The following is a 57,671-nucleotide window of genomic DNA, read 5'->3' as shown; positions in this document are numbered from 1 at the left end:
CGACTTCTCCGCCAACGATGTTCGCACGTGCGAGCGCAGCCGAAATGGCGTGTCCCATCATGGTCGCACCTTCGGTATTGTTGAGCGCGCCCTTATAGGCCTTTCCGATCGGGGTGCGGGCGGTCGATACGATTACGGCTTCGGTCATTTATTATTTCCTTGGCTGGATGGGACGGGCGTGACCGCGCGTCATGCGGCGCGGGCGAATCGCATCAGATGGAAAGCGGGGTCGCCGAACTGGATGTCGATGGCGCCGATACGCTTGAAATAGTGACCGACCTTGAGCTCGTCGCTCATGCCCATGCCACCGTGCAGTTGGATCGCCTGTTCGCCGATGAAGCGCGCAGCATATCCGACCTTTGTCTTCGCGCCGGAGGCTAGCTTCGTGACATGGGCGTCGTTGGACGCCAGCGTCAGGGTTAGATGCTGCATCAACGAGACGGCTTCCTGCAGCGCGATAAACATGTCGACCATTCTGTGCTGCAGCACCTGAAACGATCCGAGGGTCACGCCGAATTGCTTGCGGGTCTTGCTGTAGTCTAGCGTCGCCGCATTCAGCTCGGTCATTGCGCCTATAGCCTCGGCACACAGTCCGCCGATGCCGCGGTCGCGACAGCTCTCGAGCGCGACGACTCCCTGGCCTTCGCGTCCGAGCAGGTTGACCGCCGGGATGCGAACATCCTTCAGCGTGACCTCGGCGGCGCGCCTGCCGTCGACCGTCCGGTAGCTTTGCATGTGTAGACCGGCCGCCCGGCTGTCGACGATGAACAGGGACACGCCGTCACGATCGCCATCTCGGCCGGACGTTCTCGCGGAGACGATCAGCCGGTCGGCCCACGGAGCACCGATCACGGCGGCTTTCGTTCCCGACAGGACGTAGTCATCACCACTTCGGTCCGCAGACACCGATACCTTGTTGAGGTTGTACCGAGATCCCGGTTCGGCCCAGGCCAACGCCCACGTCGCCTCGCCCGCTGCGATCTCGGCGAGCAATTCCCCGCGTTGGTCGTCGGTCCCCAATGCCTCGATTAGCCCTCCCGCCAGCACAACCGTCTCGAAATATGGCTCGACGACGAGGCTGCGGCCGAACTCCTGCATGACGATCATGGTCGTCAGCGGGCCGTTCCCGAGGCCGCCATATTCCTCCGCGAACGGTGCCGCCAGAAGACCGAGGTCGGCGAACTTTGCCCACACTGCGCGACTCCAACCATCTTCGCCCGCGACGATCTTCGCTCGGTCATCGAAGCCGTATTCATCCTTCAGGAACCGTTGCACGCTGTTGCGGAGCAATTCCTGGTCTTCGGTCAGTTCGATGTCCATGGACGCCTCTCCTGGTGCGGGTCAAAGACCGAGCACGGCTTTCGCGATGATGTTGCGTTGAATCTCGTTGGATCCGCCGTAGATGCTGAGCTTGCGCGAGTTGAGGTATTTTTCCGCCGACGTATGCCCATAGTCAGGCCCGGGCATGAAACGGTTCCCGCTGACGGGATGCTCTCGAAGAGCAACGCCGTAATTGCCCATCGCGCGGTGCGTGAGGTCGGTAATGCGCTGGAAGATCTCGGTGCCTCTGATCTTGAAGAGCGATGCGGCCGGGCCGGGATCGATACCGCGCGACATCTGCGCGACAACCCTCAATTCCGTCGCTTCGAGGGCCAGCACATCCAATTCGACACGGGCGATCTCACGGATGAACTCCGCGAAACTCGGATCGTCCTCGGGAATTTCCGCCCTGACGATGTCCTTGAGCCGCCGCAGGTACCGCGTCGAACGACCGATACCCGCCATGCTGGTGCGTTCGTTGCCGAGGAGGAATTTTGCGTAGGTCCAGCCCTTGTTCTCCTCGCCGATCAGATTCTCGATCGGCACCCGCACGTCCTCAAGGAAGACATCGTTGACCTCATGTGAGCCGTCGATCGTGATGATCGGCCGAACCGTCACACCCGGCGTTTTCATGTCGATCAGCAGGAACGAGATTCCTGCCTGGGGCTTCCCGGACGGATCGGTGCGGACGAGGCAGAAGATCCAGTCCGCGTGCTGCGCGAGAGTGGTCCATGTCTTGTGCCCGTTGACGACATAATGATCGCCATCACGAACCGCCTTGGTCCTGACCGAGGCTAGATCCGACCCCGAACCCGGCTCCGAGTAGCCTTGGCACCACCAGTCCTCGCCCGACAATATGCGTGGCAGGAACCTCGCCTTCTGCGCCTCCTTCCCGAACGTGTAGATGACCGGGCCGACCATCGTCACGCTGAAGGCGAGCGGAGGAAGCGTCCCCGCACGCGAGGTCTCCTGGTCCCAGATGAAGCGCTGGGTGAGAGACCAACCGGGTCCGCCATACTCCTTCGGCCAGAGCGGCGCGATCCAACCCTTCTTATGTAGGATCTTGTGCCAGAGAAGCGATTGCTCCTTGGTCAGGTCGGTCTCCGGGTTGGCGACGCGCATTTCCTTGGGGTAATGCTCCGCGATAAAGGAGCGAACCTCATCGCGGAAGGCTGCATCTTCGGCAGAGAGATTCAGCTCCATGGCAAGCTACCACTTCTCGCCAAATGGCCGGATCTCGTGCTCGAACGTCCATGCGTCACGCGGCTGCTGGTAAAGTGCCCAGTAAGCCTCGGCGACAGCAGCCGGCCGCATCAAACGGTTCGGATCGAGGTTTTCCATCGCCTTCGGCCCTTCGCGGCTGGTGATCAGCTGCCGCACCCATTCCGTATCCACGCTCGAGTCGATGATCAGGTGCGCGACGTGAATGTTCTTTGGGCCGAGCTCCCTGGCCATCGATTGCGCAACGGCTCGGAGACCGAACTTGGCGCTGGCAAAAGCGGCGAAACCGTTGCCGCCCCGCAGGCTTGCCGTCGCGCCCGTGAAGAAGATGTTGCCCTTTCCGCGCGCCAGCATCGCCCGCGCCGCCTCGCGGCCGGCCAGGAAGCCGGAGTAACACGCCATCTCCCAGACCTTGCGGAACACACGTTCGGTCGTCTCCACGATCGGAAAGTTGACGTTAGCACCGATGTTGAAAACACAGATCTCCAACGGCGCATGGGCGTCGGCGTCGGCGATGAATTTCACCATCTCCTCTTCCTTGCGCGCATCGAGAGCACGCCCAAATACGGTGCCCCCCGCGGCCTCGATCTCCTTGATCAGCGGCTCGAGCTTCTCGCCCTGGCGGCGCCCCACGAAGACCGTGAAACCTTCCGCAGCGAATTTCTTGGCGATCTCGCCGCCGATGAAGTCACCTGCGCCAACGACGGCTACTGTTGCATTGCGTTTTTTCAACTGAGTTCTCCCGGATGCGAGTACGCGGCGGCGAACGCCACCGCAATCTGCTTAGCTGCGCAGCGATTCCGCCAGCTTGTGCTTCAGAATCTTGCCCGTGGATGTGGCCGGCAGCGCCGGCAGCACGATGATCTCCGACGGGCGCTTGTAGGATGTGAGCTGAGGGCTGACATGCGCCATCAGATCGGAGGCCGTTGTCTCGGTCCCCTGAAGAAGCTGCACAAAGGCGACGACCTCTTCGTTACCGTCCACCGGGCGCCCCACGACCGCACACTGCACGACCGAGGCATGCGTACTCAACACCGCTTCGATCTCGGCGGGGTAGACGTTGAAGCCCGAGCGGATGATCATTTCCTTGGTGCGGCCGACAATGAAGAGACAATCCCCCTCGAAGCGGGCCAGATCGCCGGTGTTGAACCAGCCATCCGGATCGATCGCCTTCGCGGTCAGATCCGGCGCCCGATAATAGCCGCGCATCACATTCCGCCCGCGGACATGGAGCTCGCCGACCTCGCCGGCAGTCTTGTGCGATCCGTCGAGACCCACAATCCTGGCCTCGACACCAGGCAGCAGCGGGCCAACCGCCTGATCGTCGCGCGGCGCATCAATGCGCACGCCGGATAATCCGGGTGAGCACTCGGTGATGCCATAGCCGTTCAACAGTGAGAGCCCGAGTTCGCGCTCGACGCGCGACTTCAGGTCCAGGTCGAGCGGCGCACCTGCGACCGCAATAAGACGCAACGAGCCTCGATCGAGCTTGCTCAAACCGGTAACCGATTTGTATTCCAGCAATCGCTGATAGGTCGCCGGCACGCCATTCAGGATCGTGATGCCTTCGTCCGAGATCGCCTTTGCCAGTGCGGCCGGATCATACTTGCTTGCCAACCGGACGGGCGCACCCGTCATCAAGGTCATCACCAGCAACGAAATGCCGACGATGTGCGAGATCGGGAGAACGATGTACTGCTTGTCGTCTGGCGTCATGCGACGGATGTCGGCCGTGGTCTTGGCGCTGAACAGCAGATTCTCGTGCGTCAGCATCACGCCTTTGGGCGTGCCGGTCGTACCCGACGTATAAATGAGAACGGCCACCTGATCTTTCGGGCTGTCCTCCACTCGCTCGGGTGACGTGCCCTCGTTGAGAGCGGTAACGGCCACCTCCGATAGCGGGCCGATCCGATGCGTTTGGGCTTCATACCGCGCGGCATGGCTCGCAGCTTCCTTGGACACGCCGACCGTCAGAAGCACACGGCGTGCGCCGCTGTGATCCCTGATCTGATCCAGCTCACGAGCGGACAGCCGTGGATTGACGACGATCGCCCAGACATTGAGGCGACTTGCCGCGAGCAGCAGACCTGCGAGCGGAATGCTGTTTTCGCTGACGATCATCAGGCGGTCGCCGGGCCTGATGCCGAGCTTGGTGAGGTCAAAGGCAATATCCGCGACGGCCTTATGCAACTGACCATAGGTCATGCTGTCCCCGTCGTCGATCAACGCTATCCGATCGGGTGTTTCGACAGCATGGCAATCAATGACCTGGTCGATGCGGCGCGGCAACGCGGAAAGTATGCGCGCTGCCTCATCGGTTTCCACCGTCTTCAACATCTTCGTCCTCCCGGGAAAAGAGCCGCTTGGTCGCAGCTTCTGGATTGTATGGTCAGGTAACCTAGGCCGTCCTCGTTTTCAGGAAGGAAGCCTGCTCAACGATCGCCTCTTCCACATCCCTGAGACTGTCCTTGCCGAAGAATATCTCGTTGCCGACGAAGAACGTCGGCGACCCGAACGACCCGCGAGCAACCGCGTCATTCGTGTCCTTGATGAGTTTCTGCTTGACGTCGTCCTGCTGCGCCCGCGCGATCAACCTGTCGATGTCGATGCCGGAGGACTTGAAGGCCGCGGCGAAGACTTCGGGGTCGTCCATCTTCTTCGGCTCTTCCCACATATGGTGGTAGGCCGCCCTAAAATACGGATCGAACACACCTTCGAACTTAGCCGCGACAGCGCCGCGCATGAGCATAAGCGTGTTGACCGGGAAGAACGGATTGCTGTTGAACTTGGTGATACCGTGGCGCCGGATGAAGCGCTCGGACTCCAGCCTCTGATATTCAGGCTTGTTCTTGATGCCGCGCAACGACTCCGCAGGCGACATATTACCGGTAGCTTTGTAAATCCCGCCCAGCAGGACCGGAATATATTGAAATTTGACCTTGGTGCGTTGCTCGATACCCGGGAGTGCGGCTTCGGCGAGATAGGCGTTCGGGCTGCCGAAATCGAAATGGAATTCCGGCTGCGATCGATCGGTCAACGGCGCCTCCCCTTTTATCTTGATGGGCACGATCAAATGTCCGCCCCGACCGAACGCTAGAGTTCTATTTTAGAACTGTCAACGGCGAAACCTGCTTTGAAACCGGAACGACGACAACGGTATTGTTTTGAGGTCCATGCCAAAATAGAATGCGCGGAATGGGAATGCCGGAGACGTGGGATGAAATGGGATTCGCTTGAGGAAGAGCCGTGTTCGCTGGCCCGCACCGTCGCGGTGATTGGCGACCGCTGGACGCTTATGATTTTGCGTGAATGCTTCCTGCGCAAGCGTCGCTTCGACGCCTTCCAGACATCGCTGGGAATTACACGGCACCTGCTCGCCGACCGCCTCAAGAAGCTGGTTCGATTCGGTGTGCTCCGGCGCATTCCCTATATGGATGCACCCAAGCGATACGAGTATATTTTGACCCAGAAGGGACTGGACCTTTACCCGATCATCATGTCGGTCGTTCATTGGGGTAACATCCACATGGTCGACTCGCGGGGGCGACCGATGCTTCACGAGCACAAGTCATGCGGCAAGCACTTCGATCCGCTCATGATCTGCTCGGAATGCGGCGAGCCGGTGCTTGCGAAGGAAGTCCACGTCCATGCGGGGCCTGGCGCTCGCGAAACGGCAATGCCGAGGACGCAGATTGCCAAGACACAGGTTAAGGTGCAGGCGCCGAAAGCCACCGCTTCCAGGGCAAAACGCGCCTGAGGCCAAGTCCGGACGAAGAACAAGCCGGACTTGGCGACGACTGCGTTACTCCGAGCTCGCGTCCAGAAGACCGCCGAACTGGTCCCAGGAATTCCCGTTCCAGCGCTGCAGCTGAAGCTGGGTATAGGCCATGCTATTCTGCGGTCCGGTATTGATAGTAATTCCCGGCATCAACGTCGGCAGGGACAGGCCCCGAATATTGCGTGCCTGCTTCACGATATTCTCGCGGGAATAATCGCCAGCGCATTGTTTCAGAACCTGCTCCAGGATCTGGCCCTGCTCCGTGCCATACACATAGTTCGCATCGCCAATGTCGGCACCGGGCAGATATTTCGCGAAGTGGGCTTTGTACCACTGGACCCCGGGATCATCCGCCCATTTGCTGTCGCTCGGATCCTTTGCGATGGTCGCCGCGACGATACCGATCGCCTTGTCGGGTCCTGCAGGCACGATTGTCGACGAGACCGAGCTTGAGACGTAGTTGATCAGGAACAGCGGCTTCCAGCCTATTTCGGACGCTTTCTTGATCGCCTGCGCGGCGAACTTCGGCGTGCCGGCAACCAGGAACGCTGCCGCGCCCGAGGCTTTCAGATTCACCACATGGGAGTCGATGGTGGGCTCACTCAGTTCATATGCGGATGCCACGACCTTCTTGTCGAAAGCGTCCTTGAAATACGCCTTAAACGCCGCGAGGAAGTCCTTGCCGAGATCGTCGTTCTGATACAATAGCGCGATCTTCGCATCCGGCAGCACCTTCGAGATATATTTGGCGTAGATCTTTCCCTCGGTGTCGTAGCTGGGCAGGCCCGTCGTCGTCATCGGGAATTCTTTGAAGTTCGTGAACTTGTTGACGCCGCTCACCACGAACAGGTGCGGGACCTTCTTCGCGTTGACGTATTTGATCGTCGCTCCAATTCCAGGCGTGCCCTGCGGGCCGAACAGGAACGCAACTTCGTCGCTCTCAACCAGCTTGCGCGTTTGTTCGACCGTTTTCGGCGGGCTATAGGCGTCGTCATAGGTAACGAGATTGATCTTCTTGCCGCCGATGCCGCCGCGATCGTTGATCGAGTTGACATAGGCAATGAGCCCCTTGCCGGTATTGCTCAAGGGCGACGCAGGTCCGCTGAACGGAAAGGTCGCACCGATTTTGATTTCGGTATCCGTGACGCCGACTGTCTCGGCTCGCGCCTGCAGTCCGAACAGCGTCGCTGCCATTGCAACGCCAACAAACATTCTTCTCATCATTGTCCGCTCCCTCCAGTGCCGCAAGCTTGACTGCCTGCTATTTAAAATTCTCGAATGAAGAGCTCTCGCCAACGTCGCCGAGAGAAACAGCCCTGCACATGACCCATCGGTGACAGCGACATGCGCCCGGATCGGCCATCCCCGGGGTGCCGTGGCTCGTCAGGGCAGAGGCCGGCCAAGCCCGGCGCTGCTGCGTCGTTCAAACCCGGCAGCCCTCGAAATGAGTTTGACTATCGATCGATGGGCCGATGACGCGCGATCCCACCGGCACCGATCACCGCGCCACGTGGTGCCGCGCGCGGCATGCACCGCCATTGGGATCGCAAACCATCAACGCTGTCGTGATCCGGCGCATCATATCCTCCCCTGGCTCGCCGCAATGATCGCGGCGGCGTGCAATCATTCGATCGCAATTACTAGTCCATAATCTTGGTGATCAAGGTCAGTTCTTTTAAAGAACTTGTCAATCGCCAAATTGTCGCCGCGCAAGTGGAAGCTGACGCGACGCCGCCCGTCGATGAGACGGGGCTGAATCGGACGCTAGGTTTTCCGATCTGCGATTGCCTGCTTTGCAAGGTCGACCCAGATCGGCGCTTCCCGCGCATAGAGTTCGCGTGTCGCCTGCATCGACATCGGTCCTTCATCGATACCGAAGGTCGCGAACATGGTCCTGACCTTTTCGGTCTGCGCCGCCTGCATGATGAGATCCGACAGGCGTTCGGCAATGGCCGTTGGCGTACCGGTGGGCACCGCACAGCATTGATAGGTCAGCAGTCCGAAGAGCGGCGAATCCGCCCCCTGCTCGGCAAACGTCCTGACTTCCGGGAAGGTCGTGAGCCGCTTCCGTGGCACGGCGACGACTGCACCCGCCCCGCTCTGTAGGACGGGCTGCGCGCCAACGATCGTACCGATACCGCCGTCGACCGTCTGTGCCAGCATGTCGGTGAACATCGGCGCCTCGCCGCGATAGTGGATCGGCTCGATGTTCAGGCCATATTGCTTGTTGAGCGCGAGGATCGTGAGGTGCGGAGGTGAGCCGACCCCGAACGTTCCGAGCGTCATGCGCCCCGTCGCGCGCGCATGGCGAACGACGCCGTCGAGGTCGGTGATGCCCAGCTGCTTGCGCGTGATGAGCGGCAGTCCACCCGTCGGCATCGCCGAAACCAGCTGAAAATCCTTATCCGTGTCGTAGGCAAGATCCTTTACCAGCACGCGGTTCACGGTCATCGCGCCAGACGTGTTGAACAGAATGGTATAGCCGTCCGGCGCTGCCCGCTTGACCTCGGCCCCGGCAATCGAACCGAGCGCGCCGGTCTTGTTCTCGACGATCACCGGCACGCCGGTCTGGCTTCCGATGAACTCGGCATACATCCGCGCATAGACGTCGGTCTGTCCGCCCGGGGCGAAGCCGACGACGATCCTGATCGGTCGCTGCGGCCAGGTGTCCGCCGCCGATCGTGCGATCGACGGGAATGCAACGGTGGACGCCGTTGCGGCCAAGAAAGACCGGCGCGTTATTTTCATTCTTCATCCTCCCTCTGATAGGCGTCGTCATTTTTCCGTCCGCGTCATTGAGGCCTGTTCGGCTGCGGATCGTCGTCTTGAGGCCGGGCGCAATTTCGCTTACGCGCGGCCAGCGTCGCCGGTGTTACGCTGCAACGCCGCCCGGTCTTGTCGGAGCGATCAGCCCGGCTTGTTGGCCGCCGAGGCATCCCGATAGGCGGGGCGATTCAGCACACGGTCGAGATAAGGCGTCGCGCTGTCGCAGATCGCCACCTGATAATCGATGGCCCAGGTCAGACACGTGGTCAGCAGGATGTCTGCGGTGGTGAACTGTTCGCCCAGGAGATATTCCCGCCCGTCGGACAGCGCGGCATCGACGTGCTTCAACTGCTTCCGGAAATACTCCGCAGCCTGGGCGACAACGCCCGGTGCATCACCATAGATGTGAGACAGTCCCTTGATCTGCCCATGCCGCCTCATAACGTACAGGCTCGTGGAATCCAGTTCGGTGACGATGAAGAAACACCATTCGAGCCACTTCGCGTAAGTCTCGGAGTCTTTCGGAATGAGGGAGGCGGCCTGGTCGGGATAGGTCTTGGCTAGATAGGCGATGATCGCAGCGCTCTCGCCGATGACGAGCGTGTGGTCCTGCAACAGCGGCACCTTTTGCCGGGGATTGAGGGCCGTATATTCGGGCGTTTCGGTCTCCCCCGTCCGCGGCAGGATCGGCTTTCGGGTATAGGGGAGCTTCAATTCATGAAGCGCCCAGTGAGGTCGGATGGTCCGGCTGGTGCCAACGCCCCACAACACGAGTTCCGGGTTCATCACCATTTCTCCGCAGCCGGCCGAAGATCGAGTTCATGCGTCCATCCGTCTCGCTTCTGCGCATGGGCGAACCAATAGGCTTCCGCAATCGACGCCGTCGTGGTGAGGCTGTCGGGCTGGCGGGCTGCAGGATCCAGGCCCCGGCTCCTCATCCGTTCATGGATCGCCTCGCTGTCGACGCCGGCATCGATCAGCAGGTGCACGACGTGGATGTTCTTCGGTCCGAGCTCTCGCGCCATGGCCTGCGCGACGGCCCGCAGACCGAATTTCGCTGCCGAGAAAGCGGCAAAGCCGCTGCCGCCGCGCATGCTGGCCGTCGCGCCGGTGAACAGCATCGTGCCGGCGCCGCGCGGCACCATATGCTTCGCTGCCTCACGTCCCACCAAGAAGCCGGCATAGCAGGCTAGTTCCCAGGCCTTGAAGAACAGCTTCCCGGTCGTCTCGAGCAGTGGCTTCTGCACATTGGATCCGGCATTGAACAGACACACCGCGATGGCGCCCATCTCATCTTCGACCGTCTGGAACAGCCGCTGCACTTCTTCCTCGTTGCGCGCGTCGATCGATCTGGCGTGGACATCGTGGCCCTGTGCGCGCAGCTCCTCGACCAGGCCCGCAGACTTTTCAGCATCGCGCCGCGCGATACAGATCGCGTATCCCCCCTGTGCGAATCGCCGCGCGACGGCCGCGCCAATTGCATCCCCCGCTCCCACCAGGAGCGCCACCTGCTTCTTGTCAGTCATGTCAACGTCCCTCGCCTTCAATTCGGACGACCTTCGACAGGGTCATTTCCGTGATTGCCGCATCGTCGAATCCAAGATCACGCAGGATCTCCCGACTATGCTCGCCAATGCGTGGTGCCGGCCCGCCTATGGCCGCCGGGCGCTCTTCGAACCGGGCCGCAGGTTTCGGCTGACGGACGCGGCCGACGGACGGCTGCTCGAACTCTTCGATGATGCCGCGCGCCACCACCTGCTCGTTGGCGACGATCTCGCTACGGCGCAGCACCGGTGCACATGGCACGTCCGCGGTGTCCAGCCTGGTAAGCCATTCGGCCGTGGTCCGGGTGGCGATGTATTCCTGCATCTTGTTGATGCGCGCGGTGGCATTGACCGAGCGCCCCGCAGGCGTCGCGAACCTCTCGTCCTTGACGAGCTCGGGGTCGTCGGTGGCGCGGCAGAAGCCCTGCCACTCGGAATCCGAGATCGTGCCCGCGGTGATATAGCCGTCCACAGTCTTGAAGATCAGATCGGGGCGATCATTAGGATCCGGCGACGAGGCCTCCGCGCCGACGACGGTGTGTTGCATCATGCCTTCAGGCCACAGGAACGACAGCATGGCGTCCAGCATCGCGACCCGAATGTGATCGCCGCGTCCAGTCTTCTCGCGCGCATAGAGCGCCGAGGACACGGCCTGTGCCGTCAGCACTGCCGTCGTCTTGTCCGCGACGATGGTCCGTATCATCTGAGGTCGGTTGGTGCCGGCCTGCGACTGGATGTCGGCGAAACCCGAAAGCCCCTGGACGATCGGATCGTAGACGCGTTTCTTGGCGTACGGCCCGGTTTCACCGACCCCGCTGATCGAAACGTAGATGAGGCGCGGATATTGCGCCCGGAGCTCGTCGGCTCCCAACCCGAGACGCTCCATCGTACCCGGGCGAAAGTTCTGCACGAGGACATCGGACTGAGCGATGAGCTTCTTGACAATCCGCGCACCGGCTTCGCTTTTGATATCGAGCGAGATCGAGCGCTTGCCTCGGTTCGACGAGATGAACAGCGCCGAGAACTGCCCGGCCTTGTCGATGGCTGCCCGGCTGCGGCGCGTGATGTCACCGCCCAGCGGCTCGATCTTGATGACCTCAGCGCCCTGGTCCGCCAAGAACATGGTTGCAAATGGACCCGACACGACGCTGGTCAGATCAAGTACGCGAACTCCCAAAAGAGGCCCTGGCATGCGTTCCATTCCCACTGCATTCGGCGCACGACGCACCGTTGAGTGGATCTGTTAGAAGAACGCGGGCGACCAGGCTTGCCAGATAGTGCCGGATCTACGTGAAAGCGACATTGCTTTCCGACTTTGCTAATGCCGCACCGCGGCGCGAAAGCCCGACGGACAAAGACCAGTGTGCTGTTTGAATTTCGTCGTGAAATGTTGCGAATGGCTGAAGCCAACTGCAAGGCCAATTTCCGTCAGCGAACACTTCTCACTAGTAATAAGGTATTTGGCGCGCTCAATGCGCCGACCGATGACATACTGATGCGGGGTATCACCGGTACTTTCGGAAAATGCCCTAATGAAATGTCGAGTGCTCAATCCGACCAGCGAAGCCATCTCCATCAATCCGATCGACCGACCGAGGTTTTCCTCGACGAACTCGGAGATCCTTTTAAGATTGCACTGGGTGAGACCGCCTCGGTTGCCAAGCGGCGTCTTGGTGCCGCTCATCCGCTTTAGAACAGCGAGTGTCTGGATTGCCCAGCCCTCTGCCATCATCGCATAGACATCGTCGTCATGATGCGGCTCGCTGCACAGTTCTTCCAGTCCGAAGGCGATTGCGGGGTTATCGAACCCCAGTCTCGGCGCTGCCGCAAAGCTTGGAAGTCGTTCCGATATAAACGTCTGGTCGAAGAACACGACTGTATAATCCGACTTTGCCGATGTGACGGTGAATTCGCCGTCGATCTCCAAGCCAGCCGGATAGACGGCCAAGTTGCCGGCAAGTTGCTGGTCGAACGACTGACCATCCATCTTGCCGCGCAGCTTCCGCGCACCCCTCCTATAGAAGAAGAGCGCTAGTTCTGGCTGCTTGAAATGCCATTGAACCTGCTTCGACACGTCCCTGCGGAAGCTTTCAATCCGGATTACGGGCGTGCGGACGACGGTGTTAGACAGCACGCGACCGCCGACGATCCTGATGAATTCTCCATTCTCGGATACATTGCTCATGCGACTGTCTCCCCTGCGCGTCGATGCACAACTCGCTCGGCAACCGCAACGCCTGGATGGCTCGAGATGAGGATGCTGTTTCCACGCGACCGGGCACAACATCGCTCCGTCGGAAGTCCATCGGACTTCGCGGACAGACCGCGCATCTATTTCCTCCCGACGGTCATTCAGCCGTCTTTGACAATCGGCTCAAGCGGAGACGATCCTGCCTTGCAGCCTCTTGCCCGAAGATTATAGTTCTATTTTAGAACTGTCAATTTTCGAACAGTGCACGACGGGGGGACTCTTCATGACGATCTTGACGCCAGTTTCGGTCGAAACGGGAACGGACGAATTGCTTTGTCATATCGACCGTCGGGTCGCCGTGATCACGCTCAATCGCCCGGCGGCCCGCAATGCGCTGTCGGACAAACTCACACCCGCCCTGCGCCGGATGATCGCATACTGCTCGACCGACAATGGCATACGCGCGGTGCTGATCACCGGCGCCGGCGAGGCTTTCTGCGCGGGTGGCGATGTGAAAGGCATGGGCGACCGCAGCAGCACAGACGAACTAACCTTTGGTCAGAAAGTAACGCGCCTGATCGAACGTCAACGCACTTTGACCGGCGCGCTGTTCGAGATGCGGAAGCCGACGGTCGCGGCCCTTCCCGGTGCGGCTGCAGGCGCAGGCCTCTCGCTCGCATTGGCCTGCGATATCCGCATCGCAGCGGAGCAAGCATTCGTCAGTACGGCCTATGCCAGAATCGGGCTGAGCGGCGACTACGGCATCGCCTGGCTACTCACGCGAGCGGTGGGAGCCGCCCGCGCAAGAGAACTGATGTTGTTGTCCGACAGAGTCGATGCACAACGCTGCGAAACTATGGGATTATTCAATCGGATCGTGGCCGCCGACAGGCTGGCCGAAGAGGCGTTCATGATCGCGTTGAGATTGGCGAATGGACCCGCTGAGGCCTACGGTGCCATGAAAGACAACCTGGACGAGGTGCAACACCTCGGCTTCGCCGCATCTTTAGACAAGGAGGCCGAGCGGCTGGTCCGCTCCGCGCAGACCGAGGAGCATCGCGAAGCCGTCAGAGCGTTCGTCGAGAAGCGTCCAGCGGTGTTTCGGTGAGCGCAGATGGCAGACAATACGCGTTGCCTGAGATGCCGTTTCCAGATGTCTTTAGATCGACACTGCAAGTACGACGACGGGGTCGAGGTGAGAGTCTACCTATGCAAGATCTGCACGTATATTCACGTCGAGACCGTAAAACTCGACGACGCTCATAACTGGCACGGCGTGCACTACGTCATTTGACGCCGACCACTTTTCGTTCACCTGTTCACCGCTCTTCCACATCTAACTGTACACCACCGCGAGTTCGACACTGATACCGAGGATCTGCGACGATGTAGACCTACACCAGAGCCGCGACCGACGTCGCGAGCAATGAAGTATGGGTCCAGCTTACAATCGCCAAGAATTAATCGCACGGCAGGCTATCGCTAGTTGAAACCAACGTGTTGATGCTGTGCGGCCATCCGAGCGGCAACGATGCTACGAGGGAGATTTCGTGGGTCAACGATGTCCGCTTTGCGCCATGAACTGCCCTCGCTCGGTTTTCAAGGATCTTGGCACCCTGGCGGGAGTCACTGCGGTATCTCAGCGATGGCATAACAATGCGCAGGTCAGACATGTTAAATCCCGACCTGATGCGACAGGTCGGGAGCCGTTTTCAAGGCTGCGCCATTCATCCCGTTTGCCGCGGTCGCATTTGTCGCGTGCGGACATAGACGTGGACACCGGCCGCAAATAGCGCGAGCACAGCACCGAACATGCTCACGGCAATCCAGCCTCCCTCGTTCCAGGCGATCGTCGCACCGGCCGATCCCAGCGATCCGCCGAGAAACATGCCAGTCATGAAAATCGTGTTGATTCTTCCGCGCGCCTGAGGATGAAGCCCGAAGACCACGTGCTGATTGGAGATCAATGCACTCGTCACGCCGAAATCGAGAACGACGACGCCGACGATCAGCCCAAACAGGCTGCTCCAGAAGCCGAAGATGAACCACGAGGCGACCGTGATCGCGATTCCGACACCGGCGACCACGTGCGGACCGCGACGATCTGCAAGCCGACCGGCCATCGGGGCCGCAAAGACGCCGACGGCACCGACAATCCCGAAGAGACCCGCGACATCCGCGCCGAGCGCGAGATGTGGCTCGCGCAGGTGCAGGGCGAGGATGGTCCAGAAGACCGTGAACGACGCGAACAGAGCGGCTTGCACAATGGTCGCCGAACGAAGCGTTGGCTCGGAACTCCACAGCTTGACCATGGACTTCATGGCGTCGCCATACGGCATCGCCACGTAGGGATTGTTACGAGGAAGAGCGGTCGCCATCGTAGTTCCGGCAACGATGGCCAGAGGAGCCCCCAACCAGAACATGTCGCGCCATCCTGCATGGCTTGCGACGAAGCCTGCCAATGTGCGGCTGAACAACAACCCGCACAACAATCCTGACATGATCGTGCCGACGGTCTGGCCGCGCCGCTCCGGCGACGCCAGAGAGGCCGCAAACGGAATTATCTGCTGCGCGACGGTCGACGTCATTCCGACCACCAGGGACGCCGCGACCAGGGCCCAGGCGGTCGGCGCCAGGGCGGCGAGTGCGAGCGCAACGGCCAGCAAACCAAATTGCACGATGATGAGTCGTCGCCGATCCATCATGTCGCCCAGCGGCACGAGGAGAAACAGCCCGGCGGCATAGCCGATCTGGGTGGCCGTCGGGATTAGCTCCGCAGCGCTCTGGCCGGGGAATGCGGCCTGAATCACCCCGAGCATCGGCTGATTGTAGTAGATGTTGGCCACCGCGATGCCGGTCGCGGTGGCCATGACGAAGGCCAGAGGGCGCCCGAACGGTCGAGCGACGGTCTCGACGGAGGGCGTTGCAAGTTCGGACATCGGAAACCCTTTTGAATGCGTTGCTGAGCCACAACTAGCGTTGCATCGATTTCCGCGGTAGTGTCCCCAATCGATAAGCCGTCATATCGGATTAAGATACAATGGACACCGACGCCGTCGCCGTACTGGTCGATGCAGCCTTGGCGGGAAGTCTTGCGGGGGCCGCTCGCCGACTGCAAATCTCTCCCATGGTGGCGACACGCCGGCTGGCCGCTCTCGAAAAGGATCTCGGCGTCCGGCTGTTTCACCGGACGACGCGTTCGATGTCGCTAACACCGGAGGGCGAAGCGTTCCTGCCCTACGCGCAGGCGCTCGTCGAAGGCGAACTCGCTGCACGCGCCAATCTTCGGGCCGCCAGGGAAGGCGTCTCCGGAACGCTGCGGGTAAACACCTCGACGGCCTTCGGACGAAAGCTCATCGCCCCCATCGTTCCGCGCTTGCTAAAGACCCACCCTTCACTTCGGATCGATCTGGAGCTGACCGACGACGTCGTGGACATCACGGGGACAGGAATGGACCTGGCGATCCGATTTACGGAGCCCAGAGAGAATAGCCTGGTGGCCCGCCCAATCGGAATCAGCCCCCGCGTGTTGGTGGCGGCGCCCAGCTACATCGAAGCATTCGGACGGCCTCGCACCGCCGCGGATTTGAAGCACCACGCATGCCTGTCGCTGTCCGCGATGAACCGCTGGCCGCTCCGGATCGATGGCCGCGAGCGGCAGGTGGCCCTCAACGTGCGCCTGACCGCCACCGCCGACGCCCTGCACGATGCCTGTGTGCACGGCGCAGGGATCACGCTTCTTTCTCATTGGAACGTCCGCGAGAACTTGCGGGACGGCACGCTCGTTCGCCTCGAACTCGACGACGCCAGCGCGGGCGATCACACCATCTGGGTCGTCTACCCGAGCGCAAAACTCGTGCTGCCGAAGGTCCGCATGTTCATCGCAGAACTCGAAAGTATACTTGGGGTGGAATACGCGGGACGGCGGTAGGGATCCGCAGAGTGCTACATCCGCATGCAACCCTTATCCGCCAGTATGGTCTGCATAACTGCACATTTGATCCAATGAGCTTAGCTCACGCAGAAGCTTTTACGCGTGTGTCCGCTTTGCGCCAAAAGCAGACAAGCGTTACTTGCGCCAACGAACGCACGCGCCGGAGGGTGTCATCAAAGAGTTCGACGCTTGACTGCCGTGCCGTTTTTTGTTCACTCCAACAACATGATGAATCAACCCGCGCACGCCGGTGCGTGACTGTCGACGCATCGCGTCCATAGCTTCAAATTTGCGGATCGCAGCTCAGCTTATGTTCTGGATATCCGCCACTATATCGGATGATAAGATCGCCGCGACACGAAACACGAGTGCGTCAGCGCCACACGCACCGCAGAGCTGTATGCCGATCGGCATCCCGTCATCTGCTGGATCGCCGGGGATAGAGATGGCCGGAAGGCCCAGGGCATTGGCGAACGCCGTGAAAACGGCATGCCCGCGAGGTCCCACCGGTCGCCCGTCAATCATAGTAGGATGCGACAAGCCGATCGGCCAGGGCTGTGCAGCTGCCGTCGGCAACAACAGAACATCAAAGCGCGCGAACAATGCGATGAATTCATGCTCCACATCGGCGACCGTCTGAAGCAGGTTCAAGTAATCCCGCGCCGTATGCAGACGACCGCGCTCCGACATCGCGGCGACACCGGCACCGACGTCGCCATCCCGATCAGGATACCGATCTAGTAGCCAAGCGACGCCGGTTTCGCTGAGCGTCGGCCAGATCGCGCCGATTGGTTCAGCCAGAACGAAATGGTCAAGTCGCTCCACGTGATGACCTTGTTCGGCAAAAGCTTTAGCAGCCGCTGCGACACTACGGGCGATAGTCGGATCGACCGGCGCATCGGAGAATGTCGGGATGTAAGCAATGCGCAACGGTCTCGAAGTGGCTTCCGGAGCGATCGACTCAGTACCCGCGATGATATCAAGCATGATCTTTACATCGCGGAGGCTCCGGCCGATCGGTCCGGCAACTTCGAAATCGTGCAGGATCGCAGGCAACCCATGCGCGCGTGGCACCAACCCGCGTGACGGCTTGAAGCCGACGAGCCCGGTGTGACCTGCAGGACGCCGGATCGAACCGCCGCCATCGGTGCACAGAGCCAGCGGCCCAATACCCGCAGCGACAGCTCCAACTGCACCACCACTCGAACCACCTGGTGTCAGGTCGGGATTCCACGGATTGCGCGTCGCGCCGAACAGCGCGTTGTCAGTGATCCCCTGCACGGTGAATTCCGGCACGTTTGTTTTCCCGAGAATAATTGCGCCGGCGTCGCGCAGTCTTGCGACAGGTGTTTCGTCGCGCGTCGGGACGTGATCGGCAAAGAGCCGGCTGCCCCAGGTCGTCCGTAGCCCGGCGACATGGATGTTGTCCTTGATGGTAATCGGAACACCATCGAGGGCACTTTTGGATGCACCGGCGCGCCACCGCGCCGTGCTTTGTGCCGCCGCGATCCTGGCACCGTCGCGATCCAGCGTCACGACGGCGTTGATGCGCGGATTGACCTCGTCGTGGCGGGCGAGGATAGACTCCACTGCGTCACTCGGTGTTGCGATCCGCGCCGCAAAAGCCTGATTCAGCTGAGCTGCGGTCAGTGTCCAGAGCGGAGCGGTGCTGCTCATATCCGGACGATCGCCGCGATCGGCGCTTCGCCCGGTGCGCATTGATGCTCTGTTCCGCCCGACACGAAGATTGCGGTATCAGATGTCACTGATGCGATGACAGCGCCCAAGGCGGCGCGCGCGTGCCGCTCATAGTTGATGTCGGCATCCGACAGCATGGTGTTGCGATGGCCCCTGATCTTGCCCGTCGGGCTGGCCTCTGCTTTCGCGAAGATCGCCGCAATCCGGGATGTCTCATCCTCCGTCGGCTCTGCCGACAGCGACAGCCCCGCACTGGCCAGCGCGCGGCGAACGCCGCTGGCGTCGATCGCGTCTTTCAGGATTGCATGGCCCATGCGGCACGGGCTGGTTGCCTGACTTGAATTGCCAAACAGCAGAATCTCGCAGCTGATGAGCTCGCCGCCTGCCGATGTGGAAGCAACTGCCGAATAAACATCGAGATCGCCAGCGATCCGTGTTGTGTCGAACGTCTCCTGCGTGATCTCGCCGAGACCCAGGGCTACCCCCAGCGCCATCGCACCGCGCGCAAATGCCTTCGAGCCGTTCGGATCGCGCGTCGCGGTGGCGACGCCGCGCCGGTCCGCATCCGCGATGCCGGCCGGAGTCAAAAGCGGCCCCTTCACCTGGACGTAGTGCACATCATCAAGGTTGTTAATGCCGGCCTCCACCAAAGCCTCCCGAACGGCATCGGCGACAGCAGATGCATGCCGCTTGGTCCCGATCTCCTCCGGCGCGATCGTACCTGTCATGGTGATGCCGATCGCCAACCGCTTGGTGCCGTCCGGCGTGCCCTGTGCCGGCGTTCTTGTCAGGATGGTCGCGTGAGGCGACAGCACGCCCTCGGTGCCACCGGACCAAACGAATGCGATGCGCTTGCCTACGCCCTCAGGCGAAATAGCAAGGTTCTTGGCGAGCAGCAATTGATAGGACAGCGTGGCGAAACCGCGGGTAAAATCATTGGCGCCGCCATTGCCTTCTGTTTTTCCGATCAATGCGACGATCGTCGCAGGATCGATCGTGCCGGCATCGATCAGCGCAGCTAGCCCCGAAACGTCACTCGGGGAAGCCATATCGACCTTGTGAACGTTGATATGCATAGGGACTCCATCGGATCAGCGTGTGTATTAATGTCGGATGAAGGGAACACCGATCGCCGCCGGTAGGCGGGCGGATCGACTCACGCCAGCGAGCAATGCGAGCGCGAGGCAATAAGGCATCATCTGCATCACGTAGGAACTGACCGGCAAGCCCCAGCTTTGGGCGCGCAGTTCCAGCGCGGACACGAAGCCGAAGATCAGACATCCAGCGATGGCACCGACCGGTGTCCAGCGGCCGACCATGATGGCAGCAAGCGCTATGAAACCGCGACCGTTCGTCATGCCGTCCGTGAAGCTGCCGACCTCCTGAAGAGCAAGCACGGCCCCGCCCAGCCCTGCCAAAGCGCCCCCCGCGACGATAGCGATCATGCGGATGCGGATCGGATCATAACCGGCCGCGAATGCGGCTTCCGGATTTTCACCAACCGCCCGCAATGTCAGCCCTGCCCGCGTCTTGGTCAGAAACAGTGTCAACGGAACAACGAGTAGGAACGCCAGATAGACAATCGCAGACTGTCGAAACAGGACAGGTCCCATGACTGGAATCTCCGAGAGCCAGGGCAACGGCCATGTGCCCGGGGGCGTCAGTCGGATTACGGGAGCACGTCCGCCGAACAGTCCGCGCAGCAAGAAACTGGACAAGCCCAGAACCAGCACGTTTACAGCGAGGCCTGTCACCATCTGGTCGGCGCGGCAGCGCGCCGTTGCGAAAGCGAGCAGGCTTCCCGTCGCTGCACCGCCCAGTGCGGCAAGGGCAAAACCGAGGGCGACGTTGCCGAACACAAATGCCGAGATCGCGCCTGTGAATGCTCCGGCAAGCATCATGCCCTCGATGCCGACGGCGAATGTGCCGGCCTTTTCGCTCAACAACCCGCCCAGAGCGGCAAACAATAGCGGTGTCGAAATCCGGATGGTGGCAGCGGCGAGATCCGCAATCATCATGAGATCCATGGTCACACCTTGCTTCGCTCGCCGCGCAATCCGAGCGCGCACAGCACGAACACCATCGTCAGTCCCTGAATGACGAAGACAAGCGATGACGGCACGCCGACCTCACGCTGCATGGCGAGCGCACCCGCTTCCAGAAATCCAATGAACAATCCGGCGGGCAGAACGGCCAGGGGATTGAGCGAGGCCAGCAATGCTACGCCCACGGCGTTGAAACCGAATCCTGCCGAGAATCCCTCGATCAATCGATAATGCACACCGAGCACTTCGACACCGCCGGCCAATCCCGCCAAGCCGCCGGCGGTCAGCATCACGCGCATGGTCTGCCGGATACTGGAAATACCGACATAACGTGCGGCATCCCGGCTGGCTCCCATGATCCGCAGGCGAAAACCAAATGTCGTGCGCCAGAACAGGATATGACAAGCAACGGTCGCGATCACTGCCAAAACGATGCCGATATGCAGATCAGTACCGGCCACCAGCTTCGGCAACCAGATGGCCCGCGGCAGCAACGGTGACTGCGGAAATCCGGCTCCCGGTTCGCCCAGTTTCCCATGCAACATTTCGCTGACAAGAAGGACGCCGACGAAATTCAGCAACAGCGTGCATAGAACCTCATGAACGCCGCGCTTGAGGCTGACGAAGGCGGCAAGCCCAGACCACGCAGCGCCGCATACAACACCCGCAAGCAGCGCAAGCGGCATCAGCAATAGGCCGGGCAACGCCAGGCCGCTCAGCGCGACCGCCGTAGCGCCGATACCGCCGACCGCGATCTGCCCTTCGGCGCCGATATTGATGACATTGGCGCGAAAGCACAGTGCAACGCCAAGACCGGCGAGAATATACGGCGTACTCTTGTTGAAGCCGAATGCGATGCGGTCGATCGAGCCGAATGCTCCCTTTAATAGCGCGGCATAGGCAAGCAGCGGATTTTTGCCGGAGATCAGGATCAGCACCGCAGTTACGAGCAGCGCCAGCGCCACCGCCAGGGTCGCGCGTGTCGCCGTACCTGCCAGCAAACGCCGCAGTACGCTGGCAGCTTTCATGAACGTGACCTTCCGCGGTGGAGGCTCATTGTTCACCGTGTCGATATTAGAGAGGATGGTCATGCCGCGGCGCCATGGATCAAGCTGTCGTCCCCTGCCATCATCAGTCCGATCTGCGTCAGGTCTACAGTGTCGCGGTCGATCGGGATTGACAGCCGCCCCCCCTGCATCACCGCGATGCGGTCGCCGAGCGTCATCACTTCTTCCAGAGACGATGAGATATAGATGATTGCGCCGCCAGCGGCCCGCAGCGCCAAGATCTGCTCGATAACGAAATGTGTGGCGCCGGGATCCAGCCCCCAGACCGGCTGGTGCGCGATCATGACTGCAGGATGTCGGCCGATCTCCCGCGCCAGCACGATCTTCTGCTGATTGCCGCCCGACAACGTCCGCGCGGCGATGTCAGGGCCCGAGGCCTTGATCGCGAAACGCTGTGACATCTCCCGGGCGCGTTCCGCAAAGTAGCTACGTGCCAGGTATCCACCCCGGGACAGCGGCGGCTTGTCGAAATCGCGCAACGCCAGATTGTCGGAGACGCTCATTCCGGTGACCAGCGACATCGTGGCTCGATCGACGGGAATATAGGCCATCCCCAATTCTGTCCGCTCGCCGACGCTTGCCAGCGTGATATCGTGACCGTCGAGGTCGATACCGCCTGCCGTCGGAAGCCGCAGGCCCGCCAGACATTCAGCCAGTTCAGTCTGTCCGTTGCCGTCGATCCCTGCGATCGCGAGAATTTCTCCGGCACGCAACGAGAATGAAATCGGAGCCAGACGTTCCACTCCACGCTCGGTTAGCGCCATCTGTCCGACATGCAAAACGTTGCGGCCCGCGGCGGTAGCTTCGCGCGCGATGGGTGGCGGCATGTCCCGACCCACCATCATCCGTGCCAGACCGGCGCGTGTTGCACCTTCCACCCGGCATGTTCCAGCAACTGCACCATCGCGCAGCACTACGACTTCACTGCAGATCGCGATCACTTCGTCGAGCTTGTGCGAGATGAAGACGATGGCCCGACCCTGGTCACGCAACCGAGCCATGATGCCCAATAGTCCTTCGACTTCCGGCGGGCTGAGGTTGGACGTCGGCTCATCCAGGATCAGCAGATCCGCGCCGCGCAGAATCGCCTTGACGATCTCGACGCGTTGCCGCCGGCCGTGCGGCAGGTCGCCGATCATCGCGTCGGGGTCGATGTCGAGCCCGTAAGTCGCACTCTCCTGCCTGATACGGCTGGCCGTCTCGCGCGGCGACAGCCATGGACTCGAGCCAGGAGCACCGAGCATGACGTTTTCAGTCACGCTCATCGCTTCCACCAGCGTGAAGTGCTGATGGATCATGCCGAGGCCAGCAGCCATCGCCTGCGCGGGGCCATGCCCAGAGAGCGGCTTGTCCTTGAAGCGGATCGTCCCGGCATCTGCGCTGACGACACCGAACAGCAGCTTCATCAATGTACTTTTGCCGGAGCCGTTCTCGCCGAGTAGCCCAACGATCTGGCCCGCCGCGACATCGAGATCAATGCCGCGGTTGGCCTGCACAGTGCCATAGGCTTTCTTGATGCCGCGCATCTCAAGCATGGGCATCAATCCATAGCCAAGGGTCAGATTCCTCCGTGCGCGTCTTCGCGGTTGACAGCGATCTTGAGCGACCCGTCCTTGAACTTTCCTTTCAACGCGTCCAGTTCGTTAGCCACGCTCGCAGGCACGGCGGGATTCAACGGCTGTGTCGCATTGTAGGCAAGCTCGGCGCCAGTGCTGCCGGGCGTGTTCAGGCCGTAGAGCACGTATTTTCCACCGACTCCGCCGGACTTAGCCTGCTCCTGCGCCGTCTGCGAATACATGTCGGACCATTTTTCGACGATGTTGGTCAGCACGGCATCTGGTGCGATCTCGCTGTGACCGAACGAACGTCCGTTGGCGTAAACTCCCTTTTCCTTGGCGGCCTGAATGATGCCGGTCTGGCCGGCATTCAACTTTCCGCTGATGAAGTCGGCTCCGCCTGCGATCAGCGACAATGCAGCCTCTTTGGCTTCGGCCGCGTCTTCCATGCTTTTGATGTAGATGACCTTAACCTCGATGTCGGGGCGCACGCTCTTGGCACCCTTGCGGAAACCGCCGACTTGCGCGACCACGTTCGGCAACCCTTCGAGGCTGTTCACCGAACCGATCTTGCCGGTCTTGCTCATGCGCGCGGCCAGCACGCCCATCATGAAGCCGAACTGCGTGTTGTCGTAGTCTATTGAGGTCACGTTAGTCCCGGCGCCGGCTGAGCCCGAACCGACAATGAACAGCGTCTTCGGGAAATCGGGACCGATACGCTCCATCGCCGATAGGAACCGGCCGGTGTGACCGACCACAACCTTGTAATCCTTGCGCGCATAATCGCGCAGCGCCTCGACCATGTCGGCGACCTGCACGTTTTCGGTATAGGCTACGTCCCAGCCGACAGCCTTGAGCTTCTCGGCACCCTGGTAGCCCTGCGCGTTCCAGCTCTGGTCGTTGATGCTGCCAGGCAGCAGGAAAGCAGCCTTTTCGGCCGCACCAGCCGGTCCGGCAAAGATGGCGGCACACAATCCAAACAGGCCAACAAACGCAGTGCGCGAACGGCTTGTCGGCGAATCCTTGGTCAGAACACTCATGGCAGCTCCTTGCACAGGCGGTACATGACCTCACCAAGCAAGACTGGCACCACAACTGGCCCGCGCGATCGTCAATGCAATCCTATTCCACGTGGTGAGATGGCCGACCGAAGATCGCCAGCCTTCTCCAAGGCCTCGGCCCGCTACGGGCCTAGCGTAGCGCCGGCCGACCGCTCCAGGCCGTCGTGATATCTCCAGCCAGGGAGGCGATCATGCTTCCCAGTTGAGCAACTTGCTGAAGTTTGAGGCGTTCGATAGGGGCCGCCATCGACAGCGCCGCAACGGGCCGGCGATACTCATCGGAAATCGCCGCAGCCAGGCATCGTAGCCCTAACGTGTTTTCCTGGTTGTCGACGGCATAACCGTCGCGCCGGATCGACTCGAATTCCTGCCGCAGAGCATTCTGCGAGAGCAGCGTATGCGGCGTGAGCGGGACGAGCGTATTCTGCTCCAGGCACGACTGAACCTCGCGCTCGGGCATCATGGAGAGCAGCGCCTTGCCGATACTGGATCCATGAGCCGGGATCCTAACGCGCGCCTCTGGAACGTAGCTACGGCGCGTTCGCGGCTCGACTCGATAGAGAAAGGTCACGTGACCGTCTTCCAGCAATCCGAGATTGATGGTCTCGCCGCACAGGACCGACGCCTGCTGCATGAAAGGCTGCGCTAGTGCGACAATATCGCGTGACGCGGCGTAGTTGGCGCCTACATTGAGCGCCGAACGCCCAATCATCCAACGGCCCGTTCGCCGTTCAAAACGAACGAAACCACGTTCCTGTAACGTTGTCAGAAGACGATGCCCCGTCGAGGGCGATAGCGATAGCTGCCGAGCGACGTCAGCAAGCGTGGCACCATCATGGCTGCCCGCAACCGCTTGCAGGATCGCCAGTGCACGATCGACCGAGCGAACGCCTGATGTCTGTCCAGTTTCGGGGTCTTGCGCCACGGGTCTCTCCGGTTGATGTCCGGCGTTTACGCGCCGACGCTACCATACCAGAAGTCAAGCCTGCACGATAAGTCCTCAGGTATCCAATGCGGCCAGGTCGCGCGTCTGCCAGCTCTGCAGGCCTTCGAGATAGAGCGCACTGTCCTGCTTGAAGAAATAGCTCTCCACACAGCCGGCCAGCCGGGCCATCCCGAAGCGAATACCGGACAGGCCGATCGTCTGCGTGCCCATCGACAACTGCGCGCCACGTGAGAAATTGAACACTTGGTCATGCCAGCTGCGCATACCGCCCGGCTTCGGGCAGAACGTGAAATCCGGGTTCAGCCAGGGCGCGAGTTCGAGGCCATTGCCAGGCAGGTCTGCTGGCGGCGTGTACATATCGCGCCACAGCGCTATATCGTCGAGTTGATCTTTCAGCGCCGGGACGGCGGACAGATCAAGACGGTAGCCTGTGCCGAGGATCAGGAAATCCGCCTCGTAGGTGCCGCTGGTCGCCGCAACCGTTAGACGATTGCCCTCGTGAGCAATGCTGGTCCAGCTTTCACCGGGATGAATGGCAAGGTTGTCCATCGACTGCGCCCGCTTCAGCGTGGCGATTGGCGGTCCGCTCTTGATCGTGCCGAACGTCTTGGCGAACCGCCATTTCGCCGCCGGCGGCAATTCGACATAATGTGCCAGATAGCCGTTGAATTCACCCCAGGTACCCGGATTGACCGACACCAGCTCTTTCACGCGATGGAACACGTGCACGTCGGCGCCGGCCTCCGCGGCCATGATGGCATTGTCGTATGCAGAGGCGCCGCCGCCGAGCGCCAGAACTTTCTTCCCTTTCAGAGCGGCAAAGTCGATGTCGTCCTGGGTATGCGCATAGAGCGCGCGCGGAATGTCGTCGCCGATCAAACTGGGCAGATTGCGAATTCCATTTCCCTCGATACCCGTGGCCAGCACCAGCGCGCGGGTGAACAAAGTATAGCTCCCCGCCGGTCCCGTAACCTGCGCGGCGATAAGTCCAGACCCGTCGCGGCTGAAACCTTCGAAGCGCGTCTCGTTGCGTACCGGAAGTTCAGCGACCTCACGAAACCACGAAAGATACGCATGCCACGCAGCGGTCGGCACCTTATAGAGCGCCTGCCAGCTGCCGTAGCCGTGCTGCACTTCATACCAGGCCCGAAATGACAGCGAGGGAATGCCGGCCTCAAGACCACCATTGTCCTTGTGGGTTCGCAGCGTCGGCATCCGGGCATATGTACCCCACGGGCCTTCCCTGCCCTTCTGCTCGGCCTCGACGATGAGGATGTTATCGATGTGCGAGCGCTTGAGCACATGAGCAACGCCAAAACCAGCCTGCCCGCCGCCGACCACCAGCACGTCCAGTGCCTGCGTGCCATCCGGGCTGGTGCGCGGCAGACACCAATGCTTGGATGGATAGCGGGCAATATTCATTTCGCGGCGCGCATGGGCGGCCAGCTCACTTATCGTCTTTGGCAGTTGCACCTTGCCGTCCGCAAAGGCGCTTTCGTCGGCATACGGCACCTCGGGCATCCAGCCAGCTACGTCGACGGCCTCCGAATGCTGCGGCGACGTAAACCTATCGTCTTTCACATATTTATTCATAGAAACTCCAAGGCGCCGCGGTCGCGAGATTGACGCATTATCGACCAGCCCAATGGACGAACCGGCGTTCTGTTATGAAGAAAAATAGATTCAGCGTATAACCCAGCAGCCCGGAACAGAAAATCGCCGCATACATCCCCGGCATATTGAACAGCTGCTGCTCCTCGAAGATCCGCAAACCAAGTCCATCGATCGCACCGAGCAGCATCTCCGACGTGATCATCAGCACGAGCGCGAGGGTCGCTCCCATGCGCAGGCCGATGAAAGTTTGCGGCAACGATTCAAGCAGCACTACCAGCATCCGCTGCAACGGCGGCGCACCCATGATCTTCGCAGCAAGCACGCGTGTCTTGCGCGCGTTCATGACGCCATAAGCAACATTAAAAATGATCGCGAGCGATGCGCCGAAAGCGGAGATATAGACTTTTGTGATCTCACCGACGCCGAACAACAGGAGAAACAGCGGAAAGACGGCCGATGCCGGCGTCGAACGAAAAAAATCGATAATGAACTCGACGGAGCGGTAGACGTTTTCCGACGCCCCAAGAATGACGCCGACCGGAACGCCTATCACCGTCGCCAGCGCAATGCCCATACAAGCGCGCTCGACCGTCTTGCCGAAATCGAAGGCCAGCCGGCCCTGTTCGAACAGTCCGGTGTAAACAGCCGAGAACGTCTTGCCCGGCGACGGAAGCAGCACAGGGTCGACGATCTTGAGCGCGACGATGGCCTGCCATATGCCAATGAGGATCACGACTCCAATAAACGGACGCAGCCGATCAAGGGTCTTGCTCTTCATTTTCTGACCTGCTGCTGGAAGATTTCGAGGCAATGCCCCTTAACGCGGTTGAACTCTGGATCCGCCAGTGTCAGCGCATTGCGCGGGCGCGGCACATCCACTATCGGAAAATCGACGACCTTGGCCGGCGCGCGAGACAGCAGCAGGATGCGGTCGGCGAGATAGACGGCCTCGTCGAGATCATGGGAAACGATAATCGTCGTCGTTCCGGTTTCCTGGAACATGCGCTGCATCTGGTCGCGCATGAACAAAGTCATCTCATAGTCGAGGGCGGAGAATGGCTCGTCGAGAAAGAGAATCTCTGGATCGACCACGAGCGCGCGCAAAATCGAGACAAGCTGTTGCTGTCCGCCGGACATCTGATACGGGTACTGTTTCAGATTGATGCGAACATCGAATTTCTTCACTAGCGCATCGACGCGTCTGTTGCGCTCCGCCTTCGGTACTTTCATGAAGCGCAGGGGATAGGCGATGTTGTCCCACGCGCTGATCCACGGGAACAGGGCGTCACGGTAGTTCTGGAAGACATAGCCGAACCGGATCTCATCGATGGTCTGGCCGTCGAACAGAATCTGTCCTTCGTCCACCGGGATCAGGCCGGCAATCATGTTCATCAATGTTGATTTTCCGCAACCGTTTGGGCCGAAGATCGAAACGAACTGCCCGCGCGGCAGATCGAGATCGAACTTCTCATAGATCGTGCGGTCATCGAAACGCTTGGTAAGCCCCCGCACGGTCACGTGCGGGCGCCGGAACTTTGACGGGCGGGTATCGACCGGCGCATCGGGATTGCCCGCGACGGACATCGGTTTCAAAATGGAAGTGCGAGCGTCCGCGCTCATCAGAACTTCACGATGTAACGCCGGACAGCGACGGCGCCGGGGATCACACCGATTTTTACCGAGAAATCGATATACTTCTGGAAATTCTCGATATCCGCCTGACTGACATCCGAAATTTTCGAGAACAACACCAACGGCACGTCGTTGACGATCTCGGGTGCAGTCGGCGTGTATTTCAGAAGAGTCTGGCGCGCCTCGGTCGGCTTCTGCTTGATGAAATCGAGCGCCTCGTCCCACGCAGCGACATAGCGCTTTGCGACCTCCGGCCGATCCGCCAGGAACTTCTGCGATAGTGCACCGCCCGCCATATAGGCCTTGGCCTTGCGGTTACCGAGCACGATATCGGCAACGACGCCCGCCTCGACCGTGTAGGCGACATCCTTGGCCCTCATCATGGTGGCATTGGGCTCGAGGGTGAAGGCGCCATCATACTGGCCGGAGGTCAGCACGTTGATGTGCTGGGAGGTGTCGAGCTGATCGAGCTTGTAGTCGCCCTCTTTCAGACCTGCCGCCTGCAGAGCCGCCTTGGCGATTGTCACATTGCCGATGCCCGGCGCCGCGACCAGCTTCTTGCCCTTGAAATCCGCAAGCGACTTGATGTCCACACCCTTGCGGGCAACGAACTGCTCCATGCGGTAGTCGTCGCTTTGTGCGTTCAACGAAATATAGGTGATCGATCCCGGCTTGACGAAGTTGCCTGCCATGCCCTCAACCGCCAGCATGACTGCAGCGGCGTCGATCTGGTTCGCAATCAGCGAGCTTTGCAGATTCGAATTGAGCGGAATCTTAGCGCCTTCGATGTCGATGCCGTGTTTGGCGAAAATACCGGTCTCGACGCCGACGAAATATGGAAGCGCCGTGGTGCCAGTTCCATATCCAACGATGACCTTGTCCGCCGCGAAGGAGGGCGCTGCAAAGCCGGTCGCCGCAAGCAGAGTGGCCAGAAGTATGATTCTTCTCATGTCCGTTCCTTAGTTGTCCCAAGTTCCGACAATCGAATTGATATTGCCACGCAGGTGGAATTCGACCTTCTCGGCGGCGATCTGCCCGGCGAAAACGCGAGGGCGCAAAACAGTCAGGCCGGTGGATGCGCTCATGCGCGCAGAGGTTGTCGACAACCCGTTGGTGAAAGTGGCCATGGCAGCTCCTTGCAAAGGCGGTAATCACCACAAAGCAAGACTGGCACCACAATCGGATCGCCCTGTATTCACGACGATCTTATTCCACCTGATGAGATGGCTGACCAAAGATCGCGAGTTCTTGCCGGCCGCGTGCTCCCCCAGGAACCCAATCAGCGACCGGCTGGCCTACCGAGACCGTTGTGATATCCCGGCCCAGACGGCGACCATGCTATCCAATTGAGCGACTTGCCGAAGTTTAAGGCGCTCCGTTTCCGCGCGATGGCGCCTCCATCCAGCTTGGCGCCCAATGCGCCGACCGGCAGAGCAAGACCGCATAGCCAGCCTTCCTCGGCACACAATGATTGTGCGATCAATACAATGGCTGAACACATCGCCCCTCGCCAAGGAAGTCCGCTGATGAACGCACGTATTGCCTATATCCCCATCACCAAGCGTCCCGACCTGCGCTGGCCCGGCGGCAAACGGATGGCGTGCTGGATCGTCCCGAATGTCGAGCACTACCAATATCTAGGGGACGTCGGCCAAAAAGTTGATCCGTATCCGCGCCTGCCACATCCCGACATGATGGTCTACACGGACGTCGACTACGGCAACCGGATCGGCTTCTGGCGCATGCTGGACGTGTTCGATCGCTACCAACTGCCGATCACCTGCTCGCTAAATCTTGCTGTGTACGAGATGTTTCCTGAAATCCGCGAGGCCGGCGAGGCCCGCGGATGGGAAGTCATGAGCCATGGCATCTACAACAGCCGTCACCACTGGGGCCTAAGCCGCGACGATGAGAGAGCGGTGATCCAGAACTCGATCGACCGGCACAAGGCCCTGACCAGACGCGACATGCGCGGCTTCTTCGCGCCTTTTGCCGCATCGACCGAACATACCGAGGACCTCTGCGCGGAACTCGGCCTGAGCTACTACGTCGACTACGGCTTCGACGATCAGCCGACGCCACTGCGTGTTCCGAACGGGAAACTGCTCGCCATTCCTTATTCGTTTGATGTCAATGACGGCATGAACTTCCGCGGCAATGTGGAGGCAAAGGCCTTCGCCCGGAATACGATCGCTTATTTCGACCAGCTCTACAGCGACAGCGCCCATGGCGGCGGGCGGGTCGCCTGCATTCCGATCCATCCATTTTTCCTCGGACAGCCGCACCGCGCCAAATATCTCGACGAGATTCTGGCCCATGTTAGCCCGCATGACGATGTTTGGTTCGCAACGGGGAGCCAGATTGCAGACTGGTATTACGAACATCACCATCCGCTGATCGAACCGCTGTTGCGCGAGGCCGGGTTCTTCGAGGAGAGCCGTCAATGATTCCCTGCAAACCGAACGTCCTGGACCAAGACATTTACCCACACTCGCCGCTGCCGGGGCGCAAGCCATGGAAGCCGCATGGCGCGGCTCGCATTGCCTTCGTCATTTATTTGTACTTCGAGCAATTCGAGGCGATGCCGCCGCAAGAGGCGATCTTCGACCGGCGCTATATTCAGGGCTTTGCACGGCATGCTCCGCATTTGCGCGCCAACGCAGCCTTCGAGTATGGCAACAGGGTCGGGATCTTCCGGGTCCTTGATCTTCTTGACCGGCACGGCCTGCGCGCGAGCGTGGCGGCCAACAACGCGGCGGTCACTGCCTATCCTTATCTGGTCGATCAATTCCTACAGCGCGGCTTCGAATTCCTGGCACACGGCGACTATGCGTCGCGGATGATCACGTCCGCAATGCCATTGGCGCAACAGCGGCAGATCGTGGCGCGATCACAGGACACACTTGAGAGAGCGACAGGGCAGCGGCCTAAAGGCTGGCTATCGCAAGACTACGGGCAATCCCGCGAACTTCCGTCGATTCTGGCAGAGACGGGCTTTGATTATCTTTGCGACTATGGAAATGACGAACAACCCTACGCGACCACGACAACGCCTCCGCTTATCTCCGTTCCTAACCAGTCGGAATGGAACGACGTGGAGATGCTCGTCCATCGCAAGGTGACCAGTGAAGACTATGCGCTTTCGGTGATGGATGCGTTCGACGGCCTTTATGCTGAAGGCGCCGCATCGACCAAGTTCTTCGGTCTCCACATCCATCCGTGGATATCAGCCCAGCCGGCGCGGTTTCGCCATCTAAGTGAGATTGTTGAGCATATCGCCAGCCACACTGAAATTTGGCACGCGACCACGGGAGAAATCGTCTCCAGAGTCAAGTGAGATTAGACTACTCCAATGTGGGGACGATCATTCTGTTACAAGCGCAATCAACCTGCTGTTCAGAATGCCATTTTTGCATCCCTATAAGGTGCTTTCGCGGATTGGGCGTAGTTCGTCACCGCCCCTATCCGGAGGTTCGGAATCCAGTGTTGAGCAACGTCCGCTTTGCGCCAAAAGCGGTCTGTCACGGGACTAAAATCCGAGCGCAAGGCCGTCCTTCCGATGGTCCGATGCGCCAAGCAGGACGCCGCGGTCGCGGTCGATCTGGATCGCCTGACAACCTCCAATTCCGGCATCCGCCCACCTGATGCGATGCCCGCGTGCGGAAAGCTCGTTTTTCATCGCCTCCGGAATTGTGGTTTCCAGCTCCAGCATGCCGTCGAAAGCAAATGAGCGCGGCGCTTCCGCCGCTGCCTGGATATCCATTCCATGATCGAGCATATTGCAGAGGAAGTTTGCGTGACCACAGGCCTGATAATGGCCGCCCATCACGCCGAACGGCATCACCGCACGGCCGCTCTTCATCAACATCCCCGGGATGATTGTATGCATCGGACGCTTGCGCGGTCCCAGCGAATTCGGGTGGCCAGGCGTGGCGCGAAAACTCCAGCCGCGATTGTGTAGCAGCACACCCGACTTCCGCGCATAAATTCCGCTGCCGAACGGATAGAATAGCGAGTTGATCAGCGATACCGCGTTGAGGTCGCGGTCCACGACCGTGACATAAACCGTGTCGCGATGCTCAATGTCGTCCCAGCTTTCCACCGTGGAAGCTTTCGCCATGTCGATTTTTGCGCGGATGGCGGCGATGTAATCATCGGACAGAAAGTGCGATGCATCGACCGCATCCGTTACCGGATCGCAGAAATATGCATCGCGGGCACGATACGCCGCCTTGGTTGCCTCGGCCAGCAGATGAATGCGATCTGCCTCGGACAGATCACCCATGCTGTAGCCGGCCAAGGTGCGCAGGATCATCAGCGCGGCAAGACCCTGCCCGTTCGGCGGACACTCCATCACGTCGTGATCACGGTACGACGCCGAGATCGGCGTGACATATTCGCTGCGCTGGGCGGCAAAATCTCCGGCTTCATGCACACCGCCGAGCGAACGCAACGTCGCGACGATGTCGTCGGCAACCTCGCCCTCGTAGAAGCCGGCACGGCCTTCGCGCGCTATGCGCCGGAATGTGGTTGCCAGCGCAGGTTGGGCCCGCTTGTCGCCGACTGTCGGCGCCTCACCGTGCGGCAGAAACTGTGCTGCGGTGTCCGGAAGGCTCTCGACCCGGCTACGGAACGCTGCCCAGTCGGCGGCAACACGCGGCGTAATGCGAAAACCGTTCTCGGCTGCGTCAATGGCCGCCGCAAAAACCTTGGAAAGCGGCCTGCTGCCGTAGTCGGCGCTCAGCCTGCACCAGGCGTCGATCGAGCCGGGGACGGTCACCGCCTCGGGTGAGGTTGGCGGAATATCGCGGCCGCCCGCGTCAGCATATCGGCTGGCATCGGTCTTGGCCGGTGTGCGGCCAGAGCCATTGAGCGCAACGGGAGCGCCACCCTTCGGCGAATACAGTGCGAAGCAGTCGCCGCCAATTCCGGTCATCTGCGGCTCGACAACGCCTTGAACCGCAACGGCCGCCAGCGCCGCGTCAATGGCATTGCCGCCGGCCTTCAGCATTTCGACCGCCGCAAGCGTCGCCTGCGGATGCGAGGTTGCTGCCATGCCGCGTTCGGCGACGGCTACGGAACGGGCGACAGCCATGAAGTCACGCATGATGTTTCCTCATCAATAGATGGCTCGGATCAGCGAACCAACGTGGCGCGATCGATGGCCGAGCAGATCGGCCCAAGCGGATGGCTCACGATGCCTGAGATGCCGACCGTCAACAGGCCCAACGTAACCGCGAACGCCAAGCCGGCGGCGATTGTGATCTGCCTGGCCGCGGCATGACCTGTTGTAATATGACTGCGATGCACCGTGCAGTGACCGCGACCGAGATGATTTCGGCGGAGCATCGACAAGCCGGGAAGCGCTGCAAGCAGCGCCAGCAAACAGCAGATCATCGCCCCGGCCTCTCGATCATGACGATCAGGATTTGCCGCAGCATGACGAAGCCGTCGCAGCACCTGCAGTGTCCGCACTCAGCACGCTGCGTCCGTTGCGCTCCGGAGCAATGTCATTGGCCGGATTTGCAGCAAAGAAACCGTTCGGCTTCAGCATGAAGCCCGCATATTCCACTGGCATCACGGGAAAGTCCTCGGGCTTGCAGACATGGGTGTGGCCAAACGAGTGCCACAGCACGATGTCAGTGTTCTCGATATTACGGTTCTGCTCGATGTAATGCGGCAGGCCGTCCCCGCCAGCATGCACGTTCGGATAGTCGCCGCTGGCATATTTCTCCGCGGGATCGTAGGGCGTGACCCAGACATGCTTGGTGGCGAAGCCGCCGCGCTTGCGTACGAAGCTGCCTTCTTGCGCCAGCATCACCGGGCTCGGCGTTACGATCAGCTTGTAGCCGACGGGATTGCCGACGCTGTTCTTGCTGTTCGGATTGGTGACCTTCCAGTAACGCCCGCTTTGCCCGTCGGCGATGGCCGCTGCATCGCGTTCGCGCGACAGCGTCTTGCTCTTGAGATCGAAAGCATTGCCATAAGGGTTGTCCGTGCCCCATGGGCGCTGCGCGAATTCATGTTCAGTGACGGTGTTGCCGCCGCCATCGAGATCCATATGTATGCGCACATTGAAAAAATGCTGATGCGTAGGGCCGCCGAGATTGTCATCTACCATGCCGCCCCACGCATATTTCTCGCCGGGCATCACCGCCGCAGTCTGGATGATACCGGTGAGCTTGGCCTCAAGCTGAATGGTGCCGTCCTGGTAGAGATACCAGTAAAAGCCGTAGTCATAATTTCCGACGGTGGCGAAGAAGCTGATCACTAGGCGCCGCGAGCGACGCACCTCGAACAACCCGTTGCGGAATTCGTAGTGCTTCCAGAGGATGCCGTAATCCTCTTCGTGCATGCAGACCGCATTCTTCATCTCAAATGGCTGGCCCTGCTCGTCGGCCGCCGGGATATTGAAATAGTGGATGTTGCCGAGGCAGTCGCAGCCAAGCTCCAGCGCATTGGCGAGCATGCCGAGGCCATATTCGCCGGCATCGAAGGCCGACTTCCAATAGTGATTGGCGGTCGGGTCGGCGTAAGGCACCACCATTTCGGTGACGCTCGCGCGATGGATGATAGAACGCTTGCGATCTCCGTCCTGATAAGACAGCTGATGCAGCACCAATCCTTCGCGCGGCGTGAAGCCGACGCGAAAGCTCCACTTCTGCCAGTCTACCTTCCAGCCGTCGACCTCGAAGCTCGGCCCTTCCGGCTGCTCAATGTTCAAAGGCTTGATGTCGGTACGCGGATTAGTGTTTTCATGAGCGCCGTAGTTGCGCTTTTTCTTCGGGATCGGAATGACCTTGTCGTCATCCAGCAGATCGACCACCTTCTGATGGACGAGATCGACGACAGCGACGACACCTTCCACTGGATGTGCATAGGCGTTATCCTTGAGATCGTCGCGGAAGAATGTCACCGCGCGCAGGATGCGGCGCCCCCGTTCGAAGTCCCTATCGAAGAACCCCGACGAAAACGGATCGACCTGCGCCATTTCCATGTCCTTGTCAGACATTCCGCGGCGGCGCATGGCAGTGCGCCAGCCCTCATCTGCCTTGACGATTTGCTCGCACAGCATGAATTCGGCGATCATCACCGGCGGCTGGCCATAGGGCGCATCGGCATTGGGCAGCAGCTTGGTGTCAACGATGCGAGCCGCCGTCAAATCGACGATGAACTCCGTCGCAGCGCCAGTCTCGGATTCCAGCGCCACCACAAAAGCCAGTCGCGGCAACGGCGCACCTGTCGCATGACTGCGTAACTCGGCCTTGCTTGGCTCTTCCAGCCGTACGATCGGGAAGCGGCACCGCGGCGTGACCTTACCATTCGCCTTGACGAGATCGCAGGCGGCGCCGATCTCCTCCAGCGTCAACGGATCGAGCGGATGGATGGCGGCGACCACGGCATCGTTCTGGATTTTCTGCATCACCGTCATGACGACACTCCTGAAGGCGCATCGCGCCGGTAGGTTGGAAGATTATTGAAGACGCTCGCGGCCGGGCGCAGCAGCGAACAGCGCGCGGGTATAGGTATGTTGCGGATTGGCAAAGATCTCCGCGGTCGGACCGCTCTCGACGATCTCGCCGGATTTCATCACCATGATGCGATCGCAAAGTTCGCCGGCAACGCGCAGGTCATGGGTGATGAACAGCATCGCCAGGCCAAGCCGGCTGCGCAGGTCAGCAAACAGCTTCAACACCTGCGCCTGAACGGTGACGTCGAGCGCCGACACCGCTTCGTCGGCGATCAGTATCTGCGGCTCCGAGGCCAGGGCACGCGCAATGCAAATGCGCTGGCGCTGGCCGCCGGAGAATTCATGTGGGAAGCGATGCATCACCTGCGGATCCATCCCGACCAGTTCGAGCAGCGCCGACACCTTTTCGCGTGCGACCTGCGGAGAGGCACCGAAATTCACCACGCCCTCGATCATCGACTGTCCGACCGACAGGCGTGGATTGAGCGAGCGATAAGGGTCTTGGAAGACGACTTGAATGTAGCGTCGGTGTGGCCTTAGCGTCTCATTGGAGACAGCGGCGATATCCGTGCCGAGCAGATTGATCTCGCCGGATGTCGGCTTCATCAGCCGTGCTACGCAGCGCGCCAGCGTCGATTTGCCGGAACCGGACTCGCCGACTACCCCGAGAATCTCGCCGCGGCCGAGCGTGAAGGCGGCATCGCGGACCGCATGGGTGACACGACCACGCCCGAATAAGCCACGATGACCATAGGTCATCTTCAGACCCTTCACCGCGAGCACATCGGGCGCCAGCTCGCGCGCGGACGTCGGGATAGTGATGCCCTTCGGCACGGAGTCGATCAGCAAGCGCGTATAGGCCTGGGCGGGATGCCCGAGCACCGCGTCGGCGCCGCCACTCTCGACCACCGCGCCCTTTTGCATCACCACCACCTGATCGGCGATGTCGGCAACCACGCCAAAATCATGCGTGATGAAGAGCACACCGATATTCTTGCGCTTCACCAGATCCTTGATGAGCATAAGGATCTGCTTCTGTGTGGTCACGTCGAGTGCCGTGGTGGGCTCGTCCGCGATCAGCAGCACCGGCTCCAGCAGCATCGCCATGGCGATCATCACACGCTGGCGCTGGCCGCCTGACAGCTGGTGCGGATAGGCATGCATCATCTGCGGTGCATTGGGCAGCAGCATGTCTTCCAGCGCCGCCAGCACGCGTCTATTGACCTCGGCTTTGCTCGGCCGAACGTCCGAGTGCCATTCGATGAGCTCGGCGAGCTGCTCGCGGACGGTCATTACCGGATTGAGCGCCGTCATCGGCTCCTGGAAGATCATGCCGATGCGGCTGCCGCGCAGCGCGCGCATGCGCTCTGTTGATGCGCCAAGCAATTCCTCGCCTAGCAGCTTAATCGAGCCTCCCACCGGTCTCAGCCCGTCAGGCAACAGCCCCATGACGCTGAAGGCCGTGACCGATTTGCCGGAGCCAGACTCGCCAACGACGCAGACAATGCCGCCCGATGGCACCGTGATATCGATATCTTTGACGATACGACGACCATCGGCCTCGCCGCTCAGGCCGACTTTCAAGCCGCGGATGTCGAGCAATTCTTCGCTCATTTCGGGCCTCCCACCGATCGGGCCAGCCGCGGATCGAGCATGTCACGCAAACCGTCGCCGAGCCGGTTGATGCCAAGCACCGTCAGCGCGATGCAGATGCCGGGAAACAACATCAGTCCCGGCCGCACCTGAAAATAAAGCCGCGCATCGGACATCATGTTGCCCCAGCTTGGAATCTCGTCGGGCATGCCGATGCCGAGGAACGACAGCGACGCCTCGATCAGGATTGCGGATGAGGCGATATAAGTCGCCTGCACGATCAGCGGCGCCATGATGTTCGGGACGATATGCCGAGCCATCAGCACCGGCAGCCGCGTGCCCATGCTGACTGCCGCCTCGACATAGGCCTCCTCGCGCACCGTGAGCACCACACTGCGCACCATGCGGGCAACGCGCGGGATTTCGGGGATCGCGATGGCAATGCAGATGGTGGTGATGGACGGTCCGAGACCGCCGATCAGCGCGATCGCCAGCAGGATGGCCGGAATCGCCATCATCCCGTCCATCATGCGCATCAGCACATTGTCGATCCAGCGCACCATGCCGGCGATCAGGCCAAGCAAGCTACCCAATGCGACGGCGATGAAGGCCACCGAGCCGCCGACGACCAGCGAGACGCGGCTGCCATAGACCAGCCGGCTCCAGATATCGCGACCGAGATTATCGGTACCGAGCCAATTGACCGCACTGGGCGGACGCAACCGCAAGCGCGGCTTGATGGCCGCTGGATCCACCGTCCATAGCCAGCTGGCAAAGATCGAGATCAACGCCAACAGCACGAGGATGCAGAGGCCGAACAGCACTGTCCTGTTGCGCAGCAGTCGGCCGGCGAAAGCGCGAATATTGATCGATGAGGTGGGTGCAGAGACCGTGATCGCGCTCATTGCTGGCTGATCCTTGGGTCGAAGAAGGAATAGCTGAGATCGACCAGCAGATTGATCGCCACATAGGCGCTGCCGAATACGACGATCACGCCCTGGATCACCGGATAGTCACGCGCCAGCACCGAATCCACGACGAGACGTCCGAGGCCCGGCAGATTGAACACGCTTTCGGTCACCACGACGCCACCGATCAGCAACGCGATGCCGATGCCGACGATGGAGACGATCGGCACCGCCGCATTGCGCAGCGCATGCTTGAACACCACGATCCGCTCCGGCAAGCCCTTGGCCCGCGCGGTACGGACAAAATCCTCCGACAGAACTTCGAGCATGCTCGTGCGCGCCACGCGCGCGATCAGCGCGATATAGACGAGGCTCAGCGTCAGCGTCGGCAATGTAAGGTGCCAGAGAAACAGACCGAGCCCATCACTCAGCGGCACATAACCCTGCACCGGAAACAGCCCGAACTGCATCGAGAGAAGATAGATCCAGAAATAACCGATGGCGAAGGTCGGTACCGCAAAGCCCGTCACCGAGGTCCACATGGCGAAGCGATCGAGCCAGCCGCCGCGCCGCCATGCGGCGAGCACGCCGATTGGCACACCGACCACCACCGAGAACACGATCGTGGTGATCGACACGGCCACCGTCGGGCCAACGCGTTGGGCGATCAGCACCGTGACAGGCTGGCCGGACACGATCGAGGTGCCGAGATCGCCATGCAACATGCGCCATAGCCAGTTCAGGAACTGCATCGCCAGCGGCTGATCAAGTCCGAGACGCGCTCGGATGGCAGCGATGGCCGCGGGATCGGCATTATCGCCGGCGAGCTGCGCCACCGGATCGCCCGAGGCGAAGCGCAGCAGCATGAATGCGATCAACGCCACCACCCCCAGGACGGGAATGACGGAGACCGATCGCTTCAGGAGGACGCCGGCGACTGCCATGCTCAGGCCGTCTTCTCGACGTTCCAGAACAGCGGCGCCGGTGCGGTGACGATGTTCTTGAGCGCCTTGCTGTGCGACACCGGCTGCTTGAACTGGCCACCGGGAATATGGGTCATCACATCATAAGCCCGCTTCTGGATCGCTTCGGCTACCGTCTTCTGGGCAGCGGCATCTGTCTCCAGCGCGAACTTGTTGCGCAGGCTTTCGATCTCCGTATCCTCCGGCCAGCCAAAGAAGCCGCCGGTCTTGCCGCGGGTGTCGAGCACTGTGCTGGCCAGTGGATTCATCAACTCGGTGGTCGTGGTGACCCAGTGGGTCATCGACCAGCCGCCATTCGCTGTCGAATCCTGCTTGACGCGGCGCGCCAGCAGCGAGCCCCAATCCATCGTCTGCACCTCGACATTCATGCCGATGGCACGCAGTTTTTGTGCAGTGACCGTGCTGGAGCCAGACAGCAGCGGCGAGTCGGTGCCCTGCAGCATCACCACCTTCTCGCCCTTGTAGCCGCCCTTCTTGAGCAGATCCTTGGCGCGAGCGATATCAGGCTTGGTGTTCCAGCCGACTTCGCTGGCCAGCGGCGTGGTGACGCCGAACATCGCTGCGGAGGCCTGATAGTAGTCGGGATTGCCTACCTGTGCGTCGAGCCAGTCGGCCTGGTCGCTCGCATACATGACGGCCTGGCGGATTTCCTGCTTGTTGAACGGCTCGCTGAGCCAGTTCATGCGCACCACCGACATGAAGCCGAGCGGATTGTAATCGGCCACGGTGACGTCCTTGGCCGCGATCAGCGACGGCAGCATGTCGTGCGGCGCGGCTTCGAGGAAGTCGATCTCCTTGTTGATCAGCGCATTCGCCGCGGTCTGGAAGTCCGGCATGCTGATCCACTCGTAACGGTCGATCTTCACAATCTTGCCGCCGGCGAGGCCGTCCGACGGCTCGTCGCGCGAGACATAGTCCGCATTACGCTCATAGACCGCGCGGCTGCCCGGACGGAATTCGGAGGTAACGAAGCGGAATGGGCCGGAGCCGACAAATTCGGTGACCGGCTGTTCCGGCGGCTGCGCGGCAAGGCGCGCCGGCATGATGAAAGGCATGATGCTCGACGGCTTGGCGAGCGTCTGTAGCACCTGGCCATAGGGCGATTTCAACACAAGCTGGAACGTGCGCTCGTCCACTGGCTTGAGTTCGGCGACGAAGGTCATCATTCGCGCGCCCATGGTGTCGCGCTTGGCCCAACGTTGCAGCGAGGGGATGACGTCGGCGGACGTCACCGGCGCGCCATCGTGGAATTTCAGCCCGGAGCGCAGCTTGAATGTATAGGTCAGCTTGTCGGCCGACACCTCATAGGTATCGACCATCTGCGGACGGATCTGGAATTTGGAGTCGGTGGAGAACAGCGTGTCATAGATGTTCAGGCCGTGATTGCGCCCGGTCCAGGCCGTGTTGATGACCGGATCGGTGGCACGCAAAGGCGCATGCATCACTGCACGGATAACCTTGCCAGACTGCGCACGCGCGATGCGCGGCATCATCCCGGCAGCAAGCCCTGCGGCACCTGCCTTGAGCAACGAGCGTCGGCTGAAATCATTGAACATGACGATCTCCGGGGCAATGGGAATTGAAATCGAAAGGACGATGTCGGACAACTACGCGGTCAGATGCGCACCGATGGCTCGGAAGGCAGCAAGCCAGCGATGATCGATCGCGATATCCATCGGACTGGGCTGGGCGGCGACCTTCACGATCACGGCGTCAGTCGATGGATCGACATGGATCCACTGACCGTGAATACCCACCGCCGCGAGATCGTTGCGCGCGGGATCAATCGTGTACCAGCAGGCACGGTAGCGGCCGTCTGGAAACACGAATGCCAGATCGCCGTCTTTCCAGGCCTGCTTGTCGCCGTTGGCATGGATGTCGTCGATCCACGCCCCCGGCACCACCTGCGTGCCATTGGCGATACCCCGCTGACGGATCATTTCACCGAACCGTGCGAGATCGCGCAACGTGGCGCAGATGCCCCCGGCCGAGCGTGACGCGCCATGGGTGTCGAGGGTGATATAGGCATCGTCCGCAGCCCCCATCGGCGCCCAGATATAGTCCGAGAGAATCTGCGCATAGGGCTTGCCGCAGGCCTTTTCATAGACCCAGCCGAGTACGTCCGTATTGGTCGAGACGTAATGAAAGACCTTGCCATGCGACCCGCCATTCGGCCGCAGCGTGGCGAGGAAGCTGCGCTGGTCGCCTTGCGCCGTTCCGTCCGGCAGCACGTCCCAGCCATTGCATAGCCGATACTTGACCACGTCGCCTTCGGGATCGTCGTAGTCCTCGTCGAACTTGATCGCCACGGTCATATCGAGCAGGTCGCGGACCGTGCAGCCGCCATAGACCGATGACGCGACTTCCGGGACATAATGCGTGACCGGCTTGTCGGGATCGAGCAGGCTGCGCTCGACCAGCACGCCGCCGAGCGTGCCACAGATCGACTTGCTCACCGAGCAGACCAGATGCGGCGTGTGCGGGGTCATGCCCTCGCCGTACCACTCGGTTACGATCTCGCCGCGATGCAGCACGACGAGGCCATCGGCATAGGTCTGGGCCAACGTCTCTGCGAGCGTTGTTGAGACGCCCTCGCCATAGGTGAATGCAAGGGCGCCGAGATCGCGAAATGCCGTCTTGAGCGGCCTTGGCGCCGCACCGCGCCGTATATCGGCGGTCGGCAACACCTGGCGGACATTGCGAAAACTCCACTGGCTGTAGGGATATTTGCGCCAGTTGAACCGGGTCACGAGCGCCTCAGCGGCGGGCGGAGCACCTTTCATGACATCGCTTGGCTTCATCGCATCCTCGCAGAACATGTCCGTCGCCCGGCATCAGCATTGATCCGGACGAGCGATCATCGGCGAGCATGCGAATTGACCGTTATCAAAAATCAGCAATTCTTGAGCGCCCCGCGGCTCACAGCGAGATGGCATGTCGCTTGCAAAACGGTCTTTCGAAAGATCAATCTATGTCTGGCACCGCCTGAATGGCTGTCCGGAGGGCCTGCATGTCGCTAAACGCCTCGGATCATTGGCTGTTTGCTGCGTCGAGCAACGATGTCGATGCACATTGCGCCAATCTCGGGCGCTGGCGGCTTGACTATGATCAGATCAGCGCCGGCGCGTTTCGCGGCAGTTTTGTCGAGGTGCGGCTGCCAGGTATCCAGGTCTTCCGCGAAACCACCAGCCAGCGTGTTCGCCAGTATGGACACCTCGGGGTCGATAGTTTCGGCATTGCCCTGCCCTGGCGCGCTGGCGACATCAACTTCAATGGCGCCTGCATGTCGTCCGGCAATGTGATCGCGTGCTTTGATGCCGAAGTCGATATGTGCACCCCGCCCGAATTCGAACTGCGCGGGGTTGTGATGAATGCTCAGCTGCTTGAGGACACGCTGCAGGATATGCAGATCGAGCTGCCTGAGGGCATCTGGCACCAGCTGCGGGAATTGCGCACCGATCCCGTCGCTGCGCAACGTCTTCGCCAATTGCTGGAATACGTCCAGGAGATCACCGACGACAATCCGGCAATCCTCGACAATCCCGCAGCACGGCAGCAGCTCGAGGATAACCTGCTGACCGAGGTGATCGATCTATTACCGAACCTCGAGCCATGCGATGACCTCCGTAGTGGCGGCACCCGCAAGCGTCTCGTTGATCGGGCCTGCTCCCTCATGCTGTCCACGCCCGAACAGCCGATGACCATCCTCGACATCTGCAAGGGCGTCGGCGCCAGCCGTCGCAAGCTGAACTACTGTTTCCAGGACGTACTCGGCAGCAACCCCATCCACTATCTACGCGCCGTCCGCCTCAATCGCGTGCGCCGCGAGCTCAAGCACTGTGTAGACGAGCGGATCGGCGTCTATGATATCGCGGTGAAGTGGGGCTTCTGGCACTTCAGCCAGTTCTCGCAGGACTACAAGCGACACTTCACCGAACTTCCGTCCGAAACTCTGCGGCGCGCGCGTGCGGATGCAAATCTGGAACTAACTCGTAACAACTAGACCGATGTCCGCTTTGCGCCGAAAGCTGCCATTTGGCTATTCTGGAACGACTATGTCCTGGGTTCACGCACGCGAAACGCAACAGACTGCCTATCCAAGACGGCGACGCCAACGTTCGATCGATTCGACTGTAGTCCCGCAACGATGCAATCTCATCGTCGTATGCGTCGCCCTGGTCCGGGCATTCCCAATAAAAGGTTCTAGCAAGTCCTGTAGCTAGCCCTCGCATGAAGAGCAGCTTTTGTCTTCCCTGATCCATTTTCATTATTGCCTGCAATTCGAAATGAATTCCCTGTTCGATGGCACAGGGAATTCGACGATTTTCCCCCTTTAATCCGCTGAATGGATGGGTCGAAAATGAACACCGGTGTCGAAAATCGCAAATTCCCTGTAAAATACCCTGTTTGCAGGGAATTGACACGGAGACAGGTGCGAACGGCACTCCCGCCCCAGCCAAGCAGTCCGGCCAAACGGCCGATAGCCCCAATTTGTCGAGAAAGGCCCGTATTGGGCGGCTTTTCAGGCGAGCGGGAAAGTCTCCGGGTGGCAAAATCGGCCCCATAACCCGCCCAATTCCCAAAAATCTCCGGCTAACACCGCAGAAACTCCCGTTTTCGGGAGACTGCGCGCGGAGACTTGGTTCGATCTTCGCTGGATGGCCGGCCCAGAGTGGGCTTCTCGCCAGTCTTCAAACGCAATGGGCCGATTTTGGGGTTTTCCGCCGCGCACTGCGCGGCGGATGAGCGCAACAGGTTTCTTGGGCGTAGCTACTCCATCCGAAAGTGGCGTTCATTTGCTCTACTATTTCCGGCAGGAGAACAATCTCCAGAAAGGCATTTCTGAAGGCGCAGATCGCGGAATTTCTAGAGGGGCAAGGCTGACGACTGCCTCTGTCCGCTTTGCGCCGTGTTGAAAAACTCCGCCTTTGAGGCTTGCCACCGACTACCTCACAGCCCGCTCCAAACGCGACAGCATGTAGTCGACCTCCTCGCGCGCCTTCACCGAGAGAACCGAGCCGGGCTTGCGCTGGGCATCCGATGCCAGGAACCCACGCTTCATCATCACATATTTCCGCACGGCGAGGCCAACGCCCTGCTGCTGTTCGTATCGCAAGAGCGGCAAGTGCGCATCGAACAGATCATGCGCCTCGTCGCGCTTGCCGGCCTTCTGCAGCTTGACCAGCTCGACCAACATGTCCGGAAAGGCGTAGCCAGTCATTGCGCCGTCTGCACCACGCTCCATTTCGAAGTCGAGGAACAGTCCGCCATTACCGGTCAGAATCGAGATCGGTCGCAACGACCCTTCGGCCTGGAACGCACGCAGCGTCGATATCTTTTCAAGACCGGGCCAGTCTTCATGCTTGAGCATAATGCAGGAAGGATTCTCCTGCACGATCTGACGGATGACTTTCGGCGTCATCTGTACCGACAGTGTCAAAGGATAGTCCTGGATCACGAACGGAATGTCGGATCCGATCGCTTCGATCGCCTGACGGTAATAGCCGGTGATTTGATCGTCGGTACGCAGGCTCGGCACAGGAGCAATCATCACACCCGCCGCGCCATTCTCCATCACGGTTCGCGACAGCGCGCGCATCGCTGCGAAACCGGACGCCGAAACGCCGACGATCACCGGCAGTTTTCCGAAGCCCTTCACGAAATGCTTAGCAATCGCGATCGATTCCTCGGGCTCGAGCTTCGGCGCCTCACCCATGATGCCAAGCACCGTGACGCCGGTTGAGCCAACCTTGAGGTATCCGTCGATCAATGTGCCGAGCGAGGCCTCATCAAGACGACCATCGGGATGAAACGGGGTGGGGGCGATTGGGAAGACGCCAGAGGCGGTTGCGTCGAGAGCCATGATTTGATCCTTCAGATGCTAGTAATGAGACCACCATCGACGCGGATGACCGAGCCGTTGACGTAAGATGCGCGGGTGCTGGCGAGAAAGGCGACCACATCAGCATATTCTTGTGGCTCACCATAACGGCCGGCAGGAATACTGGCGGTGCTCTCCGCAGACACGTCCTCGACGGAGCGACTTTCACGCTTTGCCTTCTGCTCGTCCAGGAAACGGATGCGACTGGTGGCAACCCGGCCTGGAAGCACGATATTGGCTGTGATGCCGTCACGCCCAACTTCGCGGGCCAGCGTCTTCGACCAGCCCACGAGCGACAATCGCAGTGCATTCGAAATGCCGAGATTGGGAATCGGCGACACCACGCCAGACGATGTCGATGTCACGATACGTCCCCATTTGCGGGCGCGCATGCCGGGTAATACGCGATCGGTCAGCGTGATGACCGACAGCACCATCTGCTCGAAGCTCCTGCTCCACAGTTCCGGGTCCTGCCCGGCAGCAGGCGTCGGCGGCGGCCCACCGGTATTGTTGACAAGGATGTCGATGGGGCCGAACGCTGCCTCGATGGCACTGACGCGCGCATCCATCGCGGCACGATCAGCCAGATCGAAAGCGGCGGCCATCGCGTCGCCTCCACCCTGCTTGATCTCCGCGACGACACGATCGAGCGCGGCCGCGTCGATGTCGGCAAGCGCGACACGCACGCCTTCACTCGCCAGCGTCTTCGCGATAGCGCTTCCAAGGCCGCCGCCGGCGCCAAGCACCAGCGCGACCTTGCCCTGAAGTCCGAGATCCATGTCCTGTCCTTTGTCGAGATGCGGAATCGATATGCGTGTTGGCCTGTCAGTCCGGCCCTAGATTTGGGCCGGGCACGGCCACGCGTTGCAGGTAATCGGCCTTGCTGGAGTGCATGTGCTCGACGCAGAGCTGCGACAGCGCCCAATTGTCGTTGCCACGCAGCAGTGAAATCATCATATCGTGCTGCTGGATCGACACCTGCAGCCCGTTGTGATCGGCAAGGTTCTTGGCACGCATGGGCAGTGTCAGGCCCATGTAATCCTGCAGCGATCGCACCAGATACGGGTTTCCGCACGCCGCAAACAGAGCGATGTGGAACGCGTCATTGGTGTCGTGAATGCCGCGCAAATCGCCGCGCTCGGCATACCGCACATATTCTGCTTGAATGGCTTCGAGCTCCATGATCAGCGACGCCTTGGCTGGCAACGGGATCATCAGTGCGGCCTGGCGCGTGAGCATCTCGCGCACTTCATAGATCTGCTTCACCTCGGCCGTCGAATAGGAACGCACCGTCGCGCCCACATTCTTCTCCCTCTGGACGATGCCGGTATGCTCGAGATGCACCAGCGCCTGGCGCACGAAGTGCCGCGAGGCGCCATAGCGTTCCATCAGGTTGTCTTCGATCAGCCGCGCGCCGGGCGGTAATCGGCCAAAGATGATATCCTCTTCGACACGTCGGATGATCTCGGCCTGTTCATCGGCGCGTGACGCAATTTTGGTGACGGTCATCTGGCATTGCCTCGAGATGCTTCGCGCCCTGACAACCGGTAGCAATCCTCGACAAGGCGCAGGGTTTGCAGATTGTCCGCGGGAGAGGTCTCGAAAGGCGCGCTGCTTTGCAGCGCATCGATGAAATGCGCGATGGTCGCATCGTAGGAACCCTGATAGGTCGCAGCTAGATCGTAGGCGCGGATCTCGCTTTGCGCGCCCGTCAGCTTCAGCTGCGTACCTTCGAGCCGAATTGAGCCAATCGTGCCAAGGATTTCGAGTTGATCGGCCTGCGATATCGGCGCGCCATGAGCTGCAAAGCTCGCGAACAACGACACACCGGCGCCGCCGCGGGATCGCATCTGGATCACGGCACCGTCTTCACCCGCAATATCCGGACATGTTTGGGTCAGCGCCGCCGCGATCACATCCAGCGGGCCTAGCAGCATGCGCAAAGTATCGAGATGGTGAATTAGCACTTCAGCCACCAGCATGCGGGACTCGCCGCGCATGAACGGCTGGCGCTCGATCGCAGGATATTGGCCGTTTGCATCGGGAATCGTGCCCGATGTCAGCAGCGTCAGACGGGCAGCTGTCACCGCCCCGATACGACCGTCCCTGATCCAGGATGCGGCATCGCGATAGTATGCACGAAAGCGCCAGTTCTCATGCACCATCAACCGGATGCGACCCTCGACATCACGCGCCAACGCCTCGGCTTCTGCGAGTGTCGGGGCGAGCGGCTTCTGGCAAAGCACCGGCAGACCACGATCGGCGACGAGGCGTACCAAAGGCGCATGGAAGGCACGCGGCGCAGCAATATCGACCGCATCGAGTTCACATGCCGCCAGCATGTCTTCCGCGCGCGAAAAGCATTGCCCGATACCGAACTGCCGGGCGCGCGCAGCAGCATTCTCCGACGAGGGATCGGCGATCGCGACGACCGCGGCACGCCCCGCGAGCTTCTGCCATGCCAGCAGATGATATTGCGTGACCCACCCCGCACCAATCAATCCGATCCGCAACGGCTTGCTCATTGCCCGATATCCCGACGCTTCTCGCCGATGACGGCCCGGCCCGTCGTTGCGTCAAACACGAAGACCGCATTGACCGGGAAATACAGATCGACGGTCTCGTCGATGGCGACAGGCACATGACGCGGCAATCGCGCCGTCCACTCCACGTCGGGTTCGATTTCGACCAACAGCAAGGTTTCCGCGCCCAACGGCTCCACCGCGATCGTACGCCCCCGCACATGGCCCGCAGGCTCGCTGCCCAACGCCGCCTTGTTGATATGCAAATCCTCGGCGCGCACGCCGATTGTCACTTTTTGGTCTACCAGCTTTCCCAATAACTGAGGCGACCAGCGCGTCAGCGCCGTCTCAAGGCTCTGGCTTCGTGCCACAGAGCTTTCATTGGCCGAAGCGACAACCGCCGTCGCCAGATTCATCGGTGGCGATCCCAAGAATCGGGCGACGAACGTGTCCGCCGGCTCCCAATAGACGTCGAGCGGCGCGCCGATCTGAGCAACGCGACCGGCATTCATGACGCAGATCCGCGTTCCCATGGTCATGGCCTCGACCTGGTCGTGGGTCACATAGATCATCGTCGATCCCAGCCGCTTGTGCTGCTTGATGATCTCGCTGCGGGTGTTGACGCGTAACGCAGCGTCGAGGTTGGACAGCGGTTCGTCGAATAGGAACACCATCGGCTCGCGCACCATGGCGCGCCCGAGTGCGACACGCTGGCGCTGGCCGCCGGACAGCGCGCTGGGCTTGCGCGTCAGCAGCGGCGCCAGACCAAGAATATTCGCCGCATCCTGCACCCGGCGTTCGATCTCGGCAGCGGCGAAATTGCGCCGGCGCAGGCCGAAGGCGAGATTGTCCGCAACGCTCATATGCGGATAGAGCGCATAGGACTGAAACACCATCGCGATGTCGCGATCCTTGGCCGGCACCTGATTGACTACGCGATCGCCAATCGAGAGCTTGCCGGAGCTGATCTCTTCCAGGCCCGCGATCATGCGCAGTGTCGTCGACTTGCCGCAGCCTGAGGGCCCGAGCAGAACCATGAATTCGCCGTCGCCGATATGAAGATCGACCTTGTCAACGACTACCGGACCTGTCGGCCCATATTGTTTGGAGAGTTTGTCGAGGGTGACAACGGCCATGGCTGCCTCTTATTTGATTGCGCCGGCAGTCATGCCGCGAATGAGTTTCTCTGAGAAGAAAACGTAGACGATGATCACCGGAATGACGGAGATCATGACGCCGGTGGCGATCATGCCGATGTCCTGGAAATGATCGCCCATGAAGGCGCGAATGCCGACCGGCAGCGTGCGCTTATCAGGATCGGTGATCAGCACGACGGCAAACAGAAACTCGTTCCAGAGCTGGATAAAGTTCAGGATCAGCGTAGTGGCAATCGCCGGCATGCCGATGGGCAGCACGATGCGCCGGAAAATTTCGAGATCGCCGTAGCCATCGATCTTGGCGGCGTCGAACAGATCCTGCGGAATGCGCGCAAAGAACCCTTCCAGAAGATAGATTGTCAGCGGCAGCTGCAGCGACACATAGACCAGCGTCAGCCCGAGCAGGCTGTTGTAAAGATTGTAGTCGACCAGGATCTGATACAGCGAGACCAACGTAATCTGCGGCGGGAAAATGATCGACGAGAACAGGATGCCGTAGACCAGCCGATTGCCGCGGAAACGATAGCGCGCCAACGCATGCGCTGCTGCGGCGCCAAGCAGCGTCACGACGGCGACGGCGCCCACCACGACAATCGTGGAATTCCAGAAATAGGTCGCAAAATCGGAATCGACCCAGGCGATCCGGAACTGCTCCCAGTGGAACACTTTGGGCCACGCATAGTGGTCGGCGCTGATCTCGGCGGTGGTGCGCACCGACATCGTGGCGAGCCACAGGAACGGTCCCAGCGTGTAGATAGTGTAGAGGCCCAGCACGAGAGCAAGCGCTCCGCGGCTGAAGAAACGCGGCAAAGGTGCGCGTTCCGCAAGCATGGCAGCCACGATCAGTACTCCAGACGTTCGCGGGTCGCCAGAAGGCGATTGAGGATGATGACAGCGGCGCAGACCACCACGAACCACACCGACGCGATGGCGGAAGGATATCCGAGATCAAAGGTGTTCCAGTTGAAAGCACGCTTGTAGACGTAGGTGGATACGGTTTCGGTCGCCCATAGCGGGCCGCCCTGGGTCATGATCCAGACCAGATCGAAGATCTTCATCTTGCCGATGAAGGCAAGAATATAAAGGTTCAGCAAGGTCGGCCGCAGCATCGGCACAATGACGTAGCGCAGCTTGGCGCCCCAGCCGCAATTGTCGAGTTCGGAGGCTTCTAGTACCTCGCGCGGCAACGAATGAATCGCCGCGAGACAGACCACCATGTTGAAGCCTGCCCATTTCCAGGCATGGGTCACGATGAGTGCGCCGAGCGCTAAATTTGGATCACCGAGCCAGGACGACGCCAGTGCCCCAAGCCCGACGGCGCGCAGCATGGCGTTGAGGATTCCCCAGTCGTAGTTGAATATCCACATCCAGAGGATCGCGACGACGACGTAGGATAGAAGGACCGGAGTGAACCACGCGACCCGCAGGAAGCGCGCGGCAGGAACGCCCGCATATAGCGCCAGTGCGAGCAGCAGGCCTGTCACAACATCGAGCACGGGCGCGATGAACGACCAGATGAATGTGTTCCGCACCGACACCCAGAACGTCTCGTCGGACATCAGCGCGCGATAGTTATCCAGGCCGACGAAGGTCGCATCGAGACCTTCAATGGTGAAGAAGCTGTCATAGAAGGTTCGAAACGCCGGATAGGCGGTCAGTCCGATATACACCGCCAAAGCCGGCGCCAGAAAGACGGCCAGCACCCACCAGCTCGCCCGGCGCGGATCGGCCAGCGAGGGGGCTGCGTGCTGAGCCCCCTCCTCGGCAGCGGATGGAATGCTGATCGATGTCATTGTTAGTACTCAGCTCTTGAAGCAGGCGCTGTCCATCTTCTCCGCGGCTTCCTGAACGCTCAGAAGGCCAGCCGGAAAAGCGTTGTTCATGACCTGGGTGTAGGTCTCCGCACACTTGGCGCGGTAATACAGCAGAGGCGTGCCGAAGAAGTATTTGACGTTCTTGTTGCGTGCGTTGAGCTCCGCAAAGTAGTCCTTGCGCGGGCTGTTGATCTTGGCCGGGTCGGATTTCAGACCGGTCTGCAGCGAGACCTGCTCCATCCACTTGGTGCCATTCTCGACGGTGGCCATGGATTTCATCAGCGCACCGGCGCAATCCTTGTTCTTGCTCTTTGAATACATCACGAAGCTGCCGGCGACGGCGAGCGTCTTGCAGTCCGGACAAGCGCCCTTGTCCATTGCCGGAAATTGCATGATGCCGAGCGGGAAATTGGCCGGCATGCCACCACCTTCCGGTGGCGCAAAGGCGCGACCCGTGAACCAGCTCGGATCCGGGAAGGTCAGCGCGCCCGGCGTGTTGTAAAAATAGAAGTGGGACTCACCGAGCTTCAGCGTGGAAAAACTCTTCGGATAGGCACCGGCATCGACCAGCCCCTTCATCCAGGTCATGACTTCAACGACGCGCGGATCCTTGAACGACAGCCCACCATTGAGCAGCTTGCCATAGTCCTCGATACCGAGCTTACGCAGCAGCGACTCGAACAGAAGCAAGCCACCCGGGAACGGACGATCGCCGACGCCCTGCGACACCGGGGTGATGCCGGCGGCAACGCCCTTCTTCACCAGATCGGTGAACTGCTCCTGCGTTAGCTGGAACGACGCCGGTACATCCACGCCGACCTTCTTGACCGCGTCCTTATTGTAGTAGAGCTCGACCGTATAGGCCTCGACCGGCAGGCCGTAGACTTTGCCCTTCGATGTCCAGGCTGGTTTCGACCAGTCCTCGTATTGCGCCAGATCGACATAGCTATCCAGCGGTTCGAGGAAGCCTCCGGCGAGAAATTCCGGCTGATCCGGCTCCATGTAGAAGATGTCGGGCGCCTGCCCGGTCCGCACCGCTGATTTGGCCTGGGTGTAGAGATCCGCTTTCGGGATGAAGCTGAGCTTGACCGAACACTGCTTGTTCGCAGCCTCAAAGTCCTTCACCCGCGTCGTCACCCAATCCTTCTTGGCGGGCTCGTCGGGCCAGTTGCTCCACATCGTGATCTGCGTGGCCTGCGCAAAAGCGGGAGCAGCGCTCGCGATGGTGGCCGCCGCGACAACCGCAGCCAGTCCAATTCTCCGTGCCGTCATGGTGATCTCCTCCGGATGTCTGTTTTTTATTGGGCCGGACCCTGGAACAGGTCCAGGTATATTGTCAATAATAAATATCCAATTCCGCGGTATTAGCGATTATATCCGCTGTATCGAATAGGATTATTGACAATTCCAACGACGCCGGCGATGTAACGAAGAAAATCGGCTTTGGTGGCCGCAGGGGAAACGACATGTCCAAAGGGCTTCGCAAAGGGCTGACAAACTATGGCGACGCGGGATTTGCGCTATTTCTGCGCAAGGCGTTCATCAAGGCGATGGGCTATTCCGACGATGCGCTGGAGCGCCCGATCGTTGGAATCACCAACACCTACAGCGACTACAATCCGTGCCACGGTAACGTCCCTGCCATCATCGAGGCGGTGAAGCGCGGCGTGATGCTGGCCGGCGCGATGCCCATGGTGTTCCCGACCATCTCGATCCACGAAAGTTTTGCGCACCCCACCTCGATGTTCCTGCGCAACCTGATGGCCATGGACACCGAGGAGATGATCCGCGCGCAGCCGATGGACGCCATCGTGGTCATCGGCGGCTGTGACAAGACGCTGCCGGCCCAGATCATGGCCGCGGCATCCGTCAATCTGCCGACGGTGGTGATCCCTGTCGGCCCCATGGTCGTCGGTCATCACAAGGGTGAGGTGCTCGGCGCCTGTACCGATTGTCGCCGCCTCTGGAGCGCGCACCGCGCCGGCGAGATCGACGCCGAGGAAATCGAGATAGTCAACGAACGCCTCGCGCCCTCCGTCGGGACCTGCATGGTGATGGGTACCGCCAGCACGATGGCCTGCGTCACGGAAGTACTGGGCCTGTCGCTGCCGATGAGCGCGACCATCCCTGCCCCGCACGCCGAACGTTTCCGTCTCGCCGAAGCAAGCGGCAAGCGCGCCGCCGAAATGGCGGTAAGCGGCGGACCACGTCCCTCGGAATTGCTGACACCTGCAGCTTTCCGTAATGCCACCGTTGTCATGCAAGCGATCGGCGGCTCCACCAACGGCATCATTCATCTCACCGCGATCGCCAACCGAACGCCCTATGGTTACGATCTCGACATGCTCGACGAGATCGGTCGCATTGCGCCTGTGCTGATCGATCTGAAACCCTCGGGCGCTCACTACATGGAACATTTCCATCACGCTGGTGGCATGCCCAGGTTGCTTGCAGAACTTGGCGACCTTATTGATGGCAGCGCGCCGACCATCGCAGACAAGACGCTGGGCGAGATTGCGGCCGAAGCTGAGATCGTCCCCGGTCAGGACGTCATCCGGCCGCGCAGTAATCCGATCAAGGCCGAAGGCTCCATGGCCGTGCTGTACGGCAACCTCGCACCAGGCGGCGCGATCATCAAGCGCTCGGCCGCGACGCCCCGGCTGCTGCAGCACACCGGCCGCGCCGTGGTGTTTACTTCTGTCGAGGACATGGCACTACGGATCGACGATCCCGATCTCGACGTAACGGCCGACGACGTTCTGGTATTGCTGAACACCGGCCCCAAAGGCGCTCCCGGCATGCCGGAAGCGGGCTATCTACCGATCCCCAAAAAGCTCGGCCGACAAGGCGTGAAGGACATGGTGCGCATTTCAGATGCCCGCATGAGTGGCACTGCATTCGGCACAATCGTGCTGCATATCACGCCCGAATCCGCGGTGGGCGGCCCGCTCGGACTGGTCCGCAACGGTGATCAGATCAGGCTTGACGTCGATGGGCGGTCCATCAACCTCCTGGTCGATGAATCCGAACTCGACGGGCGCCGCGCAGCACAGTCAAAGGTTCATGCAGTCCTGCCTGAACGTGGCTACGCTCGCCTGTTTCAGCAGACAGTAACGCAAGCCGATAAGGGCTGCGACTTCGATTTCATGATCGCGAAAAAGACGTAAGACTTTACCTCGCGATCACGCATCGCCTGCAATCCGCCTTTACAAACGGATACTATCAAAGATTGCGTTGGCCCACTCCCGTGAGCTCTGAGAATGTCCGCTCATCTTGAGAAGAATGACTTCAACCGTTCGTTCATAATGCGCCGTAAGCAAGCTATCCATCCCAGGCTCGTATCAATGTCCGCTTTGCGCCATAAGCGGTCAAAAGCGATCTACAAAGGGAACTGTCGACGCGTCGATACTTTCCCCTACACCCGCATCCAGAACGAAGAATTGCGTCCACGGTTTCATGAGAGACTAGCTGCCAAACTCAACCGAGATGGCTCACGAATTTTGTACTCAAGTAAGCATTAAGCCCCTCAATACCTCCCTCGTGCCCGTAACCTGACTCTTTTACGCCACCAAATGGCGTTTCCGGAAGCGCGATACCAAAATGATTGATAGATACCATTCCGTGGTCGAGTCCATCGGACACCTTGGTTGCAGTCTTCGCATCCTTGGTAAAGGCATAGCTCGCAAGACCGAACGGCAGACTATTGGCGCGCTCCAGCACTTCATCGGCATCCTTGAAACGTAGCATCACCGCGATCGGGCCAAATGGCTCCTCGTGCATAATTCGCGCATGAGCGGGGACATTCGTCAGTACAGTCGGCTCGAAGAAGTTGCCCGCATTGCCAATGCGCTTGCCACCCGTTTCGACTTTAGCACCCTTCTCCTGGGCATCGAGCAGAGTGGTTTCCATCGCATTGACCCGCCGCGGATTGGCAAGCGGTCCCATTTTGCTGTTGGGATCAAACCCGTCTCCGACTGCGATACCGCGCGCAAGGTCCGTGAATTTGGCAACAAACTTGTCGTAGGACCTCTCCTGAACAAAGAACCGCGTTGGCGAAACACAGACCTGGCCCGCGTTGCGATATTTCATGCCGGCCAGAAGTGTAGCAATGCCATCGGTCTCGACATCGTCAAAAACTAGCACGGGCGCGTGGCCGCCAAGCTCCATGGTCGAGCGCTTCATATGCTGTCCGGCAAGCGAGGCCAGATGCTTGCCGACCGGGACAGATCCCGTGAACGATATCTTGCGGATCGCCGGTGAGCTGATGAGATATTCCGAGATCACGGCCGGAACGCCGTAAACCAGATTGATCACACCGGCGGGCACACCGGCCTCTTCGAAGCATTTTACGAACTCGATTGGCGAACCCGGCGTTTCCTCGGGGCATTTGATGATGATCGAGCAACCGGCGGCAAGCGCACCGGAGATTTTCCGAGCAGCCTGTAACACCGGAAAATTCCAGGGCGAGAAGCCCGCCACCGGACCAACAGGCTCCATCAGCACCATGTTGCGGACGCCGTCGGCGCGCGCCGGAATGATGCGGCCATAGGCGCGGCGACCTTCCTCGGCGAACCATTCGATGACGTCGGCCGAGCCCATGACTTCGAGCTTCGCCTCGGCCAGGAGCTTGCCTTGCTCAAAGGTGAGAATGGTGGCGATCTGCTCGACCCGCGCGCGCACCAGATCGGCAGCCTTGCGCAGGATCTTGCTGCGCTCGAAGGCGGAGACGCGTCGCCAGGTATTGAAGCCGGATTGAGCAGCCGCGATCGCCTTGTCGAGATCGGCCTTTGACGCATGCCCGAGTTTGCCGATGGGCGTATTCGTGGATGGATTCATCACGTCCTGGTAATCGCCCGAGGTCGGCTGGACCCATGCACCGTTGATATAATGCGGGAGCGTATCGAGATATTGTCGCTGCATGGACTGAATCCTGTTCCAGATTTCGGTTTGTCGTGAATTGAGTTACGAGTCTATTCAGGGGGCCAGCACACCAAGATATTGGCGGACATCGGGCTGGCTGGTGAGGTCATCAAAATGAGCATAGTTGGTGACCGCTCCGCCGCTGACGAACAGGAAACGCTCGCAGATCTCCTTGAGGATCGTCAGTTGAAACGTCGCCGTCGGATGCAGGCAGATGAAAACGAGCCGCTTCTCACTGCGCAGCTTGCGGAAGAAATCCAGCATGAATCCGATATAGCCATCCTGGGTATTGAACTGCGGTTCATCGAACAGATGAACGAGCGGATAGGCGCTTGCAGCCTGCTCCATCGTGAAGGACGGCCTCGTCTTTCTGAACTGACGGACTTGATAGGACTGATGGTAATGAATCGCGAGACGATCGCGCTGAAGATAGCGAACTCTCTGCATGTCCTGACCGGCAACCATCACACGCCCTGCCGACGGCACGTTCGATCCCGCGATCATCTCGAATAGCGTCGTCTTGCCGGCGCCGTTTGGCCCCATGACGCCCACGATCTCGGGCTGCATGAAAGCGCGATCCACATGCAATTGAAATGCGCGCTCCCGGTCGAGCAAGCCGCGGCGATAGATCTTGTTCACGCCTTCCAGCGCGAGTAGCGGCGTATCGCTCATGACAGCCCTCCCAGAAGCTTGCGCTTGAGGCCGGCATCTGCAGTCAGTTCCGCCGCGTCCCCCGTCCAGGCAATATGCCCCTGCGACAACACGACGACCCGATCGGCAACGCTCAATGCGACATCGGCATTCTGTTCGACCACGATACTGGCAATGCCCGCCTGCCTGAGGCGCCGGATGACAGCCATCACGTCATCGACGATTTTCGGTGCAAGGCCCTGGCTCGGCTCGTCGAACAGCACGAGACCGGGTGAACCGAGCAAGGCGCGGGCAATGGCGACCATCTGCATCTCCCCGCCGGACAACGTCTCGGCCTCGCGCGCCATCAGATATTTGAGCGGCGTGAAAATCTCGGTGACTTCTCCAAGAGACCACCCTCGAAAGCTCGTCCGCTTTTCGCCCAACGACAGATTTTTCGCCACGGTGAGTGTCGGACAGAGGCGACGGTCGTCCGGCACCCAGCCAATTCCTGCGCAGGCGATATGATGCGTCGGGCTTGCTGCGATGGACTTGCCCTGAAAACGGATGTCGCCCCGGCGGGCGCGCGTGAGGCCGAGGATGGAGCGAAGCACCGTGGTTTTGCCAGCGCCGTTGGCGCCGAGCAGAGCAAGCACCTCGCCTGCGCGTACGGATAACGAGACCGAAAACAGCGCCTGCGTCTCGCCGTAGAACGAATCGATACCGGATACATCGAGCATCAGTTGAGCCGCCCCAGGTTGGAAGCCTCAACCCATGGATTCGTCTTGAGTGCGGCCGGCGTGCCACGCGCGATCACCTGCCCCCAATGAATCACCGATATCTCATCGGCCAGCGAGAAGAGGAATTCCATGTCATGTTCGATGATGACGATGGTGAGATCACCTTTGAGCTGAAGGATGAGATCGGCCAGTCGCGCGCGCCCGTCGCTGCCGAGACCCGCAGTCGGCTCATCGAGAAAAAGCAGCTTGGGACGACAGGCCAGCGCAACGCCGATTTCGAGCGCGCGCCGCGCACCATAAGAGAGCGACTTGGCCTCATCGTCGGCCCGCCCTGCAAGACCCACCTTTTCGAGAATGTTGTGCGCTTCTTCGACCAGAGCGGTGGCGGCATATGCCTGAGCAATCATGTCATGCCCGCGCCGGCGCGTGCCCGGAAGCGCAATGGCTATGTTCTCGAATACCGTGAACTCGTCGAACAGGTTCATCAGCTGGAACGACCTTGCGATGCCCAGCCGTGCGATATCCTGCGGGCTTTTCCCGGTGATATCATCTCCCTGCCACAATACCTGCCCGCGATTGGGCTTGTAGCGGCCCGTCAGCACGTTGAAACAGGTCGTCTTGCCGGCGCCGTTCGGCCCCATGATGCCGGACAACTGGCCGGCTTCAAATGCAAGCGAGA

51 protein-coding genes and 1 pseudogene (2 of these 52 cut by a window edge) are annotated in these 57,671 nt (G+C 60.4%); 8 read left to right on the top strand and 44 right to left on the bottom strand.

Going from position 1 to position 57,671, the window contains the following annotated elements; translation table 11 throughout:
• The 6 genes and pseudogenes from AB7828_RS29460 to AB7828_RS29435 all read right to left on the bottom strand — a co-directional run.
• A pseudogene (locus tag AB7828_RS29460) lies at positions 1-148 on the bottom strand (acetyl-CoA C-acyltransferase); it reaches 1,039 nt to the left of the window's first position.
• Between the two features lie 41 nt (positions 149-189).
• The gene (locus AB7828_RS29455; RefSeq protein WP_116660943.1) at positions 190-1,320 is read right to left on the bottom strand and encodes an acyl-CoA dehydrogenase family protein; all 1,131 of its coding nucleotides are present in this window, start codon (positions 1,318-1,320) and stop codon (positions 190-192) included.
• Between the two features lie 21 nt (positions 1,321-1,341).
• On the bottom strand, positions 1,342-2,523 hold the full coding sequence (locus AB7828_RS29450) for an acyl-CoA dehydrogenase family protein (protein WP_120288904.1): 1,182 nt from the start codon (positions 2,521-2,523) through the stop codon (positions 1,342-1,344).
• A gap of 6 nt (positions 2,524-2,529) precedes the next feature.
• Positions 2,530-3,273 (bottom strand): SDR family NAD(P)-dependent oxidoreductase, encoded by a 744-nt coding sequence (locus tag AB7828_RS29445; RefSeq protein WP_089267531.1) that lies wholly within the window; start codon positions 3,271-3,273, stop codon positions 2,530-2,532.
• Positions 3,274-3,324: 51 nt separating this feature from the next.
• Positions 3,325-4,878: a class I adenylate-forming enzyme family protein gene (locus tag AB7828_RS29440; RefSeq protein WP_441231904.1), complete on the bottom strand. Its 1,554-nt coding sequence runs from the start codon at positions 4,876-4,878 to the stop codon at positions 3,325-3,327.
• Between the two features lie 61 nt (positions 4,879-4,939).
• Positions 4,940-5,614 (bottom strand): 2-hydroxychromene-2-carboxylate isomerase, encoded by a 675-nt coding sequence (locus AB7828_RS29435; RefSeq protein ID WP_439079878.1) that lies wholly within the window; start codon positions 5,612-5,614, stop codon positions 4,940-4,942.
• Positions 5,615-5,758: 144 nt separating this feature from the next.
• Here AB7828_RS29435 and AB7828_RS29430 point away from each other — a divergent pair, with 144 nt between their 5' ends.
• Positions 5,759-6,298: a winged helix-turn-helix transcriptional regulator gene (locus tag AB7828_RS29430; protein ID WP_441232338.1), complete on the top strand. Its 540-nt coding sequence runs from the start codon at positions 5,759-5,761 to the stop codon at positions 6,296-6,298.
• A gap of 45 nt (positions 6,299-6,343) precedes the next feature.
• On the opposite strand, the gene AB7828_RS29425 is transcribed toward AB7828_RS29430, so the two are convergent.
• From AB7828_RS29425 to AB7828_RS29400, 6 genes are all read right to left on the bottom strand, one after another.
• Positions 6,344-7,543 carry an ABC transporter substrate-binding protein gene (locus tag AB7828_RS29425; RefSeq protein WP_374725680.1) on the bottom strand — a complete coding sequence of 400 codons (1,200 nt, stop codon included), beginning with the start codon at positions 7,541-7,543 and terminating at the stop codon, positions 6,344-6,346.
• Between the two features lie 540 nt (positions 7,544-8,083).
• Positions 8,084-9,067 (bottom strand): Bug family tripartite tricarboxylate transporter substrate binding protein, encoded by a 984-nt coding sequence (locus tag AB7828_RS29420; protein WP_441231903.1) that lies wholly within the window; start codon positions 9,065-9,067, stop codon positions 8,084-8,086.
• A 159-nt stretch (positions 9,068-9,226) separates the two neighbouring features.
• Positions 9,227-9,871: a glutathione S-transferase family protein gene (locus tag AB7828_RS29415; protein WP_176454722.1), complete on the bottom strand. Its 645-nt coding sequence runs from the start codon at positions 9,869-9,871 to the stop codon at positions 9,227-9,229.
• The gene (locus tag AB7828_RS29410) at positions 9,871-10,611 is read right to left on the bottom strand and encodes an SDR family NAD(P)-dependent oxidoreductase (RefSeq protein ID WP_309946835.1); all 741 of its coding nucleotides are present in this window, start codon (positions 10,609-10,611) and stop codon (positions 9,871-9,873) included. The genes AB7828_RS29415 and AB7828_RS29410 overlap by 1 nt, the downstream gene beginning before the upstream one ends.
• A 1-nt stretch (position 10,612) precedes the next feature.
• Complete coding sequence (locus AB7828_RS29405) at positions 10,613-11,821, bottom strand: CaiB/BaiF CoA transferase family protein (protein ID WP_175368237.1); 1,209 nt, start codon at positions 11,819-11,821, stop codon at positions 10,613-10,615.
• Between the two features lie 126 nt (positions 11,822-11,947).
• A complete protein-coding gene (locus AB7828_RS29400; RefSeq protein ID WP_175368236.1) occupies positions 11,948-12,814 on the bottom strand; it encodes a helix-turn-helix domain-containing protein in 867 nt (288 codons plus the stop codon).
• A 295-nt stretch (positions 12,815-13,109) separates the two neighbouring features.
• On the opposite strand from AB7828_RS29400, the gene AB7828_RS29395 reads away from it, so the two are divergent.
• Positions 13,110-13,928, top strand: coding sequence for an enoyl-CoA hydratase-related protein (locus AB7828_RS29395; RefSeq protein WP_441232337.1), 819 nt, complete (start codon positions 13,110-13,112; stop codon positions 13,926-13,928).
• A gap of 619 nt (positions 13,929-14,547) precedes the next feature.
• On the opposite strand, the gene AB7828_RS29390 is transcribed toward AB7828_RS29395, so the two are convergent.
• A complete protein-coding gene (locus AB7828_RS29390) occupies positions 14,548-15,759 on the bottom strand; it encodes an MFS transporter (protein ID WP_441231902.1) in 1,212 nt (403 codons plus the stop codon).
• 101 nt (positions 15,760-15,860) lie between these two features.
• Here AB7828_RS29390 and AB7828_RS29385 point away from each other — a divergent pair, with 101 nt between their 5' ends.
• On the top strand, positions 15,861-16,751 hold the full coding sequence (locus tag AB7828_RS29385) for a LysR family transcriptional regulator (RefSeq protein ID WP_120288895.1): 891 nt from the start codon (positions 15,861-15,863) through the stop codon (positions 16,749-16,751).
• A gap of 306 nt (positions 16,752-17,057) precedes the next feature.
• On the opposite strand, the gene AB7828_RS29380 is transcribed toward AB7828_RS29385, so the two are convergent.
• The 12 genes from AB7828_RS29380 to AB7828_RS29325 form a co-directional block, all read right to left on the bottom strand.
• On the bottom strand, positions 17,058-18,431 hold the full coding sequence (locus AB7828_RS29380; RefSeq protein WP_441231901.1) for an amidase: 1,374 nt from the start codon (positions 18,429-18,431) through the stop codon (positions 17,058-17,060).
• On the bottom strand, positions 18,428-19,528 hold the full coding sequence (locus tag AB7828_RS29375; RefSeq protein ID WP_441231900.1) for a ring-opening amidohydrolase: 1,101 nt from the start codon (positions 19,526-19,528) through the stop codon (positions 18,428-18,430). Before AB7828_RS29375 ends, AB7828_RS29380 begins: the two co-directional genes overlap by 4 nt.
• A gap of 27 nt (positions 19,529-19,555) precedes the next feature.
• Positions 19,556-20,479 (bottom strand): ABC transporter permease, encoded by a 924-nt coding sequence (locus AB7828_RS29370; RefSeq protein ID WP_120288893.1) that lies wholly within the window; start codon positions 20,477-20,479, stop codon positions 19,556-19,558.
• A 2-nt stretch (positions 20,480-20,481) separates the two neighbouring features.
• Positions 20,482-21,588: an ABC transporter permease gene (locus tag AB7828_RS29365; protein WP_175368233.1), complete on the bottom strand. Its 1,107-nt coding sequence runs from the start codon at positions 21,586-21,588 to the stop codon at positions 20,482-20,484.
• Complete coding sequence (locus AB7828_RS29360; protein WP_175368232.1) at positions 21,585-23,099, bottom strand: ABC transporter ATP-binding protein; 1,515 nt, start codon at positions 23,097-23,099, stop codon at positions 21,585-21,587. The genes AB7828_RS29365 and AB7828_RS29360 overlap by 4 nt, the downstream gene beginning before the upstream one ends.
• A gap of 23 nt (positions 23,100-23,122) precedes the next feature.
• On the bottom strand, positions 23,123-24,160 hold the full coding sequence (locus tag AB7828_RS29355; protein WP_231077706.1) for a BMP family protein: 1,038 nt from the start codon (positions 24,158-24,160) through the stop codon (positions 23,123-23,125).
• A 151-nt stretch (positions 24,161-24,311) separates the two neighbouring features.
• Positions 24,312-25,106: an IclR family transcriptional regulator gene (locus AB7828_RS29350; RefSeq protein WP_441231899.1), complete on the bottom strand. Its 795-nt coding sequence runs from the start codon at positions 25,104-25,106 to the stop codon at positions 24,312-24,314.
• Between the two features lie 75 nt (positions 25,107-25,181).
• Positions 25,182-26,720, bottom strand: coding sequence for a flavin-containing monooxygenase (locus tag AB7828_RS29345; protein ID WP_120288888.1), 1,539 nt, complete (start codon positions 26,718-26,720; stop codon positions 25,182-25,184).
• A 37-nt stretch (positions 26,721-26,757) separates the two neighbouring features.
• Positions 26,758-27,519: an ABC transporter permease gene (locus AB7828_RS29340; protein WP_120288887.1), complete on the bottom strand. Its 762-nt coding sequence runs from the start codon at positions 27,517-27,519 to the stop codon at positions 26,758-26,760.
• Positions 27,516-28,361: an ABC transporter ATP-binding protein gene (locus AB7828_RS29335; RefSeq protein ID WP_210269251.1), complete on the bottom strand. Its 846-nt coding sequence runs from the start codon at positions 28,359-28,361 to the stop codon at positions 27,516-27,518. The genes AB7828_RS29340 and AB7828_RS29335 overlap by 4 nt, the downstream gene beginning before the upstream one ends.
• Positions 28,361-29,323 (bottom strand): ABC transporter substrate-binding protein, encoded by a 963-nt coding sequence (locus tag AB7828_RS29330; protein WP_441231898.1) that lies wholly within the window; start codon positions 29,321-29,323, stop codon positions 28,361-28,363. The genes AB7828_RS29335 and AB7828_RS29330 overlap by 1 nt, the downstream gene beginning before the upstream one ends.
• A 9-nt stretch (positions 29,324-29,332) precedes the next feature.
• Positions 29,333-29,500: a hypothetical protein gene (locus tag AB7828_RS29325; RefSeq protein WP_158596778.1), complete on the bottom strand. Its 168-nt coding sequence runs from the start codon at positions 29,498-29,500 to the stop codon at positions 29,333-29,335.
• 360 nt (positions 29,501-29,860) lie between these two features.
• On the opposite strand from AB7828_RS29325, the gene AB7828_RS29320 reads away from it, so the two are divergent.
• The gene (locus AB7828_RS29320; protein ID WP_231077708.1) at positions 29,861-30,820 is read left to right on the top strand and encodes a polysaccharide deacetylase family protein; all 960 of its coding nucleotides are present in this window, start codon (positions 29,861-29,863) and stop codon (positions 30,818-30,820) included.
• Positions 30,817-31,710 (top strand): polysaccharide deacetylase family protein, encoded by an 894-nt coding sequence (locus AB7828_RS29315; protein WP_120288883.1) that lies wholly within the window; start codon positions 30,817-30,819, stop codon positions 31,708-31,710. The genes AB7828_RS29320 and AB7828_RS29315 overlap by 4 nt, the downstream gene beginning before the upstream one ends.
• A gap of 192 nt (positions 31,711-31,902) precedes the next feature.
• Here AB7828_RS29315 and ggt read toward each other — a convergent pair whose 3' ends face one another.
• Positions 31,903-33,480: a gamma-glutamyltransferase gene (gene ggt / locus AB7828_RS29310; protein ID WP_441231897.1), complete on the bottom strand. Its 1,578-nt coding sequence runs from the start codon at positions 33,478-33,480 to the stop codon at positions 31,903-31,905.
• A gap of 54 nt (positions 33,481-33,534) precedes the next feature.
• Here ggt and AB7828_RS29305 point away from each other — a divergent pair, with 54 nt between their 5' ends.
• A complete protein-coding gene (locus AB7828_RS29305; protein WP_276509745.1) occupies positions 33,535-33,657 on the top strand; it encodes a hypothetical protein in 123 nt (40 codons plus the stop codon).
• A 138-nt stretch (positions 33,658-33,795) separates the two neighbouring features.
• On the opposite strand, the gene AB7828_RS29300 is transcribed toward AB7828_RS29305, so the two are convergent.
• From AB7828_RS29300 to AB7828_RS29275, 6 genes are read right to left on the bottom strand one after another with little or no spacing between them, the layout of a single operon-like run.
• Positions 33,796-35,805: a primary-amine oxidase gene (locus AB7828_RS29300; RefSeq protein ID WP_441231896.1), complete on the bottom strand. Its 2,010-nt coding sequence runs from the start codon at positions 35,803-35,805 to the stop codon at positions 33,796-33,798.
• 42 nt (positions 35,806-35,847) lie between these two features.
• Positions 35,848-37,458 carry an ABC transporter ATP-binding protein gene (locus tag AB7828_RS29295; RefSeq protein ID WP_120288881.1) on the bottom strand — a complete coding sequence of 537 codons (1,611 nt, stop codon included), beginning with the start codon at positions 37,456-37,458 and terminating at the stop codon, positions 35,848-35,850.
• Positions 37,455-38,342, bottom strand: a complete 888-nt coding sequence (locus AB7828_RS29290) for an ABC transporter permease (RefSeq protein WP_175368223.1) — start codon at positions 38,340-38,342, stop codon at positions 37,455-37,457. The genes AB7828_RS29295 and AB7828_RS29290 overlap by 4 nt, the downstream gene beginning before the upstream one ends.
• A complete protein-coding gene (locus AB7828_RS29285; protein ID WP_441231895.1) occupies positions 38,339-39,289 on the bottom strand; it encodes an ABC transporter permease in 951 nt (316 codons plus the stop codon). The genes AB7828_RS29290 and AB7828_RS29285 overlap by 4 nt, the downstream gene beginning before the upstream one ends.
• Before the next feature lie 2 nt (positions 39,290-39,291).
• The gene (locus AB7828_RS29280; RefSeq protein WP_231077710.1) at positions 39,292-40,884 is read right to left on the bottom strand and encodes an ABC transporter substrate-binding protein; all 1,593 of its coding nucleotides are present in this window, start codon (positions 40,882-40,884) and stop codon (positions 39,292-39,294) included.
• 51 nt (positions 40,885-40,935) lie between these two features.
• Positions 40,936-42,129 (bottom strand): serine hydrolase domain-containing protein, encoded by a 1,194-nt coding sequence (locus AB7828_RS29275; RefSeq protein ID WP_120289247.1) that lies wholly within the window; start codon positions 42,127-42,129, stop codon positions 40,936-40,938.
• Between the two features lie 209 nt (positions 42,130-42,338).
• Here AB7828_RS29275 and AB7828_RS29270 point away from each other — a divergent pair, with 209 nt between their 5' ends.
• Positions 42,339-43,331, top strand: coding sequence for a helix-turn-helix domain-containing protein (locus AB7828_RS29270; RefSeq protein WP_120288878.1), 993 nt, complete (start codon positions 42,339-42,341; stop codon positions 43,329-43,331).
• A gap of 942 nt (positions 43,332-44,273) precedes the next feature.
• On the opposite strand, the gene AB7828_RS29265 is transcribed toward AB7828_RS29270, so the two are convergent.
• From AB7828_RS29265 to AB7828_RS29230, 8 genes are read right to left on the bottom strand one after another with little or no spacing between them, the layout of a single operon-like run.
• Positions 44,274-45,191: a dihydrodipicolinate synthase family protein gene (locus AB7828_RS29265; protein WP_231077711.1), complete on the bottom strand. Its 918-nt coding sequence runs from the start codon at positions 45,189-45,191 to the stop codon at positions 44,274-44,276.
• Positions 45,192-45,202: 11 nt separating this feature from the next.
• The gene (locus tag AB7828_RS29260; RefSeq protein ID WP_120288876.1) at positions 45,203-45,988 is read right to left on the bottom strand and encodes an SDR family oxidoreductase; all 786 of its coding nucleotides are present in this window, start codon (positions 45,986-45,988) and stop codon (positions 45,203-45,205) included.
• 46 nt (positions 45,989-46,034) lie between these two features.
• Positions 46,035-46,718: a GntR family transcriptional regulator gene (locus AB7828_RS29255; RefSeq protein WP_093760894.1), complete on the bottom strand. Its 684-nt coding sequence runs from the start codon at positions 46,716-46,718 to the stop codon at positions 46,035-46,037.
• The gene (locus AB7828_RS29250) at positions 46,715-47,734 is read right to left on the bottom strand and encodes a Gfo/Idh/MocA family protein (RefSeq protein WP_120288875.1); all 1,020 of its coding nucleotides are present in this window, start codon (positions 47,732-47,734) and stop codon (positions 46,715-46,717) included. Before AB7828_RS29250 ends, AB7828_RS29255 begins: the two co-directional genes overlap by 4 nt.
• Positions 47,731-48,867, bottom strand: a complete 1,137-nt coding sequence (locus AB7828_RS29245) for an ABC transporter ATP-binding protein (protein ID WP_441231894.1) — start codon at positions 48,865-48,867, stop codon at positions 47,731-47,733. The genes AB7828_RS29250 and AB7828_RS29245 overlap by 4 nt, the downstream gene beginning before the upstream one ends.
• Before the next feature lie 9 nt (positions 48,868-48,876).
• Positions 48,877-49,719 (bottom strand): carbohydrate ABC transporter permease, encoded by an 843-nt coding sequence (locus tag AB7828_RS29240; RefSeq protein WP_439060444.1) that lies wholly within the window; start codon positions 49,717-49,719, stop codon positions 48,877-48,879.
• Positions 49,720-49,730: 11 nt separating this feature from the next.
• A complete protein-coding gene (locus AB7828_RS29235) occupies positions 49,731-50,681 on the bottom strand; it encodes a carbohydrate ABC transporter permease (protein WP_093760900.1) in 951 nt (316 codons plus the stop codon).
• Positions 50,682-50,690: 9 nt separating this feature from the next.
• Complete coding sequence (locus AB7828_RS29230; RefSeq protein ID WP_120288873.1) at positions 50,691-51,974, bottom strand: ABC transporter substrate-binding protein; 1,284 nt, start codon at positions 51,972-51,974, stop codon at positions 50,691-50,693.
• A gap of 194 nt (positions 51,975-52,168) precedes the next feature.
• Here AB7828_RS29230 and AB7828_RS29225 point away from each other — a divergent pair, with 194 nt between their 5' ends.
• Positions 52,169-53,869, top strand: a complete 1,701-nt coding sequence (locus tag AB7828_RS29225) for an IlvD/Edd family dehydratase (protein ID WP_309946863.1) — start codon at positions 52,169-52,171, stop codon at positions 53,867-53,869.
• Between the two features lie 310 nt (positions 53,870-54,179).
• Here the strand turns inward: AB7828_RS29225 and AB7828_RS29220 are convergent, their stop codons facing one another.
• The 4 genes in view from AB7828_RS29220 to AB7828_RS29205 are tightly spaced (at most 54 nt apart) and all read right to left on the bottom strand, a layout consistent with a single transcriptional unit that may run on beyond the window.
• Entirely contained in the window at positions 54,180-55,622 is a 1,443-nt protein-coding gene (locus tag AB7828_RS29220; protein ID WP_231077713.1) for an NAD-dependent succinate-semialdehyde dehydrogenase, read from the bottom strand.
• 54 nt (positions 55,623-55,676) lie between these two features.
• Positions 55,677-56,294 (bottom strand): ATP-binding cassette domain-containing protein, encoded by a 618-nt coding sequence (locus AB7828_RS29215; protein ID WP_441231893.1) that lies wholly within the window; start codon positions 56,292-56,294, stop codon positions 55,677-55,679.
• The gene (locus tag AB7828_RS29210) at positions 56,291-56,992 is read right to left on the bottom strand and encodes an ABC transporter ATP-binding protein (RefSeq protein WP_441231892.1); all 702 of its coding nucleotides are present in this window, start codon (positions 56,990-56,992) and stop codon (positions 56,291-56,293) included. Before AB7828_RS29210 ends, AB7828_RS29215 begins: the two co-directional genes overlap by 4 nt.
• Positions 56,992-57,671, bottom strand: the 3' portion of a protein-coding gene (locus tag AB7828_RS29205) for an ABC transporter ATP-binding protein (protein ID WP_441231891.1). Its footprint extends 64 nt past the window's final position; only the last 680 of its 744 coding nucleotides appear in the window; its start codon lies beyond the right edge, outside the window; it ends in the stop codon at positions 56,992-56,994. Before AB7828_RS29205 ends, AB7828_RS29210 begins: the two co-directional genes overlap by 1 nt.

It is taken from the genome of Tardiphaga sp. 215_C5_N2_1, assembly GCF_052076055.1.
GTDB classification, from domain to species: Bacteria; Pseudomonadota; Alphaproteobacteria; order Rhizobiales; family Xanthobacteraceae; genus Tardiphaga; species Tardiphaga robiniae.
Note: the sequence above shows the minus strand (reverse complement) of the source record. Positions and strands in the feature narration are given on the sequence as shown.

Excerpts from the sequence above, each read along its gene's own strand:
- AB7828_RS29455 (WP_116660943.1), bottom strand. The coding sequence starts at position 1,320 with ATGGACATCGAACTGACCGAAGACCAGGAATTGCTCCGCAACAGCGTG.
- AB7828_RS29450 (WP_120288904.1), bottom strand. The coding sequence starts at position 2,523 with ATGGAGCTGAATCTCTCTGCCGAAGATGCAGCCTTCCGCGATGAGGTT.
- AB7828_RS29440 (WP_441231904.1), bottom strand. The coding sequence starts at position 4,878 with ATGTTGAAGACGGTGGAAACCGATGAGGCAGCGCGCATACTTTCCGCG.
- AB7828_RS29430 (WP_441232338.1), top strand. The coding sequence starts at position 5,759 with ATGAAATGGGATTCGCTTGAGGAAGAGCCGTGTTCGCTGGCCCGCACC.
- AB7828_RS29425 (WP_374725680.1), bottom strand. The coding sequence starts at position 7,543 with ATGATGAGAAGAATGTTTGTTGGCGTTGCAATGGCAGCGACGCTGTTC.
- AB7828_RS29420 (WP_441231903.1), bottom strand. The coding sequence starts at position 9,067 with ATGAAAATAACGCGCCGGTCTTTCTTGGCCGCAACGGCGTCCACCGTT.
- AB7828_RS29415 (WP_176454722.1), bottom strand. The coding sequence starts at position 9,871 with ATGAACCCGGAACTCGTGTTGTGGGGCGTTGGCACCAGCCGGACCATC.
- AB7828_RS29410 (WP_309946835.1), bottom strand. The coding sequence starts at position 10,611 with ATGACTGACAAGAAGCAGGTGGCGCTCCTGGTGGGAGCGGGGGATGCA.
- AB7828_RS29405 (WP_175368237.1), bottom strand. The coding sequence starts at position 11,821 with ATGCCAGGGCCTCTTTTGGGAGTTCGCGTACTTGATCTGACCAGCGTC.
- AB7828_RS29400 (WP_175368236.1), bottom strand. The coding sequence starts at position 12,814 with ATGAGCAATGTATCCGAGAATGGAGAATTCATCAGGATCGTCGGCGGT.
- AB7828_RS29390 (WP_441231902.1), bottom strand. The coding sequence starts at position 15,759 with ATGTCCGAACTTGCAACGCCCTCCGTCGAGACCGTCGCTCGACCGTTC.
- AB7828_RS29385 (WP_120288895.1), top strand. The coding sequence starts at position 15,861 with ATGGACACCGACGCCGTCGCCGTACTGGTCGATGCAGCCTTGGCGGGA.
- AB7828_RS29380 (WP_441231901.1), bottom strand. The coding sequence starts at position 18,431 with ATGAGCAGCACCGCTCCGCTCTGGACACTGACCGCAGCTCAGCTGAAT.
- AB7828_RS29375 (WP_441231900.1), bottom strand. The coding sequence starts at position 19,528 with ATGCATATCAACGTTCACAAGGTCGATATGGCTTCCCCGAGTGACGTT.
- AB7828_RS29370 (WP_120288893.1), bottom strand. The coding sequence starts at position 20,479 with ATGGATCTCATGATGATTGCGGATCTCGCCGCTGCCACCATCCGGATT.
- AB7828_RS29365 (WP_175368233.1), bottom strand. The coding sequence starts at position 21,588 with ATGACCATCCTCTCTAATATCGACACGGTGAACAATGAGCCTCCACCG.
- AB7828_RS29360 (WP_175368232.1), bottom strand. The coding sequence starts at position 23,099 with ATGCTTGAGATGCGCGGCATCAAGAAAGCCTATGGCACTGTGCAGGCC.
- AB7828_RS29355 (WP_231077706.1), bottom strand. The coding sequence starts at position 24,160 with ATGAGTGTTCTGACCAAGGATTCGCCGACAAGCCGTTCGCGCACTGCG.
- AB7828_RS29345 (WP_120288888.1), bottom strand. The coding sequence starts at position 26,720 with ATGAATAAATATGTGAAAGACGATAGGTTTACGTCGCCGCAGCATTCG.
- AB7828_RS29340 (WP_120288887.1), bottom strand. The coding sequence starts at position 27,519 with ATGAAGAGCAAGACCCTTGATCGGCTGCGTCCGTTTATTGGAGTCGTG.
- AB7828_RS29335 (WP_210269251.1), bottom strand. The coding sequence starts at position 28,361 with ATGAGCGCGGACGCTCGCACTTCCATTTTGAAACCGATGTCCGTCGCG.
- AB7828_RS29330 (WP_441231898.1), bottom strand. The coding sequence starts at position 29,323 with ATGAGAAGAATCATACTTCTGGCCACTCTGCTTGCGGCGACCGGCTTT.
- AB7828_RS29325 (WP_158596778.1), bottom strand. The coding sequence starts at position 29,500 with ATGGCCACTTTCACCAACGGGTTGTCGACAACCTCTGCGCGCATGAGC.
- AB7828_RS29320 (WP_231077708.1), top strand. The coding sequence starts at position 29,861 with ATGGCTGAACACATCGCCCCTCGCCAAGGAAGTCCGCTGATGAACGCA.
- AB7828_RS29315 (WP_120288883.1), top strand. The coding sequence starts at position 30,817 with ATGATTCCCTGCAAACCGAACGTCCTGGACCAAGACATTTACCCACAC.
- ggt (WP_441231897.1), bottom strand. The coding sequence starts at position 33,480 with ATGCGTGACTTCATGGCTGTCGCCCGTTCCGTAGCCGTCGCCGAACGC.
- AB7828_RS29305 (WP_276509745.1), top strand. The coding sequence starts at position 33,535 with ATGGCCGAGCAGATCGGCCCAAGCGGATGGCTCACGATGCCTGAGATG.
- AB7828_RS29300 (WP_441231896.1), bottom strand. The coding sequence starts at position 35,805 with ATGACGGTGATGCAGAAAATCCAGAACGATGCCGTGGTCGCCGCCATC.
- AB7828_RS29295 (WP_120288881.1), bottom strand. The coding sequence starts at position 37,458 with ATGAGCGAAGAATTGCTCGACATCCGCGGCTTGAAAGTCGGCCTGAGC.
- AB7828_RS29290 (WP_175368223.1), bottom strand. The coding sequence starts at position 38,342 with ATGAGCGCGATCACGGTCTCTGCACCCACCTCATCGATCAATATTCGC.
- AB7828_RS29285 (WP_441231895.1), bottom strand. The coding sequence starts at position 39,289 with ATGGCAGTCGCCGGCGTCCTCCTGAAGCGATCGGTCTCCGTCATTCCC.
- AB7828_RS29280 (WP_231077710.1), bottom strand. The coding sequence starts at position 40,884 with ATGTTCAATGATTTCAGCCGACGCTCGTTGCTCAAGGCAGGTGCCGCA.
- AB7828_RS29275 (WP_120289247.1), bottom strand. The coding sequence starts at position 42,129 with ATGAAGCCAAGCGATGTCATGAAAGGTGCTCCGCCCGCCGCTGAGGCG.
- AB7828_RS29270 (WP_120288878.1), top strand. The coding sequence starts at position 42,339 with ATGTCGCTAAACGCCTCGGATCATTGGCTGTTTGCTGCGTCGAGCAAC.
- AB7828_RS29265 (WP_231077711.1), bottom strand. The coding sequence starts at position 45,191 with ATGGCTCTCGACGCAACCGCCTCTGGCGTCTTCCCAATCGCCCCCACC.
- AB7828_RS29260 (WP_120288876.1), bottom strand. The coding sequence starts at position 45,988 with ATGGATCTCGGACTTCAGGGCAAGGTCGCGCTGGTGCTTGGCGCCGGC.
- AB7828_RS29255 (WP_093760894.1), bottom strand. The coding sequence starts at position 46,718 with ATGACCGTCACCAAAATTGCGTCACGCGCCGATGAACAGGCCGAGATC.
- AB7828_RS29250 (WP_120288875.1), bottom strand. The coding sequence starts at position 47,734 with ATGAGCAAGCCGTTGCGGATCGGATTGATTGGTGCGGGGTGGGTCACG.
- AB7828_RS29245 (WP_441231894.1), bottom strand. The coding sequence starts at position 48,867 with ATGGCCGTTGTCACCCTCGACAAACTCTCCAAACAATATGGGCCGACA.
- AB7828_RS29240 (WP_439060444.1), bottom strand. The coding sequence starts at position 49,719 with ATGCTTGCGGAACGCGCACCTTTGCCGCGTTTCTTCAGCCGCGGAGCG.
- AB7828_RS29235 (WP_093760900.1), bottom strand. The coding sequence starts at position 50,681 with ATGACATCGATCAGCATTCCATCCGCTGCCGAGGAGGGGGCTCAGCAC.
- AB7828_RS29230 (WP_120288873.1), bottom strand. The coding sequence starts at position 51,974 with ATGACGGCACGGAGAATTGGACTGGCTGCGGTTGTCGCGGCGGCCACC.
- AB7828_RS29225 (WP_309946863.1), top strand. The coding sequence starts at position 52,169 with ATGTCCAAAGGGCTTCGCAAAGGGCTGACAAACTATGGCGACGCGGGA.
- AB7828_RS29220 (WP_231077713.1), bottom strand. The coding sequence starts at position 55,622 with ATGCAGCGACAATATCTCGATACGCTCCCGCATTATATCAACGGTGCA.
- AB7828_RS29215 (WP_441231893.1), bottom strand. The coding sequence starts at position 56,294 with ATGAGCGATACGCCGCTACTCGCGCTGGAAGGCGTGAACAAGATCTAT.
- AB7828_RS29210 (WP_441231892.1), bottom strand. The coding sequence starts at position 56,992 with ATGCTCGATGTATCCGGTATCGATTCGTTCTACGGCGAGACGCAGGCG.